51 protein-coding genes and 2 tRNA genes (2 of these 53 only partly in view) are annotated in these 55138 nt (G+C 74.3%); 29 read left to right on the forward strand and 24 right to left on the reverse strand.

The features are described from left to right. The 3 genes from ACFVFS_RS12885 to ACFVFS_RS12895 all read left to right on the forward strand — a co-directional run. Positions 1–291, forward strand: the 3' portion of a protein-coding gene (locus tag ACFVFS_RS12885) for a DUF6191 domain-containing protein (RefSeq protein ID WP_380623238.1). The gene continues 105 nt to the left of window position 1, outside the view; only the last 291 of its 396 coding nucleotides appear in the window; its start codon lies beyond the left edge, outside the window; its stop codon occupies positions 289–291. Between the two features lie 257 nt (positions 292–548). Continuing rightward, complete coding sequence (locus ACFVFS_RS12890) at positions 549–677, forward strand: DLW-39 family protein (RefSeq protein ID WP_014137031.1); 129 nt, start codon at positions 549–551, stop codon at positions 675–677. A gap of 190 nt (positions 678–867) precedes the next feature. Then, a tRNA-Ala gene (locus ACFVFS_RS12895) sits at positions 868–940 on the forward strand. A 72-nt stretch (positions 941–1012) separates the two neighbouring features. On the opposite strand, the gene ACFVFS_RS12900 is transcribed toward ACFVFS_RS12895, so the two are convergent. Next, positions 1013–1693, reverse strand: a complete 681-nt coding sequence (locus ACFVFS_RS12900; RefSeq protein ID WP_380623239.1) for a DUF5324 family protein — start codon at positions 1691–1693, stop codon at positions 1013–1015. A gap of 260 nt (positions 1694–1953) precedes the next feature. Between ACFVFS_RS12900 and ACFVFS_RS12905 the strand changes: the two genes are divergently transcribed. Continuing rightward, complete coding sequence (locus ACFVFS_RS12905; protein WP_380623241.1) at positions 1954–2862, forward strand: rhomboid family intramembrane serine protease; 909 nt, start codon at positions 1954–1956, stop codon at positions 2860–2862. A gap of 365 nt (positions 2863–3227) precedes the next feature. Here the strand turns inward: ACFVFS_RS12905 and crgA are convergent, their stop codons facing one another. Further along, on the reverse strand, positions 3228–3476 hold the full coding sequence (gene crgA / locus ACFVFS_RS12910; RefSeq protein WP_380277654.1) for a cell division protein CrgA: 249 nt from the start codon (positions 3474–3476) through the stop codon (positions 3228–3230). 114 nt (positions 3477–3590) lie between these two features. On the opposite strand from crgA, the gene ACFVFS_RS12915 reads away from it, so the two are divergent. From ACFVFS_RS12915 to ACFVFS_RS12935, 5 genes are all read left to right on the forward strand, one after another. After that, entirely contained in the window at positions 3591–4352 is a 762-nt protein-coding gene (locus ACFVFS_RS12915) for a DUF881 domain-containing protein (protein ID WP_380623243.1), read from the forward strand. Between the two features lie 74 nt (positions 4353–4426). Continuing rightward, positions 4427–4606 carry a hypothetical protein gene (locus ACFVFS_RS12920; protein WP_355362472.1) on the forward strand — a complete coding sequence of 60 codons (180 nt, stop codon included), beginning with the start codon at positions 4427–4429 and terminating at the stop codon, positions 4604–4606. A gap of 55 nt (positions 4607–4661) precedes the next feature. After that, complete coding sequence (locus ACFVFS_RS12925; protein ID WP_380623245.1) at positions 4662–5324, forward strand: aminodeoxychorismate/anthranilate synthase component II; 663 nt, start codon at positions 4662–4664, stop codon at positions 5322–5324. Between the two features lie 5 nt (positions 5325–5329). Further along, positions 5330–6613: a class E sortase gene (locus tag ACFVFS_RS12930; protein WP_380623247.1), complete on the forward strand. Its 1284-nt coding sequence runs from the start codon at positions 5330–5332 to the stop codon at positions 6611–6613. A 52-nt stretch (positions 6614–6665) separates the two neighbouring features. Continuing rightward, positions 6666–7526, forward strand: a complete 861-nt coding sequence (locus ACFVFS_RS12935; RefSeq protein ID WP_380623330.1) for a class E sortase — start codon at positions 6666–6668, stop codon at positions 7524–7526. A 169-nt stretch (positions 7527–7695) separates the two neighbouring features. On the opposite strand, the gene pknB is transcribed toward ACFVFS_RS12935, so the two are convergent. The 6 genes from pknB to ACFVFS_RS12965 form a co-directional block, all read right to left on the reverse strand. Further along, positions 7696–9858: a Stk1 family PASTA domain-containing Ser/Thr kinase gene (gene pknB / locus ACFVFS_RS12940; protein WP_380623249.1), complete on the reverse strand. Its 2163-nt coding sequence runs from the start codon at positions 9856–9858 to the stop codon at positions 7696–7698. Between the two features lie 261 nt (positions 9859–10119). Continuing rightward, complete coding sequence (locus ACFVFS_RS12945; RefSeq protein ID WP_380623251.1) at positions 10120–11577, reverse strand: peptidoglycan D,D-transpeptidase FtsI family protein; 1458 nt, start codon at positions 11575–11577, stop codon at positions 10120–10122. After that, on the reverse strand, positions 11574–12995 hold the full coding sequence (locus tag ACFVFS_RS12950; protein WP_380623332.1) for an FtsW/RodA/SpoVE family cell cycle protein: 1422 nt from the start codon (positions 12993–12995) through the stop codon (positions 11574–11576). The genes ACFVFS_RS12945 and ACFVFS_RS12950 overlap by 4 nt, the downstream gene beginning before the upstream one ends. 112 nt (positions 12996–13107) lie before the next feature. After that, the gene (locus ACFVFS_RS12955; RefSeq protein WP_380623253.1) at positions 13108–14751 is read right to left on the reverse strand and encodes a PP2C family protein-serine/threonine phosphatase; all 1644 of its coding nucleotides are present in this window, start codon (positions 14749–14751) and stop codon (positions 13108–13110) included. 53 nt (positions 14752–14804) lie between these two features. Continuing rightward, positions 14805–15356, reverse strand: a complete 552-nt coding sequence (locus ACFVFS_RS12960) for an FHA domain-containing protein (RefSeq protein ID WP_380623255.1) — start codon at positions 15354–15356, stop codon at positions 14805–14807. Between the two features lie 13 nt (positions 15357–15369). After that, positions 15370–16236, reverse strand: coding sequence for an FhaA domain-containing protein (locus ACFVFS_RS12965; protein WP_380623257.1), 867 nt, complete (start codon positions 16234–16236; stop codon positions 15370–15372). Positions 16237–16652: 416 nt separating this feature from the next. Here ACFVFS_RS12965 and ACFVFS_RS12970 point away from each other — a divergent pair. Then, a tRNA-Leu gene (locus ACFVFS_RS12970) sits at positions 16653–16736 on the forward strand. A gap of 115 nt (positions 16737–16851) precedes the next feature. Here the strand turns inward: ACFVFS_RS12970 and ACFVFS_RS12975 are convergent. Both ACFVFS_RS12975 and ACFVFS_RS12980 read right to left on the reverse strand, forming a co-directional pair. Beyond that, positions 16852–17994: a sensor histidine kinase gene (locus ACFVFS_RS12975; RefSeq protein WP_380623259.1), complete on the reverse strand. Its 1143-nt coding sequence runs from the start codon at positions 17992–17994 to the stop codon at positions 16852–16854. Beyond that, positions 17991–18641 (reverse strand): response regulator, encoded by a 651-nt coding sequence (locus ACFVFS_RS12980; RefSeq protein ID WP_380623334.1) that lies wholly within the window; start codon positions 18639–18641, stop codon positions 17991–17993. Before ACFVFS_RS12980 ends, ACFVFS_RS12975 begins: the two co-directional genes overlap by 4 nt. Positions 18642–19006: 365 nt before the next feature. Between ACFVFS_RS12980 and ACFVFS_RS12985 the strand changes: the two genes are divergently transcribed. Further along, on the forward strand, positions 19007–20776 hold the full coding sequence (locus ACFVFS_RS12985; protein ID WP_380623336.1) for a phosphatidylglycerol lysyltransferase domain-containing protein: 1770 nt from the start codon (positions 19007–19009) through the stop codon (positions 20774–20776). 219 nt (positions 20777–20995) lie between these two features. Beyond that, entirely contained in the window at positions 20996–21751 is a 756-nt protein-coding gene (locus tag ACFVFS_RS12990; protein ID WP_380623260.1) for a hypothetical protein, read from the forward strand. A gap of 14 nt (positions 21752–21765) precedes the next feature. On the opposite strand, the gene ACFVFS_RS12995 is transcribed toward ACFVFS_RS12990, so the two are convergent. Further along, positions 21766–24510, reverse strand: coding sequence for a SpoIIE family protein phosphatase (locus ACFVFS_RS12995; protein ID WP_380623262.1), 2745 nt, complete (start codon positions 24508–24510; stop codon positions 21766–21768). Between the two features lie 243 nt (positions 24511–24753). Between ACFVFS_RS12995 and ACFVFS_RS13000 the strand changes: the two genes are divergently transcribed. The 6 genes from ACFVFS_RS13000 (at position 24754) to ACFVFS_RS13025 (ending at position 31797) form a co-directional block, all read left to right on the forward strand. After that, positions 24754–25926 (forward strand): rhodanese-like domain-containing protein, encoded by a 1173-nt coding sequence (locus tag ACFVFS_RS13000; RefSeq protein ID WP_380623264.1) that lies wholly within the window; start codon positions 24754–24756, stop codon positions 25924–25926. A 190-nt stretch (positions 25927–26116) separates the two neighbouring features. Further along, entirely contained in the window at positions 26117–26875 is a 759-nt protein-coding gene (locus ACFVFS_RS13005; RefSeq protein ID WP_380623266.1) for a DUF5819 family protein, read from the forward strand. Further along, complete coding sequence (locus ACFVFS_RS13010; RefSeq protein ID WP_380623268.1) at positions 26872–28113, forward strand: HTTM domain-containing protein; 1242 nt, start codon at positions 26872–26874, stop codon at positions 28111–28113. The genes ACFVFS_RS13005 and ACFVFS_RS13010 overlap by 4 nt, the downstream gene beginning before the upstream one ends. Before the next feature lie 10 nt (positions 28114–28123). After that, complete coding sequence (locus ACFVFS_RS13015; protein ID WP_380623270.1) at positions 28124–30271, forward strand: FUSC family protein; 2148 nt, start codon at positions 28124–28126, stop codon at positions 30269–30271. 96 nt (positions 30272–30367) lie between these two features. Then, complete coding sequence (locus ACFVFS_RS13020; protein ID WP_380623272.1) at positions 30368–31027, forward strand: TetR/AcrR family transcriptional regulator; 660 nt, start codon at positions 30368–30370, stop codon at positions 31025–31027. Positions 31028–31032: 5 nt separating this feature from the next. Beyond that, positions 31033–31797: a TrmH family RNA methyltransferase gene (locus tag ACFVFS_RS13025; RefSeq protein WP_380623274.1), complete on the forward strand. Its 765-nt coding sequence runs from the start codon at positions 31033–31035 to the stop codon at positions 31795–31797. A 34-nt stretch (positions 31798–31831) separates the two neighbouring features. Here ACFVFS_RS13025 and ACFVFS_RS13030 read toward each other — a convergent pair whose 3' ends face one another. The 4 genes from ACFVFS_RS13030 to ACFVFS_RS13045 all read right to left on the reverse strand — a co-directional run bounded on the left by ACFVFS_RS13030 (position 31832) and on the right by ACFVFS_RS13045 (position 36097). Next, a complete protein-coding gene (locus ACFVFS_RS13030; protein ID WP_380623276.1) occupies positions 31832–33184 on the reverse strand; it encodes a peptidoglycan-binding protein in 1353 nt (450 codons plus the stop codon). A 244-nt stretch (positions 33185–33428) separates the two neighbouring features. Further along, entirely contained in the window at positions 33429–34376 is a 948-nt protein-coding gene (locus ACFVFS_RS13035) for a pyridoxamine 5'-phosphate oxidase family protein (RefSeq protein ID WP_380623278.1), read from the reverse strand. Positions 34377–34406: 30 nt separating this feature from the next. Continuing rightward, on the reverse strand, positions 34407–34874 hold the full coding sequence (locus tag ACFVFS_RS13040) for a VOC family protein (RefSeq protein ID WP_380623280.1): 468 nt from the start codon (positions 34872–34874) through the stop codon (positions 34407–34409). 200 nt (positions 34875–35074) lie between these two features. Beyond that, a complete protein-coding gene (locus tag ACFVFS_RS13045) occupies positions 35075–36097 on the reverse strand; it encodes an XRE family transcriptional regulator (protein ID WP_380623282.1) in 1023 nt (340 codons plus the stop codon). Positions 36098–36404: 307 nt separating this feature from the next. On the opposite strand from ACFVFS_RS13045, the gene ACFVFS_RS13050 reads away from it, so the two are divergent. Continuing rightward, positions 36405–36971 carry a CGNR zinc finger domain-containing protein gene (locus tag ACFVFS_RS13050; RefSeq protein WP_380623284.1) on the forward strand — a complete coding sequence of 189 codons (567 nt, stop codon included), beginning with the start codon at positions 36405–36407 and terminating at the stop codon, positions 36969–36971. Positions 36972–37010: 39 nt separating this feature from the next. Here ACFVFS_RS13050 and ACFVFS_RS13055 read toward each other — a convergent pair whose 3' ends face one another. From ACFVFS_RS13055 to ACFVFS_RS13065, 3 genes are all read right to left on the reverse strand, one after another. Continuing rightward, positions 37011–38504 (reverse strand): FAD-dependent monooxygenase, encoded by a 1494-nt coding sequence (locus tag ACFVFS_RS13055; protein WP_380623286.1) that lies wholly within the window; start codon positions 38502–38504, stop codon positions 37011–37013. 152 nt (positions 38505–38656) lie between these two features. Beyond that, positions 38657–40357, reverse strand: a complete 1701-nt coding sequence (gene paaN / locus ACFVFS_RS13060) for a phenylacetic acid degradation protein PaaN (RefSeq protein ID WP_380623288.1) — start codon at positions 40355–40357, stop codon at positions 38657–38659. Positions 40358–40503: 146 nt separating this feature from the next. Further along, complete coding sequence (locus ACFVFS_RS13065; RefSeq protein WP_380623290.1) at positions 40504–41772, reverse strand: hypothetical protein; 1269 nt, start codon at positions 41770–41772, stop codon at positions 40504–40506. Positions 41773–41897: 125 nt separating this feature from the next. Between ACFVFS_RS13065 and ACFVFS_RS13070 the strand changes: the two genes are divergently transcribed. Beyond that, positions 41898–42482 carry a TetR/AcrR family transcriptional regulator gene (locus tag ACFVFS_RS13070; protein ID WP_380623292.1) on the forward strand — a complete coding sequence of 195 codons (585 nt, stop codon included), beginning with the start codon at positions 41898–41900 and terminating at the stop codon, positions 42480–42482. 15 nt (positions 42483–42497) lie between these two features. On the opposite strand, the gene ACFVFS_RS13075 is transcribed toward ACFVFS_RS13070, so the two are convergent. Beyond that, on the reverse strand, positions 42498–42944 hold the full coding sequence (locus ACFVFS_RS13075; RefSeq protein WP_380623294.1) for an Lrp/AsnC family transcriptional regulator: 447 nt from the start codon (positions 42942–42944) through the stop codon (positions 42498–42500). A gap of 164 nt (positions 42945–43108) precedes the next feature. On the opposite strand from ACFVFS_RS13075, the gene pdhA reads away from it, so the two are divergent. The 4 genes from pdhA to ACFVFS_RS13095 all read left to right on the forward strand — a co-directional run bounded on the left by pdhA (position 43109) and on the right by ACFVFS_RS13095 (position 48416). After that, positions 43109–44248: a pyruvate dehydrogenase (acetyl-transferring) E1 component subunit alpha gene (gene pdhA, locus ACFVFS_RS13080; protein ID WP_380623296.1), complete on the forward strand. Its 1140-nt coding sequence runs from the start codon at positions 43109–43111 to the stop codon at positions 44246–44248. Next, positions 44248–45273: an alpha-ketoacid dehydrogenase subunit beta gene (locus tag ACFVFS_RS13085; protein WP_380623298.1), complete on the forward strand. Its 1026-nt coding sequence runs from the start codon at positions 44248–44250 to the stop codon at positions 45271–45273. Before pdhA ends, ACFVFS_RS13085 begins: the two co-directional genes overlap by 1 nt. A 5-nt stretch (positions 45274–45278) precedes the next feature. Continuing rightward, positions 45279–46673 carry a dihydrolipoamide acetyltransferase family protein gene (locus ACFVFS_RS13090; protein WP_380623338.1) on the forward strand — a complete coding sequence of 465 codons (1395 nt, stop codon included), beginning with the start codon at positions 45279–45281 and terminating at the stop codon, positions 46671–46673. Positions 46674–46901: 228 nt separating this feature from the next. Then, positions 46902–48416 carry a globin domain-containing protein gene (locus ACFVFS_RS13095; RefSeq protein ID WP_380623300.1) on the forward strand — a complete coding sequence of 505 codons (1515 nt, stop codon included), beginning with the start codon at positions 46902–46904 and terminating at the stop codon, positions 48414–48416. Between the two features lie 30 nt (positions 48417–48446). On the opposite strand, the gene ACFVFS_RS13100 is transcribed toward ACFVFS_RS13095, so the two are convergent. Beyond that, a complete protein-coding gene (locus ACFVFS_RS13100) occupies positions 48447–48974 on the reverse strand; it encodes an NUDIX domain-containing protein (protein ID WP_380623302.1) in 528 nt (175 codons plus the stop codon). A gap of 328 nt (positions 48975–49302) precedes the next feature. Here ACFVFS_RS13100 and ACFVFS_RS13105 point away from each other — a divergent pair, with 328 nt between their 5' ends. Both ACFVFS_RS13105 and ACFVFS_RS13110 read left to right on the forward strand, forming a co-directional pair. Further along, positions 49303–50103, forward strand: coding sequence for an IclR family transcriptional regulator (locus tag ACFVFS_RS13105; RefSeq protein WP_380623304.1), 801 nt, complete (start codon positions 49303–49305; stop codon positions 50101–50103). Positions 50104–50318: 215 nt separating this feature from the next. Then, a complete protein-coding gene (locus ACFVFS_RS13110; RefSeq protein ID WP_376086453.1) occupies positions 50319–50744 on the forward strand; it encodes an SsgA family sporulation/cell division regulator in 426 nt (141 codons plus the stop codon). Positions 50745–50840: 96 nt separating this feature from the next. Here ACFVFS_RS13110 and ACFVFS_RS13115 read toward each other — a convergent pair whose 3' ends face one another. Further along, on the reverse strand, positions 50841–51215 hold the full coding sequence (locus ACFVFS_RS13115) for a phage holin family protein (protein WP_380623306.1): 375 nt from the start codon (positions 51213–51215) through the stop codon (positions 50841–50843). 100 nt (positions 51216–51315) lie between these two features. Between ACFVFS_RS13115 and ACFVFS_RS13120 the strand changes: the two genes are divergently transcribed. The 3 genes from ACFVFS_RS13120 to ACFVFS_RS13130 all read left to right on the forward strand — a co-directional run bounded on the left by ACFVFS_RS13120 (position 51316) and on the right by ACFVFS_RS13130 (position 52815). Further along, on the forward strand, positions 51316–51633 hold the full coding sequence (locus tag ACFVFS_RS13120; protein WP_344338921.1) for a cupin domain-containing protein: 318 nt from the start codon (positions 51316–51318) through the stop codon (positions 51631–51633). 81 nt (positions 51634–51714) lie between these two features. Continuing rightward, a complete protein-coding gene (tenA, locus tag ACFVFS_RS13125; RefSeq protein WP_380623308.1) occupies positions 51715–52386 on the forward strand; it encodes a thiaminase II in 672 nt (223 codons plus the stop codon). A 228-nt stretch (positions 52387–52614) separates the two neighbouring features. Then, positions 52615–52815, forward strand: a complete 201-nt coding sequence (locus ACFVFS_RS13130) for a DUF5326 family protein (protein ID WP_380623310.1) — start codon at positions 52615–52617, stop codon at positions 52813–52815. A 108-nt stretch (positions 52816–52923) separates the two neighbouring features. Here ACFVFS_RS13130 and ACFVFS_RS13135 read toward each other — a convergent pair whose 3' ends face one another. The 3 genes in view from ACFVFS_RS13135 to ACFVFS_RS13145 are tightly spaced (at most 58 nt apart) and all read right to left on the reverse strand, a layout consistent with a single transcriptional unit that may run on beyond the window. Next, on the reverse strand, positions 52924–53841 hold the full coding sequence (locus ACFVFS_RS13135; protein WP_380623312.1) for an NAD-dependent epimerase/dehydratase family protein: 918 nt from the start codon (positions 53839–53841) through the stop codon (positions 52924–52926). Positions 53842–53899: 58 nt separating this feature from the next. Further along, positions 53900–54988, reverse strand: coding sequence for a cytochrome P450 (locus ACFVFS_RS13140; RefSeq protein ID WP_380623314.1), 1089 nt, complete (start codon positions 54986–54988; stop codon positions 53900–53902). Next, on the reverse strand, positions 54985–55138 hold the 3' end of the coding sequence (locus tag ACFVFS_RS13145; RefSeq protein WP_380623316.1) for a class I adenylate-forming enzyme family protein. 1334 nt of this gene lie beyond the right edge of the window; 154 of the gene's 1488 nt are visible here — the last part of the coding sequence; its start codon lies off the right edge, out of view — the gene reads right to left on this strand; its stop codon occupies positions 54985–54987. Before ACFVFS_RS13145 ends, ACFVFS_RS13140 begins: the two co-directional genes overlap by 4 nt.

Below are 55138 nucleotides of genomic sequence, written 5' to 3' on the forward strand. Positions count from 1 at the left end.
CCGTGGCGGGGGACGGGCCGGGAGGGGCAGATCTCGGCGACCGGTTTCGAGCAGCTGCACGCGCAGTTCGCGGCCGGCAAGCAGCACCAGCTCGACGAGCGGCAGAGCACCCTGATGCTGCGCGACGAGGAGGACGACGGGGCCCCGCCGCGCACCCGGGTGGACCTGTCCTCGGGGGTGGCGGTGGTGGTGTCGCCGCCCGCCTCCGGGCCCGGTCCGCAGCCCGGTCCGCAGCCCGGTTCGGGGCCTGCTCCGGGGCCCGGTTCAGGGTCCGGCGGGCGGGAACGGTGAGGGCTCTGCGCAGGCTCCGCGCCGGGCCGACCGTACGACAGGAGGTGTGGCGTCAATCCTCCGGCCGGACCGGTCGGTTGGAGGCAGCGGTGGCTGGTCACGATTGGGACACCGGTGTGTATCATCGGCCGCAAGGGCAGTCCGGCATCCCGACCGCCCGTTCGTGCTCGTAACACAACCACGGACTCGTCGGCCCGATCGGAACGATCGGCGCCCGGCTGCTGAGTCCGTCAACGCAAGAAGGACGAGGTCCCGCGGTGAAGAAGCTTCTCCTGGTCGCCCTGGTCGCCCTCGGCGGCTTCTTTGTCTACCGTCAGGTCCAGGCCGACCGCGCCGAGCAGGACCTGTGGACCGAGGCCACCGACCCGGTCCCGGCCGGTCGCTGAGGCCCCCGACGATCCGACGATCGACAGTCTTCGGAGGCGCCGCACGGCGCCTCCAGGGCCGGCCGGCCCGGTGGGACGACCGGGTCGGCCGGAGTTTCCGGCCCCGCACGGCAGGAGTGCCGGAACGGGGCACCGGATCGGTACCGGAACCGGGTACGCTAGTGTCCGGCGGTGCGCCTGGTGCCGCCCCGGGGCTTTAGCTCAGTTGGTAGAGCGCTGCCTTTGCAAGGCAGATGTCAGGAGTTCGAGTCTCCTAAGCTCCACAGTTCCCTCCACCGCGCGTGGACGGCGATCGGCCGCTGACCTGATCTCGGGTCAGCGGCCGTTCCGCGTTCTCACTGCGGTTCGCGCGGGTCCTGCGGCTCGGAGCGGTCCTCGGCGGGCGCCGCGGCCGAGGCGGGGCCGGCGGCGTCCGGGGAGCCGTTCACCGGGGCGTCCGGGCCGGTTCCCGAGGCGTGCGAGCCGGCCGGGCGGGCGAGCGACGGCGGCTCCACCAGCCATTCCGGGTTGCTGCGGTGCCGCCACCACTGCCAGGTGGCGATGCCGCTGCCGATCGCGATCACGCCGGCCACGGCCAGTCCGGTCGCCCAGCCGGTCCGGCGCGACCTGCGGGCGTTGCGTGCCGCGAGGTCGCTGATCTCGGCCGAGGTGACGTTGCCGCGCATGGCGGTCAGCGCGGCGGCGCCGCGGGTCTGGGCCTCCTGGGCGACCGGAACGACGGCCGCGCGGGCCTCCTCGACGGCGTGCACGACCTTGGGGGTGACGGTGCACCGCGCCTGGTCGGCGGCCCTGGCCGCCGAGGGGCGGGCGGCCCGGGCCGCCTCCTGGGTGCGGTGCAGGGCCTTCAGGGCGTTCTGCTGGGCCTCCGGCGGCAGGCTGGCGAAGGCGTGACCGACCTGGGGGGCGATGTGCCGGTCGTACTGGACGCGGACGGTGTGGGCGGCCTGGGAGGCCTGCTGCCGGGCGCTGTCCGCGAAGCTGCCGGCCGTCGCTCGGGCCGAGTCCAAACGGGTCACGAGTCTCTCCTCCTGGTGGCGTCCTTTATGCACATATCCACCTGAATGCTGATCATGCATCCGGATTTGTCCGGTGGCATGCCGGAGTGGGCCGTACGCGGGGTGTGCCGGGTGGCCGGGAGGCCGTCGGAGGGGCCGCCGGGGCCGAACGGGCCGCTCGGTCGGGTGTGCGGCCGCAGTAGGCTGGCGGTTCCGGCGGGGGTGCCCGCCGGGAGCGCGTACGTGTCGTCGCAGCAAGCCGTGGCAGAAGGGGATAGCCGATGCTCCCGGACGAGCCGAAGCCGCCGATCGACCCGACCCCCGGGGCGGGCGGCGGGAGCGGGCTGTCGCGCTGCTACCGGCACCCCGAGCAGGAGACCGGCATCGGCTGCTCGCGCTGCGGACGGCCGATCTGCCCGCGGTGCATGGTGAACGCCTCGGTGGGCTTCCACTGCCCGGAGTGCGTCAGCGAGGGCGGTCGCCAGGTCCGCCGGGCGACCACCCGCTTCGGCGGGCGCCCGACCGAGGACGGCGCGCTGGTCACCAAGGCGCTGATCGGCATCAACCTGGTGGTCTTCGTGCTGGCCGCCTACGTGCTCACGCCCTGGCTGGGCTTCGACCTCGAACTGCGCAGCTTCGCCCCCGACCGGTTCTATCCGTTCCCGTCCGGCGTCGCCGAGGGCCCGGGCCAGTGGTACCGGCTGCTGACCGCCGTGTTCCTGCACACCGCGCCCTGGCACATCGCCACCAACATGATGGTGCTCTGGGTGCTCGGCCCGCAGTTGGAGTCGGCCCTGGGGCGGGCCCGCTTCCTCGCGCTCTACCTGCTCTCCGGTCTGGCCGGCAGCGCCTTCGCCTTCCTGCTGGCCGGGGACGGGATGCGCTCGCTGGGCGCCTCGGGGGCGGTCTTCGGCCTGCTGGGCGCGACCGTGGTGCTCTACCGGCGGGTCCGGGCGCCGCTCGGGCCGATCATCGCGCTGCTGGTGTTCAACCTGATCGTCACCTTCTCGGTGCAGGGGATCGACTGGCGCGCGCACCTCGGCGGCCTGATCGCCGGGATGCTGACCGCGGCCGGCCTGATGTACGCCCCGCGGGCCCACCGGGCGACCGTGCAGGGGCTGACGCTGGCGGGCGTGGCCGGGCTGGTGCTGGCGATGGTGCTCGTCGGGACGGCCGCCTACGGCGGGTGATCCCCCGGCCGCGGACCGCGCGGACGCGCGTCCGGCGCCCGCACGGTTGTCCACAGCAGGTGCCGGGTTGTGCACAGGCCGTGCGAACGACCCCGGCCGGACGCCTGTTCTACGCGTGTCCCGCTGTGCGGATCCGCCGGACGAAGTAAGGGCGCGCGACGGTGTGGAAAGCGCCCCCGGCCTAAGTTATCCACAGGCCGGTGTGACTTTTCCCCAGTGTGGATAACCGTGTGGATAAGCGTGATGAGCAGATCATCGCCCGTGGTTTTCCGGCGGACTCCCACCGTCCGGGGGCACCACGAAGCCGCCCCGGGACGGACCCGTCCGGGGCGGCGGTGGAGGAGCTCAGGGCAGCAGCCCCGGCGTCACTTCCACTGGGTGGAGACGCCGAAACCCGCCGCGATGAAGCCGAAGCCCACCAGGATGTTCCAGTTCCGCCAGCTCTCCACCGGCCAGCTTCCGCTGGTCACGTAGTAGGTGACGATCCAGACCAGGCCGATCAGGAACATCGCCAGCATCAGCGGCGCAACCCAGCTGCGGCCCGAGCTGATCTTCACCGTGGCCGTGGTCGGCGGGGTGTAGTCGGACTTCTTGCGGAGTCGAGACTTCGGCACGAGGAGCTCTCCTGTCGATGCGCTGTGACCGCGCAGGGGTTCACGGTGGTGTGGCGGCGTCCGTTAGCGTAGTGGTTCGGCGGGTCCGAAGGAGATAAGGGTACGGTGCCTAATTTGTCGATTCCCCCTCGGCCGGCCCGTACCCGCGCCTCCGGCACCCGAATTGTCGGACGTGCCCTGACCTGCGCCGTCTTCGCGCTCGCCGGACTGCTCTTCTACATCAGCGCGCAGACCGCGCGCGGCACCGACCTGCGCACCGACAACTCGCTGCTCAGCCTCTCCGACGTGATAAGGCAGCGCAGTGCCCAGAACCAGCAGTCCCAGGCCCAGCTCGCCGAGCTCCAGGAGCGCGCCCAGCGGCTCACCGGCCAGCAGGGCAGCCCGGCCGACGCCGCCCAGCTCACCGCCCTGGAGCAGGCCGCCGCCCTGGACCCGCTCCAGGGCCCCGGGCTCACCGTCACCCTGAACGACGCGCCCCCGAACGCGACCTCGCGCCTCCCCGGGGTGCGCGAGCCGGACGTCAACGACCTGGTCATCCACCAGCAGGACATCCAGGCCGTGGTCAACGCGCTCTGGCGCGGCGGCGCCGAGGGGGTCCAGGTGATGGACCAGCGGCTGATCTCCACCAGCGCCGTCCGCTGCGTCGGCAACACCCTGCTGCTCCAGGGCCGGGTCTACTCGCCGCCGTACGTGGTCAAGGCGGTCGGGAGGACCGACGCGCTGCGCGCCGCGGTGGAGGCGGACCCGACGATCCGCAACTACCTGCAGTACGTCCAGGCGTACGGACTGGGCTGGAAGGTGCAGGAGAGCGGCGACCTCTCGCTGCCCGGCTACTCGGGAACGGCGGACCTGCGCGCGGCCACCGGCCAGCAGTAGACCGGTGGGAAGGGCCTGGCGCCGACGGGCCGGGGTCTAGTCTTGACCCCAGTCCGCTACGTCGAGGGAGCACCATGTACGGCTGGATCTGGCGTCACCTGCCGGGGAACACCCTGGTCAAGGCCGTCGTCTCGGTGCTCCTCGTGCTGGGGATCGTCTACCTCCTCTTCACCTACGTCTTCCCGTGGGCGGAACCGCTGCTCCCCTTCGGTGACGTCACAGTGGACGGAGACGGCGACGGCGCCGTCGGCTGACCCGGCGGCCCCGCCACCCGCTCCAGTCCCCGCACCCCCCGGAGAACGCGCGCCCATGACCTCCCGGCCGACCCCGCCCCGCATCCTGGTCGTCGACAACTACGACAGCTTCGTCTTCAACCTGGTCCAGTACCTCTACCAGCTCGGCGCCACCTGCGAGGTGGTCCGCAACGACGAGGTGACCGTCGAGCACGCGGTGCGCCGCGACGGCGACGCCGGCTTCGACGGGGTGCTGCTCTCCCCCGGCCCGGGCGCCCCGGAGGAGGCCGGCGTCTGCATCGAGATGGTGCACCACTGCGCGCGGATCGGGCTGCCGGTGTTCGGCGTCTGCCTGGGCCTGCAGTCGATCGCGGTGGCCTACGGGGCCGTCGTCGGCCGGGCGCCCGAGCTGCTGCACGGCAAGACCTCGCCGGTCGAGCACGAGGACGGCGGCGTGTTCGCCGGCCTGCCCTCGCCGTTCACCGCCACCCGCTACCACTCGCTGGCGGTCGAACCCGCCACCGTGCCGGACGAGCTGCTGGTCACCGCGCGCACCGGGAGCGGCGTGATCATGGGGCTGCGCCACCGCGACCTCGCGGTGGAGGGCGTGCAGTTCCACCCGGAGTCGGTGCTCACCGAGGGCGGCCACCGGATGCTCGCCAACTGGCTGGCCGAGTGCGGCGACCCGCAGGCCGTCGACCGGTCGGCCGGGCTCGCCCCGGTGATCGGCCGGGGCTGAGCGGCGTGACCGCGGTGCGTCCGGAAGCGGACCCGCAGGGCGGCGACGCGTACCGGCAGCAGTACCCTCCGGCCTCGGAGCACCCGTACCCGCAGGGGCAGCCGGGCCGGTACGGCGAGCAGGGCGGGTACGGCGGGGCGCCCTACCCGCCGGGTCCGTACCAGCAGGGCCAGTACCAGGGGTACGACCCGTACCAGGAGCAGCAGCTCCGGCAGGGCGGCTGGATCCCCGCCCAGCCCAACCAGGGCCAGGACCAGGGCCACAACCAGGACCAGGGCCAGGGCCAGGCGCAGGGCTGGGCGGGCCGGCAGGACGCCGAGGACGGCTGGGGCGTCTACGAGCAGGCCGCACCCCCCGTGGCGCCCGAGCGGGCGCAGGAGGCGCTCCGCCTGCACCTGGAGAGCCCGGAGGCGTCCGGGACGGAGCGGGCGGTGTTCGCCGCCGCCGAGACGGTCACCATGGACGCGGTGGCGGGCGGACCGCCGCCGGCCGTCCCCGGCGGGCGGGCCGAGCGCCGCCGGGCCGCCCAGGGGCGCGGACGGCGCCGCGGGGGAGCCCGGACCGCCGCCGCGGACCGGCCCCGGCCGAAGGAGTCGGCGGCGGTGGTCTTCGCCCGGTTCCTCGGAGAGCTCTGCATCACCCTCGGCCTGGTCATGCTGCTCTTCGTCTCCTACCAGCTCTGGTGGACCAACGTGCAGGCCGACGCGGCCGCCGACGGGGCCCGCAGCCGGCTGGAGGAGCAGTTCGACGCGGCCGCCCCGGCCCCGGCGCCGGGACAGCCGGCCCCGGATCCGGCCAAACCGGAGACGTTCGAGCCCGGCAAGGGCTTCGCGATCATCCACATGCCGAAGCTCGGCCAGAAGTTCCCGATCGCCGAGGGCACCGCCAAGGGCGCGGTGCTCGACAAGGGCCTGGTGGGCCACTACACGGGGACCGGCATGCCGGCCGACAAGGCGGGCAACTTCGCGCTGGCCGCGCACCGCAACACCCACGGCGAGCCGTTCCGGCGGATCAACCAGCTCGGCAAGGGCGACCGGATCGTGGTGGAGACCGCCACCGCGTACTACACCTACGAGGTCACCGGCGGCATCCCGGAGACCCCGCCGTCCAACGTGAGCGTGATCAAGCCGGTGCCGAACGGCGCCGGGTACAGCGGCGCGGGCCGCTACATCACGCTGACCACGTGCACGCCGGAGTTCAGTTCGAAGTACCGGCTGATCGTCTTTGGCAAGATGATCGAGGAACGGCCGCGCAGCCAGGGCAAGCCTGCCGCCCTCACGGGAGGCTGACCGCGAGCGGGCGAGTAGCAAGGGGAGAGACGTGACGCAGCAGACCGGAGCGGTGGCGGAGGAGGCCTTCCCGGAGCGCGGGCCGGAGGCCGGGGACCGGCCGCCGCGCCGCGGGCGCGGGCGGGCGCTGGCCGTGCTGGGGGTCTTCGGCGAGCTGCTGATCACCCTCGGCCTGGTGCTCGGCCTGTTCGTCAGCTACTCGCTCTGGTGGACCGACGTGCTGGCGGACCGCTCCGCCGCCGCGGCCTCCGACCAGCTGCGCGACTCCTGGGCGGCCGGCGGGCCGGCCGTCCCCCTCCCGTCCGGCGCCCCCGCCGGCTCCCCGTCCGGTTCCGCCGACCCGGGTGCCCCGGAGGCCGGCGGCGGTCCGGCGTCCGGTCCGGGCGGCACCGGCACCGGTACCGGCGGCGCGGCCGCCGCGGCGGGCACGGACGTCGGCTTCCTGCACGTCCCCGCGATGGGCCGGAACTACCAGGTGCTGATCCGGACGGGCACCGACGCCGACACCCTGGCCGACGGGGTCGCCGGGGTCTACGAGCAGCCCTACCGCTCGGCGATGCCCTGGGACGCGTCCGGCAACTTCGCGCTGGCCGCCCACCGGGACGGCCACGGGGCGAAGTTCCACAACCTCGACGCCCTGCGCAAGGGCGACCCGATCGTCGTCGAGACCCGGGACAAGTGGTACGTCTACCGGGTCGACAGCACCCTGCCGGAGACCACCAAGTTCGACACCGGCATCGTCGCCCCGGTGCCGAAGGGCTCGGGCTACACCGAGCCCGGCCGGTACATCACGCTGACCACCTGCACCCCGGTCTACACCTCGCGCTACCGGATGGCGGTCTGGGGGAGCCTGGTGCGGGTGGACGACGTGGACGCCAAGCGCACCCCGCCCGCCGAGCTGCGGCGCGGCTGAGGCCCCCGGAGGGGGCCTGGAGCGCCGGGAGGGGCCGGGGCGCACCGGGAGGCGCACGGAAACGCCCGAGGGCCCGTCGACGGGGTGTCGACGGGCCCTCGGGCGTTCCGGGGGACAACCCGCCCGGCCGCCCCGGTCCCGAGGGACTCAGAACCAGGGGAACCAGGGCCTAGTTGTTGTTGGGTCCCCCTTTGGTGTTCGTGGGGTTGGGGAAGCCGGGGATCCCGGGGACGGTGGGTGTGTCCCCCCCTTTGGGCGGATCGACGGCCTTGGTCATCAGCCCGACCGAGGTGTTCGGGTCCACCTGCGTCCCGGCGGGCGGGTTCGAGGCGAGGACGATCGCGTTCGGGTCCTGCGGGCCGCCGGTGACGGAGTACTTCAGGCCCATGCTCTCCAGCTTCGCGATCGCGTCCTTGAGCGGGACGTTCTGCAGCGGCGGGACGGAGACCTTCTCCGGGGCCTTGAAGATGGTCAGGGTGATCTTGGTGTTGGCCGGCTGCTTGCCGCCCGACGGGTTCTGCGAGGCCACCGTGTTGACCTTGGCCGGGTCGGTGGTCTGCGCCGTCTTCGAGGCGTCCACCTGGAAGCCGGCGGCCTCCAGCGCGGCCTGCGCGGCCTCCTTCTGCTGGCCGACCACGCTCGGCACGTTGATCTTGGCCTTGCCCTGCGAGACGGTCAGCTTGACCGGGGCGGCCGGGTCGGCGCCGCCGTTGGCCGGGTCCTGGGCGATGACCTGGTCCAGCGGGGCGTTGTCGTCGTCCTTGTAGTCGGTCGTGACGTTGGTGAAGCCGGCGTCGGCGAGCGCCTTGAGGGCCTGGTCCTTGGTCTTGCCGACCACGCCCGGCACGGTGGCCTTGGCCGGGCCGGAGGACAGCTGCACGGTGATCGTGGCGGTCTCGGCCACCTGGCCGCCGGCCGCCGGGTTCTGCGTGCAGACCTGGTCCTTCTTGACGTTGGTGTCCGGGCAGGCGATCTTCTCGCCCTCGGTGACCACCAGCTTGGGACCGGCCTGGGTGGCGAGGGTCTTGGCGTCCGCCAGGGTCTTGCCGACCAGGTTGGGCACCGCGACCTGCGGCGCCTCCTTCGTGCCGCCGCCCTTGTTGCCGAACATCGCCTGGGCGACGAAGAAGGTGCCGACCAGGACCAGCACGGCGGCGACCGCCAGCACGATCCAGGAGGTGTTGCTCTTCTTCGGCGGCTCCTCGCCGCGCCGGCCGGCGCGGCCGTAGCCCTCGTCGTAGCCGTCGTTGCCGCCGCCCGGGGCGCCGGCGTAGGTCTGGCCGTAGCCGTCGTCGTAGCCGCCGGCCTGCGGCTGGCCGGGGTAGCCGGCCGGGGAGGCCTGCGGCAGGACGGTGGTCGGACCGCCGGGGGCCTGCTGCGGCAGCACGTTGGTCTGGCCGTACGGGTCGTGCTGCTGCGGGTAGCCGTTCTGGTCGTAGCCGTACGCGGCGCCCATGCCGTACGCGGCGGCCTGCTGGGCGGCGGCCACCGGCAGGCCGTCGAGGAAGCGCTCGATGTCGTCGCGCATCTCGTCGGCGGTCTGGTACCGGTAGTCGCGGTCCTTGGCGAGCGCCTTGAGCACGATCGCGTCGACCTCGGGGCGGACCTCGGGGTCGAAGACGGACGGCGGCTGCGGCTCCTCCCGGACGTGCTGGTAGGCGACCGCCACGGGGGAGTCGCCGACGAACGGCGGGCGGACGGTGAGCAGTTCGTAGAGCAGGCAGCCGGTGGAGTACAGGTCGGAGCGGGCGTCCACCTGCTCGCCCTTGGCCTGCTCCGGGGAGAGGTACTGGGCGGTGCCGATGACGGCGGAGGTCTGCGTCATCGTCATGCCGGCGTCGCCCATCGCGCGGGCGATGCCGAAGTCCATCACCTTGACGTTGCCCTGCCGGGTCAGCATGACGTTGGCGGGCTTGATGTCGCGGTGCACGATGCCGGCCCGGTGCGAGTACTCCAGGGCCTGGAGGATGCCGATGGTCATCTCCAGCGCCCGCTCCGGCAGCAGCCGGCGGCCGGAGTGCAGCAGCTCGCGCAGGGTGGAGCCCTCGACGTACTCCATCACGATGTACGGGATGGAGATGCCGTCGATGTAGTCCTCGCCGGTGTCGTACACGGCGACGATCGCGGGGTGGTTCAGTGACGCCGCGGACTGCGCCTCGCGACGGAAGCGGGCCTGGAACGACGGATCACGGGCCATGTCGGCCCGGAGCGTCTTCACGGCGACGGAACGGCCGAGCCGGGTGTCATGGCCGAGGTACACCTCGGCCATGCCGCCGCGTCCGAGGACGCCGCCGAGCTCGTACCTGCCGCCGAGGCGACGAGGCTCTTCCATAGTTCCGACCCTCTCCCTCACCCGCCGGTGAGGTTGTGACGTAGGTGTCCCCACACGCTCCGTGTGACGCCGTCCGGGCCCCGGGTGGTTCTGCGATCAGGACCGTCCGGCACCGCGCGGACGGCAACGGACACACCCGTTGCTGCGGATACGCTACCGGTCGGACGGGGTCGGGCCCGAGTCGGCCGCAGGCCGATATCAGACCGGTATCCGGACAGGGGTGCCGATCGTGACATTTCCCTCACCCGCGGACGCATGCCGTCACTTGCCCAGGACGGCCTGCATCACCGACTTGGCGATCGGGGCGGCGAGCCGGCCGCCGCTGATGCCGTCGCGGTTGTTGGAGCCGTCCTCGACGACCACCGCGACCGCGACCGAGCGGCCGTCGGAGGCCTTGGCGTACGAGGTGAACCAGGCGAACGGCAGGCCCGCGTTGCCCTCGCCGTGCTGGGCGGTGCCGGTCTTGCCGCCGACCGTCAGTCCGGGGATCTTGGCGTTCCGGCCGGTGCCGTTCTCGACGACCGAGACCATGAGGTCCTGCAGCTTCTGCGCGGTCGCCGGGCTGACCGGCTGGGAGAACTGCTTGTCGGTGTGCTTGGAGATGGTGGTCAGCGAGGCGGAGCGCTCCTCGGCGACCAGGTAGGGCTGCATCAGCGTGCCGTTGTTGGCGATCGCCGCGGAGACCATCGCCATCTGCAGCGGGGTGGCCTGGGTGTCGTGCTGGCCGATCGAGTCCTGGGCGGTGCCGTCCGGGGTGGAGTTGGACGGGAAGACGCTCTTCTCGGAGCGGATCGGGGTGTCCACGGTGCTGTTGAAGCCGAACTTCTCGGCCTGCACCCGCATCTTGTCCTTGCCCAGGTCGGCGCCCATCTTGGCGAACACCGTGTTGCAGGACTGGTCCATGCCGGACTTGATGGTGGCGTTGCCGCACTGCTCCCGGTCGGACTCGTTCTTCAGCACGAAGTTGGTGCCCGGCAGGGTGTACGGGTCCGGCGTCTGGGTCTGGTCGTCGATGCTCTGGTACAGGCCGTTCTCGAACGCCGCCGCCGCGGTGACCAGCTTGAAGGTCGAGCCGGGCGGGTACGTCTCGCGCAGCGCCCGGTTGAGCATCGGCTTGTTGGGGTCGGCGTTGAGGTCGGTCCAGGCCTTGGAGTCCGCCTCCGTGTTGCCCGCGAAGCTGCCCGGGTCGTAGGACGGCGTGGAGACCAGGGCCAGGATCGCGCCGGTCTTCGGGTCGAGCGCGACGACCGCGCCCTTCTTGTTGCCGAGCCCCTCGAAGGCGGCCTTCTGGGCCTTGGAGTCGATCGTGGTGACGACGTCGCCGCCGCGCTTCTGCTCGCCGGTCAGCATGTCCAGGGTGTTGCGGAAGAACAGCCGGTCGTCGCTGCCGGAGAGGACGCCGTCCTCCAGCTGCTCCAGCTGGCTCGACTCGAACGCCTGCGAGGAGTAGCCGGTGACGTGGGCGTACATCTGGGGATCGATCCAGGACCGCTTGTACTTGTAGCGCAGGCCGTTCACGAAGGTGGACTGGGTGATCGGCTGGCCGTCGACGATGATGTTGCCGCGCGGGTAGGCGTAGCGGTCGTAGACCTGGCGCTTGTTGTACTTGTTGCTCGCCCAGGCGTCGGCCTGCACGCCCTGGATCCAGTTGGTGCGCACCATGAGGGCCAGGACCAGCACGAGGCAGAAGATCGAGACCCGGCGGATCGGCTTGTTCACGAGGCGGTACCCCCCTGGATCTCGGGTGTGGGGGTGGGTTCCACCCCGGGGCGGCGGGCGTTGTCGCTGATCTTCAGCAGGATCGCGACCAGCGCCCAGTTGGCGACCACCGAGGAGCCGCCCTGGGCGAGGAACGGCATGGTCATACCGGTCAGCGGGATCAGGCCGGTGACGCCGCCGGCGACCACGAAGACCTGCAGCGCCATCGCCGAGGAGAGGCCGACGGCGAAGAGCTTGCCGAACGGGTCGCGGGCGGCGATCGCGGTGCGCAGGCCGCGCTGGATCAGCAGGGCGTACAGCATGAAGATCGCCATCATGCCGGTGAGGCCCAGTTCCTCGCCGAACGAGCCGAGGATGAAGTCGCTCTTGGCGGCGAAGTCGATCAGCCAGGAGCGGCCCTGGCCGAGGCCGGAGCCGGTCACCCCGCCGGAGCCGAAGGACATCAGCGCCTGGCCGATCTGCTCGGTGGCGCCCGGCGGGTGGTTCGGCGCGAAGGCGGCCATCGGGTCGAGCCAGGCGTCGATGCGGGTCTTCACGTGGCTGGTGGTGGAGGCCACCGCGACCGCGCCGCCGATCGACATCAGCAGGCCGAAGACGATCCAGCTGGTCCGCTCGGTGGCGACGTAGAGCATCACCACGAAGAGGCCGAAGTACAGGAAGGACGAGCCGAGGTCGTTCTCGAAGATCAGGATGAGCAGGCTGAGCAGCCAGATCACGATGATCGGGCCGAGGTCGCGGCCGCGCGGCAGGTACAGGCCCATGAAGCGGCGGCTGGCCAGCGCCAGGGCGTCCCGCTTGACCATCAGGTAGCCGGCGAAGAACACGGTCAGGATGATCTTGGCGAACTCACCGGGCTGGATCGAGAAGGAGCCCATCCGGATCCAGATCTTGGCGCCGAAGTCCTCCTTGCGCGCCGGGAAGAACGCCGGCGCGGCGAGCAGCACCAGGGCCACCGCCATCGAGATGTAGGTGTAGCGCTGGAGGACCCGGTGGTCCTTCAGGAAGACCATCACCACGATGAAGAACGCGATGCCCAGGCCCGACCACATCAGCTGGTTGGCCGCGGCCGGGAAGTTGTTGTGCATCAGCGGCCCGGCCTTGTCGAGCCGCCAGATCATCACCAGGCCGAGCCCGTTCAGCAGGGTCGCGATGGGCAGCATCAGCGGGTCCGCGTACGGCGCGAACCGGCGCATCAGCAGGTGCGCGATCAGTGCGAGGGCGCCCATGCCCAGGCCGTAGCCGAGCATGCCGGTCGGCAGCGCGTCGTCCATCGCCAGGCCCACGTTGGCGTACGCCAGGACGGGCAGCACCACCGCGAAGGCGAGCATCGCCAGCTCGGTGTTGCGCCGGTTGGGCGTGGCCTGCGGCGAGATGGTGGTGTTGCGGCGGCGCCGCGAGGACGCGCGGTCGGGCGGCACGCCGGCATCCCGGCGGTTGGCATCGCTGCTCACATCGAAGGTACTCACGTCGTAGCCGCTCCCTGACGGCCGGCGGGTCCGCGCCGGGCGGGCCTATGTCGGGTCGCGTCCATCACGGCTTCGGGCAGGAGTCGGCGCGCTGCCGCTCCTCGTCGGTCAGGCCGGGCAGGTCGCCCTGCGGGGCGGCCGGGGCCGCGGCGCCCTGGCTGGGCGTGGCGGCCGGGGCGGTGGCGCCCGGGGTCGGGACCGGCGGGGTCGTGGGGACGCCGGCCGCCGGGGCGCGCCCGGTGGCGGACGGGCCGGGCGGCGTGGTGGCCGCCACGAACCCGGCGTGCGTCGCCACCGTTCCGGCGGCCTGCTGGGCCGCCGGGTTGGCGGCCGGGTTCGCGGCCGCGGCCCGGACGTCGGCGACCTTCCGGCAGAGCGCGGCCTGCTCGCCCAGCTTCTTCACCTTGTCGTCGGCGTCGCCGAGGCTGCTCGCCGAGATGGTGTTGGTGACGTGGGTGCGCTGGTCCTGCGGGAGGTACTTGAGCTCGATGTCCTTGTACGGCGTGTGCACCGAGGACAGGTTCAGCCCCGCCAGGCTCTGGTTGACGCCCTGGTAGACGGCGACGTGGTCGCCCTCGGCGCCGACGTAGTACTGGCTCTGGGTCCACTGGTAGCCGAAGAAGCCGCCCGCGCCGAGCAGGCCCACGGTGACCAGGCCCACCAGCGAGAAGGTCAGCGCCCGGCTCTTGCGCTTCCTGCGGGACGGCGCCTCGTCGCCGAAGTCCTCGGTCCCGTAGACCGGGGGCTCGCCGTCCTCCGGGTAGCCCCCGGCCGGCCCGAAGCCGCCCTGGCCGTCGGGGCGGCCGCCGCCGTAGCCCTCGGCGGGGCCGAAGGCGCCCTGCGGGCCGCGGCCCAGCCCGGCGGCGCGGCCGGCCGGGGTGTCCGCGATCGAGCGGTCGGCGGCGGACGAGGACGGCGGGGTCTCGGCGACCGCGCCGACCACCACCGGCACGTCGTTGAACTGGCCGCTCAGGGTGTCCGTGGCACCGACGTCGAGGACGTCCGCCACGATGCAGGTGATGTTGTCCGGACCGCCGCCGCGCAGGGCGAGCTGGATCAGCTCCTGCACGGTCTGCTCGGGCGCGTAGAAGCTGCCCAGGGTGTCCTGGAGGGTCTGGTGGCTGACCGGGCCGGAGAGGCCGTCGGAGCAGATCAGGTAGCGGTCGCCGGCCCGGACCTCGCGGATCGACAGGTCGGGCTCGACCTGGCCGCGGCCGTCCAGGGCGCGCATCAGCAGCGAGCGCTGCGGGTGGGTCTCGGCCTCCTCGGGCGTGATCCGCCCCTCGTCGACCAGCCGCTGCACCCAGGTGTGGTCCTGGGTGATCTGCACCAGCGCGCCGTCCCGCAGCAGGTAGGCGCGGGAGTCGCCGACGTGCACCAGGCCCATCCGCTGGCCGGTCCAGAGCATCGCGGTGAGGGTGCAGCCCATGCCCTCCAGCTGCGGATCCTCCTCGACCATCTGGCGGAGCCGGTCGTTGGCGCCCTGGACCGCGTCGCCGAGCAGGGTCAGCAGGTCGGCGCCCGGGACGTCCTCGTCCAGCCGGACGATCGAGCCGAGCACCTCGGAGGACGCGACCTCACCGGCCGCCGCGCCGCCCATGCCGTCGGCCACGGCCAGCAGCCGCGGGCCGGCATAGCCGGAGTCCTCGTTCCCCTCCCGGATCAGTCCCTTGTGGGAGCCGGCGGCGAAGCGCAGCACCAGGGTCATGCGACCTGTGCCCCCCTCTGGGTCATGGACGGGATGCTGTCCCTCATGCGCTACTACTTCCGCAGTTCGATGACGGTCCTGCCGATACGGATCGGCATGCCCGGCTGGAGCGGGGTCGGCGCGGTCAGGCGCTGACGGTCCAGATAGGTGCCGTTGGTGGAGCCTAGATCCTCCACCGTCCACTGCCCAGTCTGGTCGGGATAGATCCTGGCATGCCGGGAGGACGCGTAGTCGTCGTCCAGCACGATGGTGGAGTCGTGGGCCCGGCCGAGCGTGATGGTCTGGCCCTGCAGCGCCACGGTGGTCCCGGCCAGCGAGCCCTGCACCACGACGAGCTGGGTCGGGGCGCCGCGGCGGCGCCCGCCGCCCTGGGTCGGCGGGCCGCCCGGGGCCGGCTGGCCCTGCGGGGCGCGCCCGGCGGCCGGGGCCGCTCCGGCGGCGGTCGCGGGGGCGGACGCGGTGGAGGCGCCGCCCCGGCGGGAGGCCCGCGGGTTCACCCGGGTCCCGAACAGATCGCTGCGGATCACCTGGACCGCGACGATCACGAACAGCCACAGCACGGCCAGGAAGCCCAGCCGCATGACCGTGAGGGTCAGTTCTGACATAACCGCGCCCGCTCTACCCTTCGACCTGTCGGTAGACGATGGTGGTGGAGCCCACGACGATTCGAGAGCCGTCGCGGAGCGTAGCGCGCTGGGTGTGCTGCCCGTCCACCACGATGCCGTTGGTGGACCCCAGGTCCAGCACCATCGCCGGGGTGCCGGGGCGGATCTCGGCGTGCTTGCGGGAGACCCCGGGGTCGTCGATGCGGACGTCCGCCTCGGTGGAGCGGCCGAGCACGCAGGCGTTGCCGGTGATCTGGTGCCGGGCTCCGTTGACCTCGATCCAGCGGCGGACCGCGGTGCCGTGGCCGGCGCCCGGGAACGGGCGGACGTTGCCGCCGGCCGGTGCGGGCGGGCCGGGGGGCACGGCGGGTGGCGCGGCGGGCGGCGGGGGCGCGCCGTACGGGGCGGCGCCGGGCTGCTGCCAGGGCGCGCCGGGCGCCGGGGCGGCCGGCGGGCGGCCGTAGCCGGGCTGGGTCGGCTGCGCGGGGGCCTGCTGCTGCGGATCCTCCGCGGCGAGGGTGCGGCTGCGCACCCGGTACAGGCCGGTGTCGAGGTCCTCGGCCTTCTCCAGGTTCACCTGGAGCGGGCCCATGAAGCTGTAGCGCTGGGCCTCGGCGTACTCGCGGACCATGCCGGCGAGCTCGTTGCCCAGCTGCCCGGAGTAGGGGCTCAGCCGCTCGTGGTCGTGCGGGCTGAGTTCGACGATGAAGTCGTTGGGCACGACGGTGCGGTCGCGGTTCCAGATGCTGGCGTTGTTGTCGCACTCGCGCTGCAGCGCGCCGGCGATCTCCACGGGCTGGACCTCGGACTTGAACACCTTGGCGAAGGTGCCGTTGACGAGACCCTCGAGTCGCTGCTCGAACTTCTTCAGCACTCCCATGGGGCACCCCCTTCCAGGGTTCGGTCGCCTGCCTGCCGACCGGATTCCGGGGAACCGGTCACGCCTACTTGCGGTACTTCCGTACTGATCGTATCCACGCCGGGGCCATCCGTACGGTTCCCGGACCACGTGGTGCCCGGGGGTGGGCTCGGACACACAGGGTGACGCATGCGGGCGGCAACATGCCAGGGCTACCCGCCCGGCGGGGCCGCCATCCCTCGCTCGCCTGTTCCCCGGGCATCCGTTCGGATGCGCCCGGGTGCCCCGGGGAACGGATTCGGAGGCGACCCGCAGGTCGTGCTACTGTTTTCCATGTCGGAAGGGGCGCCCACCGGGTGGCCCGATCGAAGAACCGCAAGGGCCACATGGTACCGAGCGGAACGGCTGATCGACCGGCAAGCGGTGAAAACACCCATGCGCGGGTGGCGGAATAGGCAGACGCGCTGGATTCAGGTTCCAGTGCCCGAAAGGGCGTGGGGGTTCAACTCCCCCCTCGCGCACAGCGAAGCCCCGCAGATCTTCGGATCTGCGGGGCTTTCTCGTTCTCCCCTTCTTCTTCTCCCGCGGGACCTCTTCTCCGGCGGGGCGGGTCCCCCCGGCGCCGCGCGGGGCGGCTCAGGAGGTCGGGGCCGGCAGGTCGGCGAGGACCTCGAATCCGCCGTCCGGGGTCGGACCGGCGGTGAGCGAACCGCCCAGCAGCTGGGCGCGCTCGCGCAGCCCGACCAGGCCGTGGCCGCCGCCCGGCAGGGTCTGCACGGGGCGGACCGGCGGCGCCTCGTTGCGCACCTCGACCCGCAGCCGCCGGCCGCGGGCCCGGACCCGGACGTGCACCGCGGCCTCGGGCGCGTACTTGGTGATGTTGGTGAGCGCCTCCTGCACCGTGCGGTAGGCGGCCCGCTCGACCGCCTCCGGCCAGGGGTGGTCGCCCGGGAGGAGCTCGGTGTCGGCGGCCAGCCCGCTCTCCTCGATCAGCCGGGGCAGGTCGGCCAGCCGGGGCTGCGGGGCCAGCGGGGTGTCCATCCGCGGACCGCCGGCCCGCAGCACCCCGACCATCTGGCGCAGCTCCTCCAGGGTGCGCACGGAGAGTTCGCGGATGGTCCTGGCGACACCCGCGGCCGCCGGGTCGGGGGTGGACACCTGGAGCGCGCCGGCCTGGATGCTGATCAGGCTGACCTGGTGCGAGACCACGTCGTGCATCTCCCGGGCGAGCCGGCCGCGCTCCTCGCTGAGCACCCGCTCGGCGAGCAGCCGGCTCTCCCGCTCCTGCCCGCGGGTCAGCTCGTCCAGCCGGGAGGCCAGCTCCCGCCGGGTCCGGGAGAGCAGTCCGGTGGCGGCCGGGCCGGCCGCGAGCATCACGGACTGGATGGCGTACAGGGCGGTGTCCCGGCTGATCGTGAAGGACTGCTCGGAGACCGGCCAGTGGAAGAACTCGACGAGCGCGAACAGGACGGCGCAGGGCACCACCACCCGGGGCCGGGGGCGTTCGGCGGCCACCGTGTAGACGGCGGTGATCGGGGCGAGCCAGATGTCGTCGAAGTAGCTGCCGGGCATGGTCAGCAGCAGCACGGTGACCGGGAAGCGCCGCCGCCACGGCAGCGCGACGGCGGCCAGCACCGACAGCAGGCTCTGCCAGAGCGGGGCGCCCCGGGCCACCAGGGCGGCGTCCACCAGTGAGTAGAGGGCGGGCAGCAGGAGCATCAGCCAGGGCGCGGTCAGCCCGGCCAGGAGGCGTCGTGCGGGGAGGGCTCCGCCGCTCATGCCCCGTCGCTCGGCTTCGGGCGGACCAGCCCGGCCCGGTGGGCGATCACGGCCGCCTGGACCCGGTTGGCGGCGCCGAGCTTGCCGAGGATCGCGCTGATGTGGTCCTTCACGGTGCCGGTGCCCAGGAACAGCCGGTCGGCGATCTCGGCGTTGGACAGGCCCTCGCCCAGCAGGGCCAGGACGTCCAGCTCCCGGCCGGTCAGCGTGCGGGCCAGGGTGGCCGCCTCGGCGTCCGGGCCGCCGCCGTCCACGTAGCCGCCGATCACGGTGCGGGTGACCGTCGGGGAGAGGATGTTGCCGCCGGCCGCGAGCACCCGGACGGCGTGCACCAGTTGCTCCGGGGCGGTGTCCTTGAGCAGGAAGCCGGACGCGCCGGCGCGCAGCGCGGTGCCGATGTACTCCTCGGTGTCGAAGGTGGTGAGCATCGCCACGGCCGGCGGGTCGGGCAGCGCCCGGATCCGGCGGAGCACCGAGATGCCGTCCAGGTCGGGCATCCGGATGTCGAGCAGCACCACGTGCGGGCGCAGCCGCCGGACGTACTCCTCGGTCTGCGCGCCGGAGCAGTCGCCGACCACCTCCAGATCGGGGGCGGAGCCGACGATGAGGCCGAGCCCGGAACGGACCAGGATCTCGTCGTCGACGATCAGCACGCGGGTGGTGGTGATGGGTCCCTCCTCGGTTCGGCGGCCGGGCCGGGCCGGTCCGCATGACTGGAATCGAGGGTAGGCCCTGACCGGCGACGACGACCGATGCCCGGGACCGATCGGGGAGACCCCCGCCGAACGGCGGGGGTGTGAATCCGCTACCTGGTTCACGCCATTCTCACGGTCGGTGGGGAACCATGGAATTGGCTGCCGCTCAGTCGGCCTGCCGGCCGAGGTGGGCGTTCGCCGGGTCGTCTGCGGATGCGACCCACCACCTGATCGTTTGGAATTGAGCTGTGTCGTCCACTGTGAAGCCGGAGCCGTCCACCTCCCCCACCGGGTCCGGGTCCGAGCCCGGCGCCGTCATGGCGCGCTGGCGCCCGCGGGCCGCCGTGGCGACGGTCTGGTACCTGCGGCTGATCGCCCTGCTGAACCTCGTCACCGTGCTGCTGGTGCCGTTCCGGGACCAGGTCGAGACGCACAACGAGGGCGAGTACTTCACCCCCTACCTGATGACCGCCGGCCTGAGCAGCGCGGTGCTCTCGGTCTTCCTGGCGGTCGCCATGCGGCGCCGCAAGCGGGCCGCCTGGATCTTCAACCTCGCCCTGGCCGGGGTGTTCGCGCTGCTCTACCTGGCGGCCATGTCGCTGCCCGACGAGGGCTTCAACCGGCACCCGCTGAACTATGTCTCCACCGTTCTGACCTGCGGTTTCGTCCTGGCGCTGCTGGTCGGCCGGAAGGAGTTCACCTCCAAGGGCGACCGCTCCAACCCGAAGACCGCCGCCGCCACCTTCGTGGCCGGCCTGGGCTTCGGCGGCGTGGTCGGCGCCGCGCTGGTCGCGCTGACCAACAACCTGCCGACCGCGGACTTCTGGGACATGTTCCGCTACTCGGTCGGCCGGATGGTCACCGTCACCCCGTCCGAGCACCTGCGCTCCGTGATCGACGCGCCGACCTGGGTGAACGCGGTCATCAACGCGATGGGCGCGCTGCTCTTCCTGCTCGTCCTCTACGTGGCCTTCCGCAGCCCGCGCGGCACCGAGCTGCTCAGCGCCGAGGACGAGCAGCGGCTCCGGGTGCTGCTGGACAAGCAGGGCGAGCGGGACTCGCTCGGCTACTTCGCGCTGCGCCGGGACAAGGCGGTGATCTTCTCGCCGAGCGGCAAGGCGGCGATCGCCTACCGGGTGGTCGGCGGCGTCTCGCTGGCCTCCGGCGATCCGATCGGCGACCCGGAGGCCTGGCCGGGCGCGATCGACGTCTGGCTGGCCGAGGCCCGCGAGCACGCCTGGGCGCCGGCCGTGATGGGCGCCTCCGAGGAGGCCGGGGTGATCTACGCCCGGCACGGCCTGGACGCGCTGGAGCTGGGCGACGAGGCGATCGTCGAGCTGGACGAGTTCTCGCTGGACGGCCGGGCGATGCGGGTGGTGCGCCAGGCGTACAACCGGGTCAAGCGTGCCGGGTACACGGTGCGGATCCGCCGCCACGAGGAGATCCCCGAGTGCGAGATGGCCGACCTGGTGGCCAAGGCCGACCAGTGGCGCGACGGCGCGACCGAGCGCGGCTTCTCGATGGCGCTGGGCCGGCTCGGCGACCCGGGCGACGGGCGCTGCGTGATGCTGGAGTGCCACGACGCCGACGGCGAGCTGAAGGCGCTGCTCAGCTTCGTGCCGTGGGGTGCGGACGGGCTCTCGCTGGACCTCATGCGCCGGGCCCGGGACACCGAGAACGGTCTGATGGAGTTCATGGTGATCGAACTCCTGCAGCGCGCCCGTGAAGTGAATCTGGCCAGGGTCTCGTTGAACTTCGCCATGTTCCGTTCCGTTTTCGAACGCGGATCGAAGCTCGGTGCCGGACCGGTGCTGCGGCTCTGGCGTTCCGTTCTGGGCTTCTTCTCGCGCTGGTGGCAGATCGAATCGCTCTACCGGGCCAACGCGAAGTACCGGCCGATCTGGGAGCCGCGTTATCTGCTCTTCGAGAAGAGCAGCGAGATTCCGCGGATCGGCATCGCGAGTGCCCGCGCCGAGGGTTTCATCACCGCACCGAGCCTGCCCGCGCTGTTCCGTCGCCGGCACCAGGGGCCGCCCGCCGCCGAGGCGCCCCGCGTGCCGGTGGCGGCACGGAGCGGGAAGGGGTAGACCCTCCGCCGGGGGGCGGAGGGGACCGGTCGTCCGGATGGGGGGATTTCGGGGTGGAGCCTCCCCCCAGAGGATGACGGGGATCGGCACAAATGCCGATGTGGATTCCCGGAGCGGCTTCTAATGTGGAGGTAGTCGGGAAGGCGCTTGCGCCGACGGGGATTTGGAGAACCGGTTGTGATGCGGAGAACCCACGCGGGGGGCGTGCGAAAGGGGCCGATGGCTATTGCCGGAGAGGCCGCTGTCGCCGAGTGGGGAACGCTGTTCGGCACGGTGCGGGAGCAGGTGGTGCGCAAGAAGTTCGCGGCCGTCCCGCTGGCGACCGCGGCGACCTGTCTGATCCTGTTGTTCAGCATCGTCCAGCACCTGCCGGGCGGGGAGCACTTCGTCACCCGGATCGGTGTGGTGAAGGCGGCCCTGCCGCTGGACGTCTCACTGCTGCGGACGCCGCTGTCGCTGTACGTGCCGGCCCTGGACCTGCCGGTGTGGGGCGCGCTGGCGCAGGTCTTCGTGGTCTTCGGGATCGCCGAGATCGTGCTCGGGCGGCGGCTGACCCTGGTGGTGGCCTACACCTGCACGCTGGCGGGGACGCTGTTCGCCCGGGTCGGGGTGGCGATCGGGCCGGACCACCTCTTCGGGTTCCCGAAGTGGGTCGCCCATGTGCGGGACACCGGGCCGTCGGCCGCGGTGGTGGCGCTGGCGATCTGCATCGCGTTCCGCTGCCGGGCCTGGTTCACCGCCGGGCTGGTGGTGACGCTGATGGTCGGTGAGGCGATCGTGCTGCCGAACCTGGCGGGCATGGAGCACGTGGTCGCGGTGATCGCGGCGCTGCTGATCGCCGTCTCGGTGGAGGTGTTCGGGGACTTCTGGCCGCGGGTGCTGGCCGGGGTCGGGGCGGCCACCGTGGTGGCGACGGCCGCCGCCTCGTTGGAGGCGGCCGCCGAGCCCCGCCGCCGGGCCCCGGCCGGCGCCTGAGACGAGCGGGCGAATCAGAGGGGCAGTTCGAACCAGACCACCTTGCCGACGGCCTTGCGGGCGGTGCCCCAGCGGTCGGCGAGCTTGGTGACCAGGGTCAGACCGCGGCCGGTCTCGCCGAGCTGCTCGGCGGGTTCCAGGGACGGCAGGTTGTGGCTGTCGTCGCTGACCTCGACCAGCAGCTTGTCGACCCGGATCAGCTGGAGCTGGACCCGGTCGCGGGCGACCCGGACGGCGTTCGTGACCAGCTCGCTGACCAGCAGCACGGCGGTGTCGCTGAGCGACTCCAGGTGCCAGGCGGCGAGCTGCTCGCGGACCAGGGCGCGGGCCCGGCCGACCTCGCGCTGGTCGACGGTGAGGTCCCAGGTGGCGACCTCGCTCGGCGCGACCCCGTCGAAGCGGGCCACCAGCAGCGCGACGTCGTCCTTGCGGTCGTCCGAGTGCAGCCGCTCCAGGACCACGTCGCAGGCCTGCTCGGGGCTCTGCGTCGGGTCGATGAGGTTGCCGCAGAGCGCGGCCAGCCCGGCTCCTATGTCGCCGCCCCGCACCTCGACCAGCCCGTCGGTGCACAGCACCAGCATCGAGCCGTCCGAGACGTCGATGGTCTTGGCGACGAAAGGGACCCCGCCCACGCCGATCGGGGCGCCGGCCGGGATCTCCAGCAGTTCGCCGGTCCCGTCCGGGTGGACCAGGACCGGCGGGACGTGGCCGGCGCTGGCCAGTTCGCAGGTCCGGTTGATCGGGTCGTAGACCGCGTACAGGCAGGTGGCGAGGTGATCGTCGCCGAGCTTGTGGGCCAGGTTGTCCAGGTGGCGCAGCAGTTGGCCGGGCGGCAGGTCGAGGGCGGCGAGGGTCTGCATCGCGGTGCGGAAGCGGCCCATCGCGGCGGCCGAGTGCAGGCCGTGGCCCATCACGTCGCCGACCACCAGGGCGACCCGGCTGCCGGGCAGCTGGATCGCGTCGAACCAGTCGCCGCCGACCTCGGCCCGGGAGTCGCCGGGCAGGTAGCGGTGGGCGATCTGGACGCCGGGGATCTGCGGCGGCCGGGTCGGGATCATCGACCGCTGGAGGGTGGTGGCGACCCGGGCCTCGGCCCGGTGCAGCCGGGCGTTGTCCAGCGAGAGCGCGGCCCGGGCGGCCAGCTCCTTGAGGGTGGCGGCGTCGCTCTCGTCGAAGGGGCCGCGGTCGGGGAGCCGGAGCAGCTTGAGGATGCCGAGCACGGTGCCGCGGGCGGAGAGCGGGACCACCAGCATCGAGCGGCCGGAGACCACCGGGACGAGTTCCGGGCCGCCGAGTGCGGCGGCGTAGTCGACGGCGACGTCCACGGTGACCACCGGGACCAGGACCGGCTGGTTGAGCTGGAGGGCCATCCCGGGCGGGGTGCGGCGGGGCATCGCGACCAGCGAGCCCTCGGCGAGCACGTGGTCCCACTGGCCGGTGGACTCGTTGCGGGCGAGCGCGACCCGGCGGAGCATCGTGTCGTCGTCCGGGCGGGCCTCGGGCAGCTCGGAGTCGGAGATCAGGCCGTCGACGAGGTCGACGCAGGCGAAGTCGGCGACCCGGGGGACGAGTACCCGGCACAGCTCGTGGGCGGTGAAGCCGAGGTCGAGGGTGGTGCCGACCTTGCCGCCGACCTCGCCCAGCAGGGCCAGCTGCTCGCCGGCGTGGCCGTTGGTGAGGAACGGGCCGAAGCGGCCGGCCGACGGCGCGGGGGCGGGCGGCGCGGCCGGCTCGTCCGGGAGGAGCCGGTGCCCGTGGGCGGGCGGTCCGACGGCGGCCTCGACGGTGGTCTGCTCGATGGCGGTGCCTCCTCTCGGCGGGGCCGGGGCGGCCGGACCGGTGGCCGGCGTGCCGAGGCCGGCCGCGGCCGGGGCGGTGGCGGCCGGGGCGGTGGCCTGTGCGGCGGCCTCGCGCTGGGCGGGCAGCGGTCCGGCCGGACGGCGGCCGGGCGCGGACTGCTCGGGCTGCGGCGGCGGGCCGAGCCGGGCGGTGCGCTGCTGCGCGGTCGGGTAGCGGCGGCCGATCCCGGCCGCGGCGTGCGCGGTGCCGGCCGCCGGGTCGGCCGGGCGCACCGGCAGGACGGTGGCCGGGTCCAGCCGCAGGGCGGGCAGCCCGGCCGGGGCCAGGGCGGCGAGCAGCGGTCCGCGGCGTTCGGCGGAGCCGGGCAGCAGCGCGGCGAGCGGTTCGGGCACCGGCCGGCCGGGGGCGGTCAGCGCGGCGGAGAGCCGGTGGAAGCCGCCCAGCGCGCCGGGGGCGGCGGCGAACGGCAGCAGCCGCTCGCCGACGGCCAGCCGGGGGCCGGAGGAGCGCAGCGGACGGGCGTCGGCGGCCAGCGCCAGCAGTCCGCCGGCCGGGCCGTCCACCGGGTAGGCCCACCAGAGCACGTCCCGCAGGTGCTCCTCGCGGTCGACCACGGGCAGCTGACCCGCCCAGGGGGTGCCGGCGGCGGTCAGCTCGGCGAGGGTGGTGAAGGTGTCCCGGCGGCGTCCCGCGGCCGGGGTCGCGGCCGGGCCGGGCACACTGCGCGGTTCGGCGGCGGGCAGCAGTCCCGCGGCCGGGCGGTCGCGCACGGCCTCCGCGCGGTGTCCGAACAGCTCCTCGGCGGCCCGGCTCCACTGGGCGATCCGCCCGTCGCGGTCGACCAGTACGAGGGCGAGCCGCACCAGGGCGACCACCCCTGAGGGTTGGTCGCCCGGTGTGGAGACGGGCCCCGGGTCGGTGCCCGCCGGACGCGGTGTGGAGTTGGGATCGTCCACCATGGATTCGGTCTGCTCCCGCCTGGCCGCCCTGTCGGGAGACGGCCGTTTCTCCGGAGGAAGGCATGCTGTGCGGATACCAGCGAAGCACGGACGGGCCGGGAGTCGATAGCGAAACGGGGAGATTCCTCGGTATCAGTTGCGTGTCACGTGCCGTGCGCCGGTGCGCACTCCCCGTCCATCGCGCGGAGGACCCGCGCGGGCGGACGGTAGGGTCGCAGGACGGCACGCAGGAGGAGGCGAGAGGTGACCGCGCAGATCCCGGTCCGCTGGACCGATCCGGAGCAGCAGGAGCTGGAGGAGCGGGTCGAGGCCGCCGAACTCGCCTGGCTCACCATGGACGTCGACGTCCGGACGCTGCGGGTCGAGATCGACAACTTCGCGCTGATCCACCACCAGCTGCTCGGGCCGCTGTACGCCCGGCTGGACGAGCTGGACGCGCTGCTCGCCGAGGCGGTGGCCGTCCGCACCGGTGACCCGGAGGACCTGCGGCGGGCCCGTGCCGCGCGTCAGCGGGTCGAGGACCTGCCGGACCTGGACGCGCTGTTCGACAGCGTCCGGGAGCAGAGCGAGCAGGAGCAGGCCCCGCCGCCGCCCGCGGCGCCCGCCCGGGTGCGGCCCGGCCGGGACGCCCAGCGGATCTACCGCGAGCTGGTCCGCCGCGCCCACCCGGACCTGTCCACCGACCCGGAGGAGCAGGGGCGCCGGGCGGCGTTCCTGGCCCGGGTCAACGAGGCCTACGCGTACGGCGACACCGGCGCGCTGGAGGCGCTGGCCGCCGAGTGGTCCACCGCGCCCGAGGCGGCGCCCGCCGTCGACTCCCCCGACCGGCTCGGCTGGCTGCGCCGCCGGCTGGAGTGGCTGACCGGCCGGATCGGCGAACTCGCCGCCGAGCAGGTCCGGCTGGAGCGCAGCGCGATGGGCGAACTGCTGGCACTCGCCCCGCAGGACCCGGACGGGCTGCTGACCGAGCTGGCTGAGCAGCTGCTGGCCAAGGCCGCCGCCCAGCAGGCCGAGCTGGAACGCCTGATGGGTGCCCGGCCGGTGGGGGACAATGGCGGGGCCGATCCCGACCCCCAGGAGAATCAGACGATGTTCGCGCAGATCCCCACCATCACCGCCGCCGCCGTGCCGGCCGACGCCGCCCTGCTGGACGTCCGGGAGCAGGACGAGTGGGACGCCGGGCACGTGGAGGGCGCGCTGCACATCCCGATCGGCGAGGTGGTCGCGCGGATCGGCGAGCTGCCGGACGAGAGGCTGTACGTGCTCTGCCGGGTCGGCGGGCGCTCCGCGCAGGTCGTCCAGTACCTGGTGCAGAACGGCCGGGACGCGGTCAACGTGGACGGCGGGATGTACGCCTGGGACGGCGCGGGCCGTCCGATGGTGAGCGGCGACGGACAGGACGCCTTCGTCCTGTAGGGGCCGCGATCACGGTGGCCGCGGTCGGCGCGGCGGTCCGGCCGCCGGTCGTGGGCGTGCTGCTGCTGCGGCGCCGCCGCCGGAGCGGACCGGCCCGGTCCGGGGGCTCCGCAGGGCGCCGCGAGTAGGGCAGGATGGGCGCGCGACCGGGCCGGCGCGGTGCCGGCCCCACCCGTCCCCGGGGGAGTTCATGGCCGAGAGCGCCGAGGCCACCGAGAACGCCGAGAACGCCGAGTCCGTTGAGACCGCCGAGAACGCCGAGAACGCCGAGCCCGTAGAGAGCGCCGACAGCACCGGGAGCACGGACCCGCCGCCGGCCCGCCGGGCCTGGTCGACGCCGGCCCGGGTCGTCCTGGGCGCGGCCGCCGTACTGCTGGTGACGGCCACCGGGCTGTTCCTCGGCGCGGTCTTCCTGCACGTGGCGCCCGCCAACCCGCTCTCCCGGGAGTACCGGGAGCAGCTGGACGGCCTGATATACCCGGAGTTCGAGCAGAACTGGAAGCTGTTCGCGCCCAACCCGCTCCAGCAGAACGTCGCGGTGGACGCCCGGGTGCGCACGGTGTCGGCGGACGGGGAGCCGGTGGTCCACGACTGGGTGGGGCTGACCGCGCAGGACGTCGCGGCGATCCGGGGCAATCCGGCGCCCAGCCACGCCGACCAGAACCTGCTGCGCCGGGCCTGGGACTTCTACGACGGCTCGCACAGCGCGCAGGACGAGTCGCCGACCACCGAGCGCGGGCGGCTCGCCGAGGAGTACCTGAAGCGGATCGCGGTGCAGCGGATCGGCCGCGGTGCGGCGGGGCGGCCGGTGGTGGCGGTCGAGCTGCGGGTGACCACGACGACCCTCGCCCCGCCGGAGTGGAGCGGGGAGGCGGCGCCGGCCGCGCCGAAGGTGCGCGAGCTGCCCTGGTGGCCGGTACGGGACGAGGACCTGCGGGGGCTGTGGTGAGCGGCACGACACCGGCCGGGGCGCGGGAGCGGCTGCTCGACGGGATCCCCCGCCAGCCAGGACCGGCGGCCGGCGGGGACGGGCCGGCCGGTCCGCACCGGCCGGGGCCGGCCGGGCTCGCGGCCAAGGCCTTCGCGGTGTTCGCCGGCCGGGTGCTCGGGCGGCACCAGGCGGCGGCGGTGCGGATCGGCTTCGGACTGGTCTGGCTGGCCTACCTGCTGCGCGAGTGGCCCAACCGGCGGCTGCTGTACGGCGACACCTCGCCCTGGTCGGCGGAGCTGGCGGACCGACTGCTGGCCGACAACGGGGCGTTCACCGTGCTGCCCTGGTTCGGCGGGAGGCCCTGGTTCGAGCTGGTCTACCACCTGGCGGTGCTGGCCGCGCTGGCGGTGCTGCTGGGCTGGCGGACCAGGGCGGCCACGGTGCTGTTCCTGGTCACCGTGCTGTCGCTGCAGAACCGCAACGTGTTCCTCGGCGACGGCGGCGACAACATCGTCCACCTGATGGCGGTCTACCTGGTCTTCACCCGGTGCGCCGAGGTGTGGTCGCTGGACGCCCGGCGGGCCCGGTCCGGGCGGGGCGGGGCGGCCGGGGTGCTGCTGTGGACGGTGCTCGGGGCCGTTCTGCTGCTCTGTCAGCTGGGGGGCTTCGCCGGGACGAGCCTGGACTGGACCGTCCCGGCGTTCCCGTACGTCGGCTGGGGACCGCTGTTCTGGCTGCTCTGGGCGGTGGCCGGGCTCTGGTGGCTGGTGGACCGGCTCGCTCCGGACGGTGAGACCCGGGCGGTGCTGGACGCGCTGGCGACCATGGTGCACAACTGCGCGATGCTGGTGATCGCCGTCGAGGTGGTGCTGATCTACGCCACGGCCGGCTGGTACAAGGTGCAGGGCTCGCGCTGGCAGGACGGCACCGCGCTGTACTACCCGCTGAACCTGGACTACTTCACGCCCTGGCCGGGGCTGTCCGGGCTGGTCGGCGGGGCACTGCTGCCGGTGTTCCTGATCACCTACGGGACGGTGCTGCTCCAGGTGGCCTTCCCGTTCACCTTGGTGAACCGGCGGATCAAGAACGCGCTGCTGGTGGTGATGATGGCCGAGCACGTCGGGATCGCGGTGCTGCTCGGGCTGCCGGTGTTCTCGTTGGCGATGATCGCGGCGGACGCGGTGTTCCTGCCGACGGCGGCGCTGCTGTGGGCCGGGGAGCGGGTCGCGCGGATCCGGCCGAGGGGCCGCCACTAAGCTGACCGGTATGTCCTGGTTCGCCGCTCTTCGAGACACCGCGCGGACCGGACTGACCATCGACCGGGAGCTCACCGACCCCAAGCGGGCGGTGCGCGGGGCGGTCGCCGTCGCCCTGGTGCTCTTCCCGACCCTCGCGCTCGGCGACGCCCGGCTCGCCACCTCGGCCGCGATGGGCGCGTTCATCGCCGGGACGGCGACCTTCCAGCGCAGCTTCCGGCCGCGGGCCACGCTGGCCGTCGCCGCCGGGGTCGGACTCGGCGTCAGCACCTTCCTCGGCTACCTGGCGGCCGGGGTGACCGGGCTGTTCCCGGTGCTGCTGGCGGTCTGGGCCTTCGGCGCCGGGCTCGCCTGGGCGGTCGGGCCGACCGCCGGGGTGGTCGCCGCCAACACCCTCTCGGTGATGCTGATCGTCGTCCAGCTGCCGGTCAGCGCGCTCACCGCGCTCGGCCACGGGCTGGTCTGCGCGCTCGGCGGCGTCGTCCAGGCGCTGGTCATCACCGTCTGGCCGATCGGCAGCTGGACCGCCCAGCGCGAGGCGCTCGCCGACACCTACGCCGAACTCGCCGACTACGCCCGGCGGCTGCGCCAGGACCCGACCGCGCACGTGGACCCGGAGCCGTTCATGGAGGCCCGGCACGCCGCCGCGCTGACGCCCTGGCAGGACCGGCACCGGCCGCCCGAACTGCGCGGCCTGCGCGGTATCGCCGAGCGGATCCGGCCCACCCTGCCGGCGATCGCCGACCCCAAGGTCGGCGCACCGGAGGAGGGGCCGGAGCGCGACCGGGCCCGGGAGGTGCTGGCCGCCTCCGCCGAGGCGATGGACGCGCTGGCCCGGGCGATCCGCACCGGCGACCCGCTCCAGCTGCCCCGCTCGGCGCCGGCGCTCACCCTCGTCGCCCGGACCGAGGGGCCGGAGCTGCGCGGCGCCGCCCGCCGGGCCGCGCGCCGGCTGGCCGGACTGCTCCGCAAGGCCTCCGACACGCTCGACCGGAGCTCCGAGGACACCATCGACACCCCCGTCCTGCGGCCCGGCGGGGCGCTGCGCAAGCCGCCGCTGGTCCGGATGCTGCCGACGGCGCTGCGCGCGGTGCGGCGGCAGTTCCATCCGCACTCGGCGGTGTTCCAGCACGCCGTGCGGATGTCCGGTGTGGTCACCGCCGCCTATCTGATGGCCCGGCTGGTCGGCTTCCACCACGGCTACTGGGCGCCGATGACGGCCGCGATGGTGATGCGGCCGGACTTCGCGCAGACCTACAGCCGGGGCGTGGCCCGGCTGGCCGGGACGGTCGTCGGGGTGGCCGCCTCCACCCTGGTGGTGCAGCTCGCCCGGCCCGGCGAGTGGGTGCTGGCCGCGCTCGCGGTGCTCTCGATCGCCGGCGCCTATCTGACCTTCCGCACCGGCTACGCGGTGATCACCACCTGCATCTCCTCCTACGTGGTCTTCCTGCTCGGGCTCCAGGAGGGCAACCCGCTGGTCACGGCGGTGGAGCGGGTCGGGCTCACGCTGCTCGGCGGCTCGGTCGCGCTGCTCGTCTACGCGCTCTTCCCGACCTGGCAGACCGCCCGGCTCGGTGAGCGGCTGGCCGAGTGGCTGGCCGCCGCCGGGCGGTACGCGGCCGAGGTGGTCGCCGTCTACGGGCGCCCGGCGGCGCCGCGCGGACGGGAGGTCCGCGCGGCGCTGCTGGACTCCCGGGAGGCGCGCTCGGAGCTGCTCCAGGCGATGCAGCGGGCCGACGCCGAGCCCGGCCGGCACGCCTCCGGGCTGCCCGGGGTGAGCCGGCGCCAGTTGGACCGGGCGCGCGCGGCGGTCGGCCACCTCGGCCGGGTCGCCGTCCTGCTGGAGGCCCACCTGCCCGGGGAGGACGCCGAACCGGTGCCGGGGGCGGCCGAGTTCGCCGAGGAGCTGCGGCTGGCCACGGCGCTGGCGGCGGGGGCGCTGCTGACCGGGCAGCCGGTGGAGTTCCTCGCCGTCCGGGAGGCGCAGGAGCAGTTGGAGCGCAGGCTCGCCGAACAGCCGGCCGGGGTGCAGGGGGACGTCGTGCGCTCCGGCACCCGGCTGATGCTCCAGGCGCTCAAGGACCTCGAACGGGCGCTGCGCGGCGGCGGTACGGCGGCCGCCGTCGAGCGGCGCGAGCCGGAGCCCACCGCGCGTTAGGACGCTCCCCCGGCGGCCGTAGCGGCCTCCAGCGCTTCTCCGCTGTGTGCGGCGCTAGCATCAGGGGAGAGAATCTCTCCGGTTAAGGGACGGGTGATGAGGGCGGACGCGGAACGCAGCCGGCGCAGGATCCTGGACGCCGCCTGCGAGGTCTTCCTGGAGCGGGGCCCGGACGCCCCGCTGGACGCGGTGGTCCGCCGGGCCGGGATCGGTGCGGGCACCCTCTACCGGCGCTTCCCCGACCGGACGGCGCTGGTCCGGGCGCTGGTCACCGACCTGCTCGGCCGGCTCGCCGAGGCCGCCGGAGAGGCCCGGGCCGCCGAGCCGGACCCCTACCGGGCGCTGCGCCGCTTCGCGCACGCCGCCGCCGACCTGCGGATGGGCGCGGCGATCGTGGTGCTGCTGGAGCGGCTGGCGGCCGACGCCGACCTGGTCGCCGTCCGCTCCCGGGCGGTGGCCGAGGTCGAGGCGCTGCTGCGCGCCGCCCAGGACACCGGGCAGCTGCGGACGGACGTCGGCATGGGCGACCTGGTGCTGCTCTGCGTACGGGTCTCCCGGCCGCTGCCGGGCGGCCTGGCCGCACTGGACGCCGACGGCACGCTCGTCCACCGGCACCTGGACCTCGCGCTGGCGGGCCTGCGGCCGGGCGGCGGCGACGATGAAGGGGCGGGCGGCGTGGTGCCGCTCTCGTTCGAGCAGGTGATCGCGGCCGCCGGGCGGCCCGGGGAGCCCGGTGCGACCGGGACGGCGGAGTGAGCGGGATGGACGGGGAACTGCTGCGGATCTGGCGGGCCGGGGCCGAGGAGCCGGGCACGGTGCTGCTGGACGGCTTCCACCCGCTGAAGCACGCGCTGCGGTTCGGCGGCGCCGTCCGGCAGGTGCTGACCGCCGACCGGGCCGCACTGCTGGCGCTCGCCGCCGAACTCGCCCCGGACGTCGCCCCCGCGCTGGACGCACTGGCCGTCGAACTGCCGGAGGCCGCGCTGCGCACGCTCGCGCCCCGGCTGCACCCCACCGGGGTGATCGCGCTGGCGGTGCGGCCCACCGCCGCGGCCAACCGCGCCGCACTGTCCGCCTCGCCCCGGCCGGCGCCCGTCGTGCTGCTGGAGAACCCGCGCAACCTGGGCAACGTCGGCGCGGTGATCCGGCTGGCGGCCGGCTTCGGCGCGGCGGGCGTGGTCACCACCGGCGAGCTGGACCCCTGGCACCCCGCGGTGCTCCGCGGCAGCGCGGGCCTGCACTTCGCCACCGCCGTCGAGCGGCTGACCCTGCCGGAGCTGCCGGCCGGCCCGCTCTACGTCCTGGATCCGGAGGGCGCGGACATCCGGGCGACGGCCTTCCCGGACGACGCGGTGCTCGCCTTCGGCACCGAGCGGCACGGTGTGACGCCGGAGCTGAAGGCGCGGGCCGACGAGCTGATCGCGGTGCCGATGCGGCCCGGGGTCTCCAGCTTCAACCTGGCGACCAGCGTGGCGATGGGACTGTTCCACTGGATGTCCGGGCGCCCGCCCGGCACGCCGGCGTGAACCGGCGGCCGGGGCGGGGCCTGGTGGCGGACCGTCAGGAGAACAGCCGCTTCCAGGTGTCCGGGCCGGGGTAGCCGTCGGCCTCGGCGCCGCGCCAGCCCTGGGCCTCCTGGAAGGCCTGCACATTGCGCCGGTCGGCGTCCGTCCAGCGCGGGCCCGGGCCCTCGGTGTAGAAGCGGCCGTAGCCCTTGCGGACCAGCTGCTCGCCGAGTTGGCGCACGAAGTCGTTGGCGGCGCCCGGGCCGAACCTGTCGGCGCCCGGGAAGGCCGGCACCCCGGTCCCGGGGTTCACCGGAGGGGTCACCGGCGGGGGCGGCTGCGGGGTGCCGCCGCCGATGTCGCGGCCCTTGCCGTTGACCAGGTAGTCCCAGGTGGCCTTGCCCGGGATGCCGTCCGCCTCGCTGCCGCGCCAGCCCTGGGCGAGCTGGAAGGCCTCGGTGGCCCGCCGGTCCGCCTCGCCCCAGCGCGGGCCGGGGCCCTCGCTGTAGAACCGGCCGCCGCCGCGCTGCACCAGCAGTTGGCCGAGCCGGGTGACGTACGCGTTGTCGGCACCGGGGCCGAACGAGCCGGCGCCCGGGAACGCCGTCGACGAGGAGCCCCCGCCGCCGCTGCCGCCGGTGGAGAGCCCCTTGTAGCGGTACGGGACGTAGGAGGCCGAGTTGTTCCAGTACGCGTACGGGGTGGAGCGCTTGAGGGTGTTCGGCGAGGTCTGCTCGTACGCCACGTAGCGGGTGCGGCCGGAGTCCGTCCAGCCGCCGAAGATCGTCACGTGCGAACCGGACTGCGGGCTGGCCGGGTTGTTGTAGATCAGGACGTCGCCGGGCTGGAGCTCGGCCTTGGTGATCCGCTCGGCGAAGTCCGGCAGGGTCCAGGTGGTCTGGCTGCTGCCCAGCCCCCAGGCCATCGAGACGAAGCCGGAGCAGTCCTGGCGGTAGCCGTCCGACCAGTAGCGGCTCATGCTGTACGGGACCTTCTGGTCGACCCAGCGCTGGGCCCGCTCGATGATCTGGGCCCGGGTGACCGGCGTCGCCGCGGCCCGCGGGGCGGCGAACGAGCGGGCGGAGGGGGAGGAGTCCCCGTAGAGGCCGCTGACCTCGCCCTGCGGGGTCTCGGTGCGGGGAGCGGCCGGGCCGCCCGGGGTGGGTGCGGGGGCGGCGACGGCGGTGGCCGCGCCGGCCGCGCCCCCGCCGAGGGCCGTGCCGACGGCGGCCATCAGCACGGCGGCCCGGCGGCGGACGCTGTGGGCCGCCGCGTGCCCGCCCTCGTGCACCGGCGCGGAGCGCAGCCGGGCCCGGCGGCGGGTGCGGCAGCCCCCGCATATGCAGTCGTCCTCCGGTTCCACCTCGTCGAATTCCCACAGGGGGGTCAGCTGCTCGGTTCGGGTCATTCTCCGCCTCTTGTCTCTCCTGGTGGGGGCACTGCCGGTCAGGCCGCTGACGGCGTGACAGCACGGTCCTTCCCAGGGGCACACCGCGTGTTATCGGGACCAAAGTCCCAAAGCGGACGCCCGGTCGGCACGGCGGACTGCTCCGAACGGGTGACGGCTGTTCGGAGCCGCGGGCGTGGCGCGGTGAGGAGGGGGGTGGTACGGGCCCCGCCGGAGGAATGGCGGGGCGTCAGCCGGCGGGGCGTCAGTCGGCGGGGTGTCGGGCGGCCGGCGGGTTGGCGGGCGAGTAGTCGGGCCCGGTCCAGGTCAGCGGGGTGGCGTCGGCCAGTTCGACGACGCCGGTGACGGTCAGGTCGACCACCCGCTCGGCGCCCGGCAGCTCGGCGGCGGTCGGCCCGGTCCAGTCGGTCCTGGCCTCGCCGGTGATCAGCAGTGCGCCGCCGGTCTCCCAGTCCGGGACGAGCAGCCCGGCCCGGGGGTCGAGCTCCAGGTTTCCCAGCGTCATGAACATGCTGTTGCCCGGGTAGTCGGGCCAGCGCAGCCGGTCCGGTCCGAGCACCCGCAGGAACCCGGGGTTGCCGCCGCGGTGCGAGGCGTCCATCCGGCCCTCCGGCCCCGAGGTGGCGATGAAGAAGGTGTCGGCGGTGGCCGCCAGCAGCTGCTGGGCGGTGCTGAGCGCGGTGCCGGCCGCCACCCGGCGCGGGGTTCCGGCCCCCGGGCGGTCCACCGGGTGGCGGCGCTGGATGTACTTCGGGCAGTTGGCGTAGACCTGGTCGGCGCTGATCACCAGGCCGCCCCGGCCGTCCGGGGCGGAGCGGCCGTTGACCCGCATCCGGCGCCGTCCGGCCGGGTCCAGGGCGATGCTGCCCACCTCGGCCGGGCCGGCCAGGGCGGCCGCCAGCGGGTCGTCCTCGGCCGGCCGGGCGGCCACCGCCACGGTCCGTTCGCCGTCGGCCCGCAGGAAGCCGGCCGGGCCGCTGAGCTGGGTGGCCCAGAGCCGGCCGTCGGCGTCGGCCGCGCCGGCCACCAGCACCCGGCGCTCGGTGAGGAAGCGGGCGGCCACGGCCGGGACGGTGCCGCCGACGGCCCGTCCGGAGTGGTCGGCGCGGTCCGTCCGGCCGGCCCGGTCCTGCACGGCCCGCTCGCCGGGGTGGTAGGGCCCGGGGTGGTGGTGCGTGGTGGCGGCGGTCATCGTCGGTGCCTCCCTCGGGGGTGCCGCGGGTTAGAAGAAGCCGCAGGTCGGGGCGGACGGGACGGGGGCCTCGGCGCCGGTGTCGCGGACGCCCGCCGGGGTGTAGATCTCCAGCCGGATGCCGTCCGGGTCGGTGAAGAAGATCCCGCCGGAGTCGGCGCCCTCGCCGTGCGGGACGACGCCCTCGTGGGCGAAGGAGGCGCCCAGCTCGTGCAGCAGCGCCTCGGCGGCGCGGACCTCGTCGAGCGAGTCGACCTGGAAGGAGAGGTGGTGCAGGCCGGGCGCGCCGACGGGGAAGGAGCCCTCGCTCTGCTGCCAGAGGGTCAGCACCAGGCGGCCGTCGCGGCCGAGGAAGACGAAGGGCTGCTCCGGGTCGGTGCCCTCCTGGACCGGCTCCAGGCCGAGGATCCGCCGGTAGAACGCGGTCGAGCGGGCCAGGTCGGTGACGTTCAGTCCCACGTGGCCGGTCTGCAGGGTGCTGCTGATGGTGCCGGACATGCCTGATCACTCCCGTGGTCAGGGCGCCCCGGGGCGCCGCGCTATAACCGTTACGGTGGACAGTAATGGTTAGGCGCGGAGGGGGTCAACCGATACTGTGGGTTTCAATGGTTAGCTTTTGAGAGAATGGCTGTGCCATGACAAGGGTGTCGAGGGGGCGTGCGAAGGAGGCGGCGCACGGGCGCCGGGCCGCGGTGCGGCTACTCCCACTCCCAGCGGACGCCGATGTGGCCCGGCTGCTGGTCGGGGGCGAGGACGTGCGCGCTCGCCGAGGCGCCGATCCAGAGCTGTTCGCGGCGGCGGTCGACGTCCGCGCCCGGGTCGCGGTCGTACCGCTCGCAGTGCACCGGTACGGTCGCCGGGTCGAAGTGGACCTGGAGCACGTACTCGCGCACCGGGGTGGCGAAGCGGCGGCTGTACTCGGTGGTCTGGGCGCCGCCGGACGGGATCTCCACCTCGTACTCGAAGACGGTGCTGTCACCGAGGCCCAGCGGGCGGTCCAGCATCACCTCGCCGACGATCAGACCGGCCTCCGGGCGGCGGCGCACCCGGCCGAGCCGGCCGTGCCGCACGCCGGTGATCTCCGGACAGCCGGTCGCCTCCTCGTCGGCCTTGTGCACCACCAGGCAGCGGGTCACCCCGGCCACCGTGGCGCGGACCACCTGGCGCATCCGCAGCAGGTTGCCGCGCCGCTCGGCGTCCACGTAGTAGGAGTCGTGGACCGACAGCCGCTCCAGCTCGCCGGCCGGCGGCGCGTCCAGCTCGGCGAACACCTCGGAGATGTCCTGCTCGCCCGGCCAGACGTCCTCCAGCCGCAGGTGGCTGGTGCTCGCGTTGGCCGCCCAACGGCCGCGCGGGCGCGGCGGGCCGAGCAGCGCGGACAGCGTGGAGTGCGGCAGCCCGAGCAGCTCCTCCAGCAGGTGCACGGCGCGCAGCGAGCTGGCCCGCTCGGGCTGGCTGCGTCCGCGCCGCCAGTAACTCAGCGTCGTGACGCTGACCCTGACGCCCCGTTGGGCGAGCGCGGCGCGGATCCGGTCCAGGCTGAGGCCGCTGGCCTCGATCGCCACGTGCAGGGTGTCGGCGAAGCCGCCGGTGGGGCTGGGGCGTCCGGGCGTCGGCGCGGGCGACAGCGGCGGAGCGGGTGGCCGGGAGTCGGGCGCGGAGGCGTCCTGGCGCGGCCCGACCAGTCTGAGTCGTGCGTCCTGGGGGTGCTGTGAGGCCATGTGGTTACCTTCCCCACCGAGCGGGTTCGGCAGACCCGGTGCGGCGCCGGAACGCGCCGTCAATGGCCTCGCCGAGCTGTGGGGAACCCTATGCACGGTCGAGAGGCTACGTCATCAGTCGTGCGTATGACAGTGGTCACGGGGGGTGGGCCGCCCGGTGAGCGATCTTGAAACAGTACGGAAACAGACCGCCCGCTCCCCGGGCGGGCGGCGGGATCCGGCCGGTCGACTGTCCGGTTCCGGCCAGGAACCGCCCGGGCGGTGCCGGACGTAGACTCGGGGACCGTTCGCGAGCGAGGGAGTGCCGATGACGGAGCGGACAGCAGACCCGCGGGACCCGCGCCCGCTGCTCGGGGAGCCGCTCGCGCTCGACCTGCTGAACACGCGGTGGGCCGGGGTGCCGGTCAACGACCTGCTCGCCGAGCCGGAGGGCCACGGGATCTGGCTCTCCTCGGCCGGACTGGCCGGGCGGTGCGCGGCGGACGGGGCCGGACTGGCCGTGCTCCGGGAGGCGCGCGAGGCGCTGGCGGCGGCGGTCCGCGCCCTGGACGCGGGCCGGCCGCCCGGGGCCGCCGAGCTGGCCGGGCTGGACGCCGTACTGCGGCACGGACGGGTCCGGCGGGAGGCCTCGGCGGCCGGGCCGGTGGACCGGGTCGAGGTGGACGAGCCGCACCGGCTGGCCGCCTGGCTGGTGGTGGACGACTTCCTGGGGCTGCTGGCCCGGGGGCCGGAGCGGATCAAGAAGTGCGCGCACGAGGCCTGCATCCTGCACTTCTTCGACACCTCGCAGAACGGCCGCCGCCGCTGGTGCCGGATGGCGGTGTGCGGCAACCGGGCGAAGGCGGCCCGGCACTACGAGAAGGCGAAGGGCTGACCCCGGGACGGTCCGTCCGCCCGGGGCCGGCCCGGAGGCTCAGGCCTCGCCGAGCCACTCGGTGAGGGCGGCGCGCAGCTCGCCGGCGCCCGGGTCGACGGCGGCCCAGGCGGCGTAGCCGTCCGGGCGGATCAGCAGCACGGTGTCGCGCAGCTTGCCGTGCGGGTCGGCCGGGGCGGCGGTGACCAGGCGGTCCGCCCACGGGTCGGCGGCCGCCACCTCGTCATTGCTGACCAGGACGAACCTCCCGGCCCGCAGGGCCTCGTAGAGCCGCTGCGGTGCGGCCGGCCCGCCCTCGCGGGGCGGCTCCAGGCCGGTCAGCCGAAGGTCCGGGACGCGCTTGCCGACCAGCGGGTGGGCGTCCTTGGGCGCCGGGTAGGCGATGCCGATGCCGGAGACGGTGCGGGCGCCGCGCTCCACGACCGCGTCGAGGTGGCCGGCGACCGAGACCAGCGCGCCGCGCAGCGCCCGGGTGGCGGCGGACTGCGCGACGGCGACCCGGATCATGGCGCCGGACACCCGCAGCGCGGTCTTGCCGACCGGGTGCCGCTCGGCCTGGTAGCTGTCGAGCAGCGCGTCGGTGGCCCGGCCCCGCAGGACGGCGGCGAGCTTCCAGGACAGGTTGGCGGCGTCCTGGAGGCCGGTGTTCATGCCCATGCCGCCCGCCGGGGAGTGGCAGTGGGCGGCGTCGCCGGCCAGCAGCACCCGCCCGGAGCGGTAGTGGGGGACCTGCCGCTCGTCGCTGTGGAAGGTGGAGCTCCAGCGGACGTCGTGCAGCCCGTAGTCCTCGCCCAGGGCGCGCCGGGCGATGGCGGCCAGCAGGTCGAGCCCGGGCTCGGCGCCGTCGGGGAGCTGCTCGTTGCGGTCCCAGGCGAGGACGCGGTACCAGCCGTCGCCGAACGGGACCAGGAGCGCGAGGCCGTCGTCGTCGGCGCCCGCGGCCAGGCCGTCCTCGGGCTCGCGCTCCAGCCGGACGTCGGCCAGCAGCACCGACTCGATCACCGACTCGCCGGGGAAGGGCAGGCCGAGCAGGTCGCGGACGGTGGAGTGGACGCCGTCGGCGCCGACCGCGTAGCGGGCCCGGTGGACGGCGGGGGCGCCGTTCTCGACGGTCTCCACGGTGACGCCCTCGGCGTCCTGGCGCAGGCCGGTGACCTCGGCGCCGTGCAGGACCACCGCGCCCGCCTTCACGGCCCGGTCGCGGAGCAGCCGCTCGGTCCGGTACTGCGGGGTCATCAGGACGAAGGGGAAGCGGGTGGGCAGGCCGCCGAGGTCGATCCTGGCCCGGTTGAAGGCGAGCAGCGAGGTGACCGGGCGGCCGCCGGCGATGAGTTCGTCGGCGAGGCCGCGGGCGTCGAGCAGTTCGAGGGTGCGGGCGTGCACGGCGAAGGCCCTGGTGAGGCCGGAATCCTCGGTGCGCCTCTCCAGCAGGGTGACGCCCACGCCGGCGGCGGCGAGGTCGCCGGCCAGCAGCAGGCCGGTCGGTCCGGCGCCGACCACGATGACGTCGGTGACGGTCTGCTTCTCGGTCATGTGTCAGCTCCCGGTGCTCGAACAGCGGCTGGACGCCGGGTGTGGCGTTTCCCCGCCCCCATCATCGCCGCCCGGGAGCGGCGTTGTGAATCTCCGGTCCCCGGCGAGTGGCCGGGGACCGGGGGCGGGCGCTGTCCGGAGGGGGCGGGCGATCAGCTGTGGCGGCGGATCTCCACGGTGCGGAACCGGTTGGCGACGAAGGCGCCGTCGCAGTACGCGGCGTTGGCGGCCGGGTTGGCGCCGGTGCCGTGCAGGTCGGAGAAGGCCGCGGTCTGGTTGGCGTACACCCCGCCGGTGAGGTTGAGCGAGAGCGAGACGCCGGCGTCCAGGGCGGCCTCGACCAGGGCGGCCTCGACCTCGGGGGAGACGGTGTAGCCGGAGGCGGTCATCGCGCCCCGGCTGCGGACGGTGTCGCGCAGCAGCGCTACGGCGGCGGCGGTGTTCTCGACCGCGACGGCGAAGGAGACCGGGCCGAAGCACTCGCTGCGGTAGACCGCCCGGTCGTCCGGCTTGTCGGCGTCCAGCTTGACCAGCGCGGGGGTGCGGACCGTCGCTCCGGGGAACTCCGGGTGCTCGACGGCCCTCGGGGCGAGGGCGAGCTCGCCGTACTCGCCGCCGGCCGCGGCGGCCGAGCGCTGCAGCACGCCCGGGTTGACCACGGCGCCGAGGACGGCGGTGGCCCGGGCGTCGTCGGAGAGCAGCCCCTCGATGGCGGCGGCGAGGTCGCGGACCACCTCGTCGTAGGACTTGGCGCCCTGGTCGGTGTCGATGCCGCCGCGCGGGATCAGCAGGTTCTGCGGGGTGGTGCACATCTGGCCGCTGTACAGCGAGAGCGAGAAGGCCAGGTTGTTCAGCATGCCCCGGTAGTCGCCGGTGGAGTCGACGACCACGGTGTTGACGCCGGCCTTCTCGGTGTAGACCTCGGCCTGCCGGGCGTGCTCCTCCAGCCAGTCGCCGAAGGCGGTGGAGCCGGTGTAGTCGATCAGCCTGATCTCCGGGCGCACGGCCAGGACGGCGGCCACCGTGCCGCCCTCGTGCTCGGCGGCCAGGCAGACCACGTCGGGGTCGAAGCCGGCCTCGGCGAGCACCTCGCGGGCGATCCGCACGGTGAGCGCCAGCGGGAGGACGGCCCGCGGGTGCGGCTTGACCAGCACCGGGTTGCCGGTGGCCAGCGAGGCGAACAGGCCGGGGAAGCCGTTCCAGGTGGGGAAGGTGTTGCAGCCGATCAGCAGCGCCAGGCCGCGCGGGACCACGGTGAAGTCCTTGGTCATCACCAGCGGGTCGCGCTTGCCCTGCGGCTTGGTCCAGCCGGCGCTCTCCGGCAGCCGGGTCTGCTCGGTGTACGCGTAGGCGACGGCCTCCAGGCCGCGGTCCTGGGCGTGCGGGCCGCCGGCCTGGAAGGCCATCGCGTAGGCCTGGCCGGTGGTGTGCATGACGGCGTTGGCGTACTCGTGCGAGCGGGCGTTGATCCGGGCCAGGATCTCCAGGCAGACGGCGGCGCGGGCGAGCGGCCCGGCGGCGGCCCAGGCCGGGCGGGCGGCGGTCAGCGCGGCGATCAGGGCGTCGGGGCCGGCGTGCGGGTAGCCGATGCCCAGCTCCAGGCCGTACGGGGAGGCCTCGCCGCCGACCAGGTCGCCGTCGGCGGGGTGGCCGGGCAGCTCGAACGGCCGGTTCAGCAGGGACTCGAAGGCGGCCTTGCCGTCCGCGGCGGCGCTCTCGCCGTAGGCCTTGGGGAACTCGGGGTAGGGCGACCAGTAGTCGCGCTCGGCGGCGGCGCCGACGGCGGCCTCCAGGGTGGCCCGGTGGCGTTCGACGAGTTCGGCGACGTGGGGGTGGGTGACCGCTGCGGACATGGTGTGCGCTCCTCAGAGGGGAGGACGGGACACGTCACAGAGTAACCGAACGATCGGTCGGCTCAAGAGGGCGAACCGGGTCATGACGGAGGGGCGCGTCCGGATCCGGACGCGCCCCTCCAGGTCGTGGGAACGGGGGTGCGGGTCTACGGGATGCCGAGCTCGAAGATCACGTACCCGCCGTACCAGCCGGAGGCGATCGCGCCGGTGCCGAGCACACCGGCCAGCACCGGCCAGCTCAGCCTGCGCATCGCCACCGCGAGCGCGATCAGCAGCGGGAAGGCCGGCAGCAGGTAGCGCGAGGTGTTGCCGAAGATGCCCAGGCTGCCGAGCACCGAGACGATGGTGGCCAGGGTGTAGGCGGTCAGCACCAGCGGCGGGCGCAGCCGGACCAGCAGCACGATCAGCACCGGCAGGCTCAGCACCAGCAGCGTCGCCAGCATGTCGGCCGTGTGGTAGGCGAACGGGTAGTCGTTGCGGCCCAGCAGCACGCCGCGGATCGCGTACCAGGTGCCCTGACCCCAGTCGAAGTAGTGCAGCCAGGCGTCCCGCTGGAGCGTGAAGTAGCCGCCCCAGTCGCCCATCCGCCAGCCCACCCAGCCGACGTAGCCGAGCAGTCCGACGGGGGCCAGCAGCATCGCGGTCAGCGGGCGCAGCACCCCGCTCTCCCGCCGGTACAGCTCCACCAGCGCGGCCAGGCCGACCGCGCCGATCAGCGCCGCCGAGGTGGGCCGGTTGAGGCCGGCGATCAGGGTGATCACCCCGGCCGCCACCCACTGCCTGCCCATCGTGAAGTAGCAGGCCCAGGCGGCCAGCGCGATGAACAGCGAGTCCGAGTAGATCGCCCACTCGGCGCCCGAGCCGGGGGCGATCGCCCACAGCCCGGCCGCGATCACACCCGCGCGCGGACCGGCCATCCGGTCCACCACCGCGTAGATGCCGGCCGCGGCGAACAGCGAGGCGACCACCGAGATCAGCATCCCGGCGCCGTACAGGCCGAACGGGCTGATCTCCGAGATCAGCCGCATCAGGCCCGGGTAGAGCGGGAAGAAGGCGGCCGAGTTCTGCTCGATGGTGAAGCCGGGGGTGCCGCCCGGCACCGGCACCAGGGCCGGGTGGTAGCCGAACTGGGCGACCTGCTGGTACCACCAGCCGTCCCAGCTGGCCAGCACGTCCCAGGGGTTGGCGCCGCCGCCGAACCGGGGGTGCTTCTTGAGGTGGTCCCCGGAGAAGGAGAGCAGCTTCATGAAGACGGTGAAGCCGACCAGCTTCAGCACGGCGTAGCACCAGACGGCCGGGCCGAAGCGCAGGACCAGCTCGCGAGCGCGTTCGCGCCAGTCGGCCGCGGACTCGGCCGCCGAGTCGCCGCGGCGCTGTTCGGGCAGATCGGATTCGACTGCCGGTATTGCGCTCATGCGACTTCCCCACCTGCTCGCTCATGGACGGATCGTCCGCCGAGTCTAGGGTCTGCCGCCGCGGTTTGGTGTGGACCAGGGCACCCGGGCGCCGCCGTACCGGGGCGGGCGGGGATACTCGGAGGATGGCCGATCACACCACGCGTACCGCCTACACCGTGGACTCCCTGCTCGCGGTGACCGTCGACGTCTTCAACGAGCGCGGCTACGACGGCACCTCGATGGAGGACCTGTCGCGTGCGGCCGGGATCTCCAAGTCGTCGATCTACCACCACGTGCGCGGCAAGGAGGAGCTGCTGCGGCTCGCCGTCGGACGGGCGCTGGACGGGCTGTTCGCGATCCTGGCGGAGCCGGCCGCGGTGGACGGCCCGGCGGTGGAGCGGCTGGAGCACGTCGTGCGGCGGACCGCCGAGGTGCTGCTGGCGGAGCTGCCCTACGTCACCCTGCTGCTGCGGGTGCGCGGCAACACGGCCACCGAGCAGTGGGCGCTGGAGCGCCGGCGGGAGTTCGACCACCAGGTGGCCGAGCTGCTGCGGGCCGCGGTGGCGGACGGCGCGCTGCGGGCGGACGTCGAGCCGCGGCTGGCCACCCGGCTGCTCTTCGGCATGATCAACTCGATCGTGGAGTGGTACCGGCCGGGCCTCAAGGCCGCCGACGGGGTCGCGGACGCGGTGGTCCACCTGGCCTTCGACGGCCTGCGGGCGCGCTGAGCCGACCGGTCGGCCCTAGTCGGGCGGGACCTGGTCGGTCTCCTCGAAGACCAGCATGGTGCGGGTGCCGAGCACCTGCGGGATGGACTGGATGCTGCCCAGCACCAGCTCCCGCAGGGCGTGGTTGTCGGCGGTGTGCACCAGCAGCAGGACATCGAAGTCGCCGCCGACCAGCGCGATGTGCGCGACCCCCGGCAGGGCCAGCAGCTGCTCGCGCACGGTGCGCCAGGAGTTCTGCACGATCTTCAGGGTGATGTAGGCGGACGCGCCCTGACCTGCCCGTTCGTGATCCACCCTGGCGGTGAAGCCGCGAATGACGCCGTCCTCGACCATCCTGGATATCCGGGCGTACGCATTCGCCCTGGACACGTGCACCCGCTCGGCCACCGAGCGGATCGAGGCGCGACCGTCCTGCTGCAGCAGCCGCAGGATCGCCCGGTCGACCCGGTCGAGTCTGGACATCTGTTCAGCCGACATGACCCCCCACCCCCACGGATTGGACGCACTGCCACCAGTCGACCGCCACCCGGGCCGATTGTCCACCACCTTCGCACGCTTCTGGTCAAGATGAACAGACGACCGAACAATCGGTAGGGAGCCCCCGCCACCCCTGGAGGTGCCCCGAGATGACCGTTCTCGACCACAGACACGACACGGCGGTGCCCGGTTGGCTGCCCGGGGCCACCGCCCCCCGCACCGACCCGGCCCCGCTGCTCCCGGACCCCGCTCCCGTCCGCGTCCTCGGTACCCCCGCGCTGGAGAAGTACGACCCCGCCCTGCTCCGCGAGCTGTACCGCCGCCTGGTCGTCGGTCGCCGGTACAACCAGCAGGCCACCACCCTCACCAAGCAGGGCCGGCTCGCCGTCTACCCGGCCTCGACCGGGCAGGAGGCCTGCCAGGTCGCCGCCGCGCTGGTGCTCGGCGAGCAGGACTGGCTGTTCCCCAGCTACCGCGACACCCTGGCCGTCGTCTCGCGCGGGGTGGACCCGCTGGAGGCGCTCACCCTGCTGCGCGGCAACGCCCACACCGGCTACGACCCGCGGGCCAGCCGGACCGCCCCGCTCTGCACCCCGCTGGCCACCCAGGGCCCGCACGCCGTCGGGCTGGCGCACGCCGCCCGGCTGAGCGGCGACCCGGTGGTCGCGCTGGCGATGCTCGGCGACGGCGGCACCAGCGAGGGCGACTTCCACGAGGCGCTGAACTTCGCCGCCGTGCTGCGGGCGCCGGTGGTCTTCCTGGTGCAGAACAACGGCTACGCCATCTCCGTCCCGCTCAGCGCGCAGTCCGCCGCCCCGACGCTGGCCCACAAGGCCGTCGGCTACGGGATGCCCGGCCGGCTGGTGGACGGCAACGACGCGCCCGCCGTGCACGGCGTCCTGGCCGAGGCCGTCGAACGGGCCCGGACCGGCGGCGGCCCGACCCTGGTCGAGGCGGTGACCTACCGGGCCGAGGCGCACACCAACGCCGACGACGCCACCCGCTACCGGACCGAGGCCGAGGTGGCGGCCTGGCGCGAGCACGACCCGATCCTGCTGATGGAGCGGGCGCTGCGCGAGCGCGGGGTGCTGGACGACGCCCTGGTGCAGGAGGCGGCCGACGAGGCCGAGGCGCTCGCCGCCCGGATGCGCGCCGAGTTCCACGCCGAGCCGGAGCTCGACCCGATGTCCCTGTTCGCCCATGTGTACGCCGAGCCGACCCCGCAGCTGCGCGAGCAGGCGGCGCGGCTGGCCGAGGAGCTGGCCGCCGAGGCCGAGGTGCAGCACTGATGACCACGGCCCCCACGCCCACCCCCACCCGCGCCCCCGCCGCCGGTGCCCGCACCGCCAGCATGGCGCAGGCGCTCAACTCGGCGCTGCGCGACGCCATGCGCGAGGACCCGACGGTGCACGTGCTCGGCGAGGACGTCGGCGCGCTCGGCGGCGTCTTCCGGATCACCGACGGGCTGACCGCCGAGTTCGGCCCGGACCGCTGCCTGGACACCCCGCTGGCCGAGGCGGGCATCCTCGGCACCGCCGTCGGCATGGCCATGTACGGGCTGCGGCCGGTGGTGGAGATGCAGTTCGACGCCTTCGCCTACCCGGCGCTGGAGCAGCTGTTCTCGCACGTCGCCAAGATGCGCAACCGCACGGCCGGCCGGCTGCCGCTGCCGATCACCGTCCGGATCCCGTACGGCGGCGGCATCGGCGGCGTCGAGCACCACAGCGACGCCTCCGAGGCGTACTACGCCGCGACCCCGGGCCTGCACGTGGTCACCCCCGCGACGGTGGCAGACGCGTACGGGCTGCTGCGGGCCTCGATCGCCTCGGACGACCCGGTGGTCTTCCTGGAGCCCAAGCGGATGTACTGGGGCAAGGCGGAGTTCGACCCGGCCGCCCCGGTCGAGCCGGTCGGCCGGGCCGTGCTGCGGCGGACCGGCACCTCGGCGGTGCTGATCACCTACGGCCCCTCGCTGCCGGTCTGCCTGGAGGCGGCCGAGGTGGCGAAGGCCGAGGGGTGGGACCTCGCGGTGCTGGACCTGCGCAGCCTGGTGCCGTTCGACGACGAGACGCTCTGCCGGGTGGTGCGCTCGCTCGGCCGGGCCGTGGTGGTGCACGAGGCCGGCGGCTTCGGCGGCACCGGCGCGGAGATCGCCGCCCGGGTCACCGAGCGCTGCTTCCACCACCTGGCCGCGCCCGTGCTGCGGGTCACCGGCTTCGACGTCCCGTACCCGCCGCCGATGCTGGAGCACCACCACCTGCCCGGGGTGGACCGGATCCTGGACGCGGTCGCCCGGCTCCAGTGGGAGGACTGAGGATGATGCCCGTCGTACGCGAGTTCACCCTGCCCGACCTCGGTGAGGGGCTCACCGGGGCGGAGGTGGTGCGCTGGCTGGTCGAGGTCGGCGAGGTGATCGCGGTCGACCAGCCGGTGGCGGAGGTGGAGACCGCCAAGGCGGTGGTCGAGGTGCCCTGCCCCTACGGCGGGGTGGTGACCGCGCTGTTCGGCGAGGTGGGCCAGGAGGTCGCGGTCGGCGCGCCGCTGGTGACGGTCGCGGTGTCGCCCGGCGAGGGGGAGAAGCCGCTCGTCGCGGTGTCGGCCGCGGTGCCGGCGGAGCCCGCGGCGGAGGTGGAGCGGCCGCTGGTCGGGTACGGGGTCGCCGAGCCGGGGCGGAGCGGGCGGCGGCGCCGGGTCGGGGTCGCGGCCGCGGCTCCGGTCGCGGCCGCGGCTCCGGTCGCGCCCGCGGCTCCGGTCGCGCCCGCCGCTCCGCCGGCCCCGGTGGCCGCGCAGGCTCCGCCGGCCGTGCGGGCGCCGGCCGTGCCGCCGGTGATCTCGCCGCTGGTGCGCCGGCTGGCCCGGGAGCAGGGGGTCGACCTGACGGCGGTCACCGGCAGCGGGCCGGACGGCCTGATCATGCGGGCGGACGTCGAACGGGCGGTCGCGGCGAAGGTCTCCGGACCGGGCGGCGTGCCGGCCGCCGCGCAGCCGTCGTCGGTGGCACCGGTGCCTTCGGTGCCGGCCGTCGCCGGGGAGGTCGTCCCGCTGCGCGGGCTGCGCAAGGCGGTGGCCGAGAAGCTCGGCCGCAGCCACCGGGAGATTCCCGCCGCGACCTGCTGGGTGGACGCCGACGCCACCGAACTGATTGAGCTGCGGCGGCAGTTGAATGCCGTTCCGGGGCCGAAGGTGAGCGTGCTGGCACTGCTCGCCCGGATCTGCACCGTCGCGCTGGAGCGCTTCCCCGAGCTCAACTCCAGTGTGACCGGGGACGGTTCGGGGATCCTGCGACACCCGGCGGTGCACCTGGGCTTCGCCGCCCAGGGCGAGCGCGGGCTCGTCGTCCCGGTGGTGCGGGACGCGCAGCGCCTCACCACCGAGCAACTCGGCGCCGAACTGGGTCGGTTGACCGAGGCGGCGCGGACCGGGTCGATCGCCCCGGCCGAGCTGACCGGCGGTACGTTCACCCTGAACAACTACGGGGTGTTCGGGGTGGACGGCTCCACCCCGATCCTCAACCACCCGGAGGCGGCGATGCTCGGCGTCGGCCGGATCGTCGCCAAACCCTGGGTCCACCGGGGGGAGTTGGCGGTGCGCGAGGTCACCCAGCTGTCGTTCACCTTCGACCACCGGGTCTGCGACGGCGGTACCGCGGGCGGGTTCCTGCGGTTCGTGGCGGACTGTGTCGAGCAGCCGGGCATGCTGCTGCGGCAGCTCTGAGCGGGTCCGGCCCGAGCAGGGTCGCCCTGGGTGGCGGATCCGCCACCCAGGGCGACACGGATCGAGCGAGGGTAGCGCGTCCCGGGGGCGGGTGTCCGGGCTTCGCGCGATTCGTCGGATGAGCAGTCCGGGCGTGCCACGCTTCCTGGGCGTCAGCAGAGACAAGCCAGGTGGTGGCGAAGGCCGGCCGGAGGCGAAACGATTCACTTGGGTACTCGAAACCTTGCGGTGAAGTCCCGCAGAACACTCCTGGTCCGGACCGGCCACGGCTCGGCGGCGGCCTCGGCCGTGCCCGGTCTGCCGGGCGCCGCTCCGGGCGCCGCTCCGGGCGCCGCGCAGGCCGTCCGACCGGTGCCGCCGGTGCCGCCGGACCTGCCGCCGGTCGTAGCGCCGACCGTCCCGCCGGCGGTGCCGCCGCGGCCGGTCGACCCGCCCGCGGTCCCGGCGCCGAGCCGTCCGGACGCCGCGGTGCCGGGGCCGCTGCCCGAGCCGCTGTTCACCAGCGCCCCGGGCCTCAACTGGGCCGTCCCGGCCCTCCCGCCGGTGCCGCCCGCGCCGGACCCGCGCGCGGCGGCCGGGCTGCCGCCGACCGCCCGGGACCTCGAACTGATCCGGGCCAGTCTGGCGGTGGTCGAGCCGGTCGCCGACCGGGCCACCGCGCACTTCTACGCGCTGATCTTCCTCGGCCACCCCGAGGTCCGGGCGCTCTTCCCGGCCGCCATGGACGTCCAGCGCGACCGCCTCTTCCGCGCCCTGCTGACGGCCGCCCGCGGCGCCGGCGATCCGGCGGGCCTGCGCGCGTACCTGCGGGCGCTGGGCTGCGCCCACCGCCGGTACGGCACGCTGACCGGTCACTACGGTCCGGTCGGCGAGTGCCTGGTGGCGGCGCTGGCCAGGTACGCGGGCAGCCGGTGGAGCGCCGAGACCGAACTGGCCTGGCGCCGGGCCTACCGGCTGATCTCCTCGATCATGATCGAGGCCGCCGAGGAGGACGCCCGCACCTCGCCGCCCTGGTGGCAGGGCGAGGTGGTCGCGCACGAGCGCCGCACCCGGGACGTCGCGGTGCTCACGGTCCGCCCCGACCAGGCGTACCCGTACCGGGCCGGGCAGTACACGAGCCTGGAGACGCCCTGGTGGCCGCGGGTCTGGCGGCACTTCTCGTTCGCCTCGGCGCCCCGGCCGGACGGTCTGCTGACCTTCCACGTCAAGGCGGTGCAGGCGGGCTGGGTGAGCAACGCGCTGGTGCACCGGGCCGCGCCCGGGGACGTGCTGCGGCTCGGCCCCGCGGCCGGCGGGATGACCCTGGACCGCGCCGACGGCGCGGACCTGCTGCTGGTGGGCGGCGGCACCGGGATCGCGCCGCTGCGGGCGCTGGTCGAGGAGGCGCTGGAGGACGGCGCGGCGGCCCGCTCGGTGGAGGTGTTCTACGGTGCCCGGCGCGCCGAGGAGCTGTACGAGCTGGCCGGCCTGCGGGAGCTGGCGGAGCGGCACGGCCGGCTGGCCGTCCGGCCGGTGCTCTCCGGCTCCGGCTACGGGGCCCGCGACGGGGCGGGCCCGGCCGGGGCGGCCGCGACCGGCCCGCTGACCGGTGAACTCCCGGAGGCGGTGGCCCGGTTCGGGCCGTGGACCGGGCGGACGGCCTACCTCGCCGGGCCGCCCGCGATGGTCCGGCGGACCGCGGAGGCCCTGCTGCGGGCCGGGCTGCCGGCCGAGCGGATCCGGCACGACCTGGCCGCGCGGTGAGCGGGCCCGGCGGCCGGGGCGGGGCCGGCGTCAGCCGAGGTCGGGCGCGAGCAGCGCGCGGATGCCCTCGATGTTGGCGGCCAGGTACGCCCGCAGGCTCGGCGGCACCACGTTGACCGAGGTGACGCCCTCGCGGGTGAACGGCACCCGGACCACCTCGTAGCCGCCGTTGGGCTCGTCGACCTCGGGGCCGTGCCGGCGGTCGAGGTCCATCGAGGCGAGCCGGCAGACGAAGAAGTGCTGCACCTTGACCCCGTGCGGGTGGAGCAGGGTGCCGTCGGGGTGGTGGGTGTGGCTGATGGTGTCCACGAAGGCGGGGACCGCGTCGACCACCTTGCCGCCGAGCTCCTCGTCCACCTCGCGGTGCAGCGCCTCCACCACCGTGCGGTCGCCGGGCTCGACACCGCCGCCGGGGGTGATCCAGTACGGATGGGGCGAGCCGGGGCGGGTGCGCTTGATCAGCACGAGCGAGGCCGGTCCGTACGGGTTGTCCGGGTCGACCTCCAGCAGGATCGCCCGGGCGGTGCGCTGGACGACGGGGCGGGGCGGGGTGCGCATGGCGACCTCCGGGGCTGGAGCGTTGTGCGGGAGTCTCCCGCGACCCGGCGCGCCCGAAACGCGGCTTGCCGACCGATGCGTCCGCCCGTGATCGGTTCGTTGCGGTGATAGGTCTTGGATAGCGAAGATGAACGTTGAACAGATCTTCGAAAGACAGGTCGTAGGCTTATATTGCCTTTGATTTGAAGGATTTTATTGAGTGAACTGTGTCAGAGTCATTGCAGCCGCGCCGAGCCTGTGCTGCAATGGGCGACTATCGGGCAAATCGGAGTGATTCACTCCGCATGCTCTTCTCTGCAATGACTCGGGCTGGGGGCTGGCTGTGGCCATGGATCGGATCGCAGAGCGTACCGCGCCGTCGACGCGGCCGGCGCGCACTTCGCGCAAGGAGCGGCAGCCCACCCTGATCTCCTCCGTCCAGCGGGCGCTGCGCCTGCTGGAGGCCGTCGGCGGGTTCCGGCACGGGGCCACCGCCAAACAGCTCGCCCGCGCCGCCGGCCTGCCGCTCGGCACCGCGTACCACCTGCTGCGGACCCTGACCCACGAGGGCTACCTGCGGCGGTCCGACGGCCGCTTCTTCTACGGCGAATCGGTCGAGGGCATCGTCCTGGCCGACGACCGGCAGGCCGAACGGCACGGGCTGCGGGCGCGGATGGAGGGGTTAAGCGATGAACTCGGCGGGGCCGTCTACTTCGCCCTCTACCAGGACGGCGAGGTCACCGTGGTGGACACCGTCGACGGCGTCCACCGGCCGGCCGTCGAACCGTGGGCCGACTTCCGGGCCACCGCCCACGCCCACGCGATCGGCCAGTGCCTGCTGAGCCAGCTCCCCGAGGAGGCCCGGCGCGACCACCTCGCGCGCCACCCCCCGGTGGGGCTCACCCCGGCCACGCTCGTCGACGAGTCGGCCGTCCTGCGCCGGATCGCCGGGGTGCGGCACACCATGCCGGTGGTCGAGCGCCAGGAGTACGCGATCGGCACGGTCTGCGCGGCCGTGCCGATCACCGTCGGCTCGGTGGTCGCCACCATGGCGGTCTCGCTGCCGGTCGAGCAGGCCGACCGGCTCGCCGTGGTCGCGGGCCAACTGCGGCGCGGTGTCGGTGCGATGACGCCGTCGTTCGTGCTCTGACCACACCGCCGCACCCGGCCGGTCCGCCCGCGGACCGGGCAATCCCGCTCGTTCACCATTTGAAAAAGCACATCTTGTCCACTACGTCCCCGGGCGGGGACGATGAGGCTGGACGTAGCGCACGCAATTCCTCCCCTGTCAGCCAACAGCCTTGTCCGGGTACCCGCGAACCCTCACCCCACGCGCGGCCGGGCAGAACGAGAGGTGTCGGTGCCATGCAGCACAGCACAGTCCAGGGCCACCTGACCATGAACCTGGTGGTCTCGGAGGAGCTCACCTTCCGCATCGTGGTCGACCTCGACTACGACCCCGCCGATCCCTACGCGGTCCGCTTCACCTTCCACCTGCCCGGCGACGAGCCGGTCACCTGGGTCTTCGCCCGCGAGCTGCTGCTCGACGGGCTGGCCCGGCCGTCCGGTGAGGGCGACGTCCACATCCACCCGGTCGGCGGGGAGCTGGGCGAGGTCTGCCTCGTGCTGCGCTCCCCCGAGGGCGACGCCGTGCTGCACGGCGCCGCGCCGCCGCTGATCGCCTTCCTGGCGCGCACCGACCGGCTGGTGCCGATCGGGGAGGAGGCCGCCGCCGGCGACCTCGACGCCCAGCTCGCGCTCATCCTGCACGGCCACGAGAACGCAGGGTGAGCCGCCGGCGGGCGCAGGACGCGCATCGAAAGGGGCCCGTACCCGGGTGGTTCACCGGGTACGGGCCCCTTCCGTGCGGGCCGGCACGGGAGGCGCTCAGTCCTCGTCGAGGGCGAGGCTGAGGCCCCAGGAGACCAGGCTGACGATCAGCGCGCCGAGCAGCGCCGACCAGAAGCCGTCGACGTGGAAGTCCAGATCGAGCTTGTCCGAGGCCCAGGAGGTCAGCCAGAGCATCAGCGCGTTCACCACGAAGGTGAACAGGCCCAGGGTGAGGATGAACAGGGGGAGCGAGAACAGCTGTACCACCGGCTTGATCAGCCAGTTGACCACGCCGAACACCAGTGCCACGGCGAGCACCGTGAGCGTCTTGTGCTGCCAGTCGTCCCCGGTGAGCGTGATCCCGGTGACGATCCAGGCGGCGACCCAGATGGCCGCCGCGTTGATCAGTGTCTTGATGAGGAAACCCTTCATGGGGCCAGCGTCCCAGGTCGGTCAAGGGGAGGCCATGTCCCGACCGGTGCGGTGGTGTTGAATGCCGGTGGGCCGAAGCCGCACGAGGAGGGGTGTCCCGATGAAGTTGTTCCGGCTGGACCGCCTGGACGCCGAACGCGCCGCCAACGACGGCGCGTACCTGCGCTTCCTGCGCGAGCCGCGGATGTCCGCCGGCCTGTACGCGCTCTCCCCCGGCGACACCGACACCCAGACCGCGCACGCCCAGGACGAGATCTACCAGGTGATCAGCGGCCGGGCCGAGCTGACCGTCGGGGACGAGACCGCCACCGTGGGCCGGGGCACCGTCGTCTACGTGCCGGCCGGGACGCCGCACCGCTTCCACCACATCACCGAGGAACTGCGGGTGCTGGTGGTCTTCTCGCCGCCGGAGGACTAGCCGGTCAGGGCCGGTCAGGGCCGGTCAGGGCCGGCCAGGGCACCCGGCGGGGCGCCGGGCGGGGCCGGTTAGGGTCGGGGCATGAGCAGCCTGAGCCTGACCGAAGAACTCTGGGCGGCGATCGATCCGGTCTACGCCGAGATCCTCGCCCACCCCTTCATCGCCGGCCTGACCGACGGCACCCTGCCGCGGGAGGCGTTCCGCCACTTCGTCGTCCAGGACTCGCACTACCTGCGCGACTACGCCCGCGCGCTGGCCGTCTGCGCGGCCAAGGCGCCCGGCGAGGAGGAGGTGCGGGCCTTCGCCGACGACGCGATCGGCGCGCTGGCCGCCGAGCAGGGGATGCACGCCGAGTTCCTGGACGCCTTCGGCGACACCGCCGAGGGCGCCGCCGCCGAGCCGGTGCTGCCGACCACCCGCGCGTACACCAGCTACCTGCTCGCCACCGTCTACGGCGGCTCCTTCGCCGAGGCGGTCGGCGCGGTGCTGCCCTGCTACTGGATCTACGCCCGGGTCGGCGAGCGGCTGCTCGCCGAGGGCTCCCCGGACCCGCTGTACGCGAAGTGGATCTCCACCTACGGCGACGAGGCGTTCCAGTCGGTGGTGCGCCGGGTGCTGGCGCTGACCGACCGGCTCGGCGAGGAGATGTCCCCCGCCGAACGGCGCCGGGTGACCGAGCACTTCGTCACCACCTCGCGCTACGAGTGGATGTTCTGGGACGCCGCCTGGCGCGGGGAGGCCTGGCCGGTCTGAGCCCCGTCGGGGGACCGCGCCGGGCCCGGTGCCGAGGGCGGTGTCCGGGGCGTTCCCCGAGGTCGGGACGGGGGTTCACCCCGGGACCGGGGTCGGGGGGATCTCCGGGTTCTCTCGGGGCCGTTGGGCCTCGTTCCGCCTCTCACGCCACCGTACGATCGAAGTACCGAAGCGAACGGGATGCGGCACCGGACGGCAGCCGACCCCCTGGGGAGAGAAGGAACGGACATGGCTGAGCTCTGGAAGTCGCTGCCCTCGTGGGTGCGGAACATCGTCGTGCCGGTGCTGGTCCTGGTGCTGGCGTGGAACCTGCTGACGTTCGTCTTCGGGGTGGTCGGCGCGCTGCTGGCCTTCGCCGTCAAGGCGCTGGTGGTGGTCGGCATCGCCGCCGCCGTGGTGGTGCTGGTGAAGAAGGCCGCCAGGAACTAGACCGCAGGGAAGCGGCCTGCCGGGAACCGGGACACCGGAAGCGGACATCGAGGCCCGACGCCCGCGCCCCTCCGGGGGACGCGGGCGTCGGGCGTTTCCGGGGGCGGGTCAGTCGGCGGGTCGGCCGGCGGGCTCGCGCAGGAAGGCGTCGAGGTCCCGCTGCGGCCGCCAGCCCTGGGAACGGGCGCGGGCGAGGTCCAGCACCACGCTGCGGGAGAGCTGGTCCACCGCGTACGGGGTCAGGCCGGGGAGCCGGCCGGTGCGGGCGGCCAGCCGGGCCAGCGGGGCCGGGACGTGGTGGATCCGGGCGCTCACCCCGTGCGCGGCCAGCACCGCGCGGACCACCGCGTCGCGCCGGTAGGGCCGGGCGTCGGCGATGTTGTAGGCGACCGGCGTCCACGGGCGGTCGCCGGTGCGGCCCGCGCCGACCGCGGACAGGCAGGCGTCGGCGAGGTTCTGCACGGCGGTGAGGCTCAGCCGGACGTCGCCGCCGGGCAGCAGCAGCCGGCCGTTCCGGACCCGCTCCAGCAGCCGGGGCACCAGGTGCGGGTCGCCCGGGCCGTAGACGGCGCGCGGGCGCAGCACCACGGCGCCCGCCGCCAGCGCGAGCCGCTCCCCGGCGGCCTTGGTGCGGCCGTACGCGTTGAGGTGGCCGGCCTCGGTGGGGTGGTGCTCCTGGACGGACCCGCGGCCGGGGCGGGGGTCGTAGACGCTGGCACTGGAGACCCAGGCGAGCGGCCGGTCCCCGGCGGCGCGCAGCAGGCGCTCGGTGCCGGTGACGTTGACGGCGTGCTGGGCGGCCTCGGCGGCGGACCCCGGGGGCAGGTCGGCGACGGCGGCGGCGCAGTGCACCACCGCGTCGGCGCCGGCGAAGTCGGGCTCCCCGGCGATGGCGTCCCAGCGGACGTGCCGCCCGGCGGGTCCGGGGCGGCGGCCGTAGCAGAGCACGTCGTGGCCGGCGGCGACGGCGGCCCGGACGACGTGCGAGCCGCAGAAGCCGCTCGCGCCGGTGACGGCGATCCGCATCGGGGTTCTCCTCGGGGGTGTGGTGGGGGCGGCTGTTCGGGCAGGGGGCAAACGGGGGTCAGCCGGGCGTGCGGGTGGCGCGCAGGGTGAGGACGGACCAGCCGGGCAGGGCGGAGCGGCGGTCGACGCGGGCGCCCGTGACCACCGGGGCGTACGGGGCGAGTGCGAGCAGCAGCTCGGCCAGCAGGGCGCGGGCCGCCCCGGCGCCGGGGCAGGCGTGCGGGCCGGCGCCGAAGACGGCCTGGGCGGCGGCGGGTCCGGGGGACGGCGCCGGGCGGTGCGCCCCGGCGGCGTGCCGGGCGACCAGGATCAGCCGGTCGCCCTTGCGGACGGCCCGGCCGGCCAGTTCGCCGTCGGCGGCGGCCACCCGGGGGAGCAGCGGCGAGGGGGCGGTGAGCCGCAGCAGTTCGGCGGCCAGCGCGGGCGCGCCGGCGGCGTCGACCGAGGGCCAGATTCCGGCGTCCGCGCACCAGGCGGCGGCCCGGGGGAGGGCGGCGACGGTGGTGTTGACGGTCGCCACCGCGACCATCGCGTCCCGGGGGTCGGGCAGCAGGGCGGCCAGGTCGGCGGCCCGGGCGGCGGCGGTCCGGGCGGCGTCGCGCGGGCGCGGGCCGGGCAGGTGGTCGCGGGCGGCGGCCGCGGCGGCCTCGGCGGCGGCGCCGGCCAGGGCGTGCGGGCAGCCGCTCGCGCCGGTCAGCACGGCGGCCGTCACTCCGGCCAACGCGCGGGACAGCGCGACGAGTTCGAGTTCTCCGGCGGCGAGCGCCGGGATCCGCTCGGCGAGCACGGCCCGCCAGTGCGGGCGGAGCCGGTCCACCGCCGCCGCGTCCAGGGCGGCGGCCAGTTCCCGGCGGGCGGTGCGGTGGTCGGCCCCCTGCTGGTCGAACAGCACGCCGCCGTCGGTGAGTTCGGCGGCGGCCCCGCCGGTGGTGCCGGGCGCGGTGCGGTCCAGCGGGATCCGGGTGAGCGCCTCGCGGTAGGCCTCGGCGCCGTGCACCAGCACGGTGCGGCCGAGCCGGGCCACCGGACGGCGGCGGGTGGCGGCGAGCAGCGCGAACAGCAGCGGGTGGCTGCGCAGATAGACCCGGCGGTCCCGGCGGCGGGCGCCCGGGTGCCGGGCCGGCTCCGGTCGCGTCCCGCCGGTCACAGCGCCAACTCCCGGGCGCAGTGGGCCGCGGCGGCCGCCCGGTCGGGCTTGCGGGAACGGCCGGTCAGCGGCACCTCGCCGAACAGCAGGGCGTCGGGGCGGGCCGAGCCCATCCGCTCCAGCGGGCCGGCCAGCGCGCCGCGCAGCCGC

Source organism: Kitasatospora sp. NPDC057692 (assembly GCF_042799475.1).
In the GTDB taxonomy this organism is placed as follows: Bacteria; Actinomycetota; Actinomycetes; order Streptomycetales; family Streptomycetaceae; genus Kitasatospora.

Excerpts from the sequence above, each read along its gene's own strand:
- ACFVFS_RS12905 (WP_380623241.1), top strand. The coding sequence starts at position 1,954 with ATGCTCCCGGACGAGCCGAAGCCGCCGATCGACCCGACCCCCGGGGCG.
- ACFVFS_RS12920 (WP_355362472.1), top strand. The coding sequence starts at position 4,427 with ATGTACGGCTGGATCTGGCGTCACCTGCCGGGGAACACCCTGGTCAAG.
- ACFVFS_RS12925 (WP_380623245.1), top strand. The coding sequence starts at position 4,662 with ATGACCTCCCGGCCGACCCCGCCCCGCATCCTGGTCGTCGACAACTAC.
- pknB (WP_380623249.1), bottom strand. The coding sequence starts at position 9,858 with ATGGAAGAGCCTCGTCGCCTCGGCGGCAGGTACGAGCTCGGCGGCGTC.
- ACFVFS_RS12955 (WP_380623253.1), bottom strand. The coding sequence starts at position 14,751 with ATGACCCTGGTGCTGCGCTTCGCCGCCGGCTCCCACAAGGGACTGATC.
- ACFVFS_RS12960 (WP_380623255.1), bottom strand. The coding sequence starts at position 15,356 with ATGTCAGAACTGACCCTCACGGTCATGCGGCTGGGCTTCCTGGCCGTG.
- ACFVFS_RS12965 (WP_380623257.1), bottom strand. The coding sequence starts at position 16,236 with ATGGGAGTGCTGAAGAAGTTCGAGCAGCGACTCGAGGGTCTCGTCAAC.
- ACFVFS_RS12975 (WP_380623259.1), bottom strand. The coding sequence starts at position 17,994 with ATGAGCGGCGGAGCCCTCCCCGCACGACGCCTCCTGGCCGGGCTGACC.
- ACFVFS_RS12985 (WP_380623336.1), top strand. The coding sequence starts at position 19,007 with ATGGCGCGCTGGCGCCCGCGGGCCGCCGTGGCGACGGTCTGGTACCTG.
- ACFVFS_RS12990 (WP_380623260.1), top strand. The coding sequence starts at position 20,996 with ATGGCTATTGCCGGAGAGGCCGCTGTCGCCGAGTGGGGAACGCTGTTC.
- ACFVFS_RS12995 (WP_380623262.1), bottom strand. The coding sequence starts at position 24,510 with ATGGTGGACGATCCCAACTCCACACCGCGTCCGGCGGGCACCGACCCG.
- ACFVFS_RS13005 (WP_380623266.1), top strand. The coding sequence starts at position 26,117 with ATGGCCGAGAGCGCCGAGGCCACCGAGAACGCCGAGAACGCCGAGTCC.
- ACFVFS_RS13015 (WP_380623270.1), top strand. The coding sequence starts at position 28,124 with ATGTCCTGGTTCGCCGCTCTTCGAGACACCGCGCGGACCGGACTGACC.
- ACFVFS_RS13020 (WP_380623272.1), top strand. The coding sequence starts at position 30,368 with ATGAGGGCGGACGCGGAACGCAGCCGGCGCAGGATCCTGGACGCCGCC.
- ACFVFS_RS13025 (WP_380623274.1), top strand. The coding sequence starts at position 31,033 with ATGGACGGGGAACTGCTGCGGATCTGGCGGGCCGGGGCCGAGGAGCCG.
- ACFVFS_RS13030 (WP_380623276.1), bottom strand. The coding sequence starts at position 33,184 with ATGACCCGAACCGAGCAGCTGACCCCCCTGTGGGAATTCGACGAGGTG.
- ACFVFS_RS13035 (WP_380623278.1), bottom strand. The coding sequence starts at position 34,376 with ATGACCGCCGCCACCACGCACCACCACCCCGGGCCCTACCACCCCGGC.
- ACFVFS_RS13040 (WP_380623280.1), bottom strand. The coding sequence starts at position 34,874 with ATGTCCGGCACCATCAGCAGCACCCTGCAGACCGGCCACGTGGGACTG.
- ACFVFS_RS13045 (WP_380623282.1), bottom strand. The coding sequence starts at position 36,097 with ATGGCCTCACAGCACCCCCAGGACGCACGACTCAGACTGGTCGGGCCG.
- ACFVFS_RS13050 (WP_380623284.1), top strand. The coding sequence starts at position 36,405 with ATGACGGAGCGGACAGCAGACCCGCGGGACCCGCGCCCGCTGCTCGGG.
- ACFVFS_RS13055 (WP_380623286.1), bottom strand. The coding sequence starts at position 38,504 with ATGACCGAGAAGCAGACCGTCACCGACGTCATCGTGGTCGGCGCCGGA.
- paaN (WP_380623288.1), bottom strand. The coding sequence starts at position 40,357 with ATGTCCGCAGCGGTCACCCACCCCCACGTCGCCGAACTCGTCGAACGC.
- ACFVFS_RS13065 (WP_380623290.1), bottom strand. The coding sequence starts at position 41,772 with ATGAGCGCAATACCGGCAGTCGAATCCGATCTGCCCGAACAGCGCCGC.
- ACFVFS_RS13070 (WP_380623292.1), top strand. The coding sequence starts at position 41,898 with ATGGCCGATCACACCACGCGTACCGCCTACACCGTGGACTCCCTGCTC.
- ACFVFS_RS13075 (WP_380623294.1), bottom strand. The coding sequence starts at position 42,944 with ATGTCCAGACTCGACCGGGTCGACCGGGCGATCCTGCGGCTGCTGCAG.
- pdhA (WP_380623296.1), top strand. The coding sequence starts at position 43,109 with ATGACCGTTCTCGACCACAGACACGACACGGCGGTGCCCGGTTGGCTG.
- ACFVFS_RS13085 (WP_380623298.1), top strand. The coding sequence starts at position 44,248 with ATGACCACGGCCCCCACGCCCACCCCCACCCGCGCCCCCGCCGCCGGT.
- ACFVFS_RS13090 (WP_380623338.1), top strand. The coding sequence starts at position 45,279 with ATGCCCGTCGTACGCGAGTTCACCCTGCCCGACCTCGGTGAGGGGCTC.
- ACFVFS_RS13100 (WP_380623302.1), bottom strand. The coding sequence starts at position 48,974 with ATGCGCACCCCGCCCCGCCCCGTCGTCCAGCGCACCGCCCGGGCGATC.
- ACFVFS_RS13105 (WP_380623304.1), top strand. The coding sequence starts at position 49,303 with ATGGATCGGATCGCAGAGCGTACCGCGCCGTCGACGCGGCCGGCGCGC.
- ACFVFS_RS13110 (WP_376086453.1), top strand. The coding sequence starts at position 50,319 with ATGCAGCACAGCACAGTCCAGGGCCACCTGACCATGAACCTGGTGGTC.
- ACFVFS_RS13115 (WP_380623306.1), bottom strand. The coding sequence starts at position 51,215 with ATGAAGGGTTTCCTCATCAAGACACTGATCAACGCGGCGGCCATCTGG.
- ACFVFS_RS13120 (WP_344338921.1), top strand. The coding sequence starts at position 51,316 with ATGAAGTTGTTCCGGCTGGACCGCCTGGACGCCGAACGCGCCGCCAAC.
- tenA (WP_380623308.1), top strand. The coding sequence starts at position 51,715 with ATGAGCAGCCTGAGCCTGACCGAAGAACTCTGGGCGGCGATCGATCCG.
- ACFVFS_RS13130 (WP_380623310.1), top strand. The coding sequence starts at position 52,615 with ATGGCTGAGCTCTGGAAGTCGCTGCCCTCGTGGGTGCGGAACATCGTC.
- ACFVFS_RS13135 (WP_380623312.1), bottom strand. The coding sequence starts at position 53,841 with ATGCGGATCGCCGTCACCGGCGCGAGCGGCTTCTGCGGCTCGCACGTC.